Origin of the sequence: Corynebacterium meridianum (assembly GCF_016342265.1) — a bacterium.
In the GTDB taxonomy this organism is placed as follows: domain Bacteria; phylum Actinomycetota; class Actinomycetes; order Mycobacteriales; family Mycobacteriaceae; genus Corynebacterium; species Corynebacterium meridianum.
Window position 1 is genome coordinate 283,708 of record NZ_JAEIOS010000013.1, and the last position, 57,510, is coordinate 341,217.

Consider the following 57,510-nt stretch of genomic DNA (forward strand, 5'->3'; position numbering starts at 1 on the left):
AGTGCCGTCGTCCTCACGTTCCTCCCACCGGTCGGGACGATGATGGGGACCCTCATGGGAGCGCGGCCGCTCGCCCTCCTCACGGGAGGTGGGGTCGGAGGTCTGCTCCTGCTCGGGGGCGTCCTGCTGACCTGCGCGGGGATCATCACGTCGAGGATCATCGTCCTCCGCGCCGAGGGGGACACGACATGACGGCCTCGCTCACCTGGGCGACCGTCACCCTGCTCCTGCTCGCCGGTGCGGCCCTCTGTTCCATCCCCGATCCCGCCGAACGGATCCACCCGGAGCCCGGGCACCGGCCGAAACAGCCACGGGACCGCCCCAACGCCGTGTCTCCGCTCGACATCGCCGCGGACATAGAGCTGTTCGCCGCCTGCGTCACCGCGGGGTTGGCCATCGGGCCCACCATGACCGCGGTCGCTGATGCGGCGGGCCCCGCGACCGCAGGCGACTGGCACCGAGCCAGGGCGCTGCTCGCGGTCGGGGCTCCGCTCCCCGATGTCTGGCGGGGCCTCGCCGAACTCCGGGGACTGGATGAACTGGCCCGCACCGCCCGGCACTCCGGCCGGTCCGGCGCCGCGATCGCCGCGAGCTGCGAACGCGTGGCCGCCCGACTGCGGGAGGACGCCGAGGACCGGGCGGTGGGTGCCGCGGAACGCGCCGGGGTGCTCATCGCACTGCCACTGACGCTCTGTTTCCTGCCGGCGTTCATGCTCCTCGGGCTGGCGCCGATGGTGCTGAGCCTCGGAAGCCAACTGTTCGCATGACCCACACCAACCCACCACCACCCCACCATCAAAAGAGATGAGAAGTCCATGGAGAACAAGATCAGTTCCACGACACCACCCACCCACACGGACCCCGACGGATCCCCGTGCCCCGGCGTGCAGGCACCCGCCGGAACAGCTGAAGTCCCCGGAACGCCCCATTTTCTGGCCGATGACCACGGAATGAGCACAGTGGAATACGCCATGGGAAGTATCGCTGCTGCAGCCCTGGCGGCGGTGCTCTACACCGTGATCACGGGCAGTGATGTCGTCGACGCGATCCGCGGGATCATCGTCGATGCCCTGAACAGCGGCCCCGGCGCATGACACCATCACGGGCGTCGGTACCCGGTGGCGAACACGGATCGGTCACGATCGAGGCGGCGATCTCCATCAGCGCACTGATCGTGGTGTGCTCCCTCATCGCTGTGGGGGTCGGCACGCTCGCGGCGCATGTCGCGGCCATCGACCTCGCGGGGGCCGTGGCCCGTGGACACGCCATCGGCCGGGAACCGGAACCCGGCCCCGGCGTCCGGATCACCGTCACCGAGAACGCGGGGGTGGTGACGGCCGAGGTCGCGGTCCCCTCCCCACTCGGGGAGGCGACGGCCAGTGCGTTCTATCCCGTGGAGTATCCCAGTGGAACACCGTGAGAGAGGTTCCGCCACGCTCGTCGCTGCCGTCGCCATCGCCGCGTTCACGGTACTCACACTCGTGGTTCTCGAAGGCGTGGTCGATGTCCTGGACCGGCACCGGGCACAGGTGGCGGCAGATCTCGCGGCCGTCGCGGCGGCGACCGCCCTGTGGTCCGGGGATGACGCCTGCGCCGTGGCGTCCCGGACCGCCGCCCGGAATTCCGGGGGTCGGCTCCGGGGCTGCCGGACCGAGGGGGCGGATGTCATCGTGGCTGTCGCGGTGGGAGACGCCACGGTCCGGGCGCGGGCCGGGCCCCTGTGAGATCAGTCGTCGGCGAGCATCGTCACCATCGTCCCGAGCAGGGTGAGCGCACCGTGCTTGTCCAGCGGTGAGTTGCCGTTCCCGCACTTCGGTGACTGCACGCAGGACGGGCAGCCGTCCTCGCAGGAGCATGCGCGGACCACCTCGAAGGTGGCGGTGATCCAGTCCCGGAAACGGGCGAATCCACAGTCGGCGAATCCGGCCCCGCCGGGATGACCGTCGTAGACGAACACCGTGGGGAGCCCGGTGTCGGCGTGCAGGGCGGTGGACACACCACCGATGTCCCACCGGTCGCACGTGGCGATCAACGGGAGCATTCCGATCGCCGCATGCTCGGCGGCGTGGAGAGTGCCCGGCAGGTCCGCGGCCCGTATCCCCATCGCGCTCAGGGCAGTCGGGTCCACCGTGTAGGCCACGGCGCGTGTCCGCAGCTGCTGGGGCGGATAATCCAGGGGGACCTGATCCAGCACCGTCCCGTCGGACATGCGCACGACGTATCCGGTCACCTGCTCGGTCACCTCGACGCCGACGTTCGCGACCCACAGCCCCGGGGACGGGTTGCGTAGTTCCCCGTCGCCCGGGTCCTCCGTGATCCGGATGCTCGTCGTGCTCCGGGCGAAGGTCGTGTAGTCGGGGGTCTCCGCGTGAGCGAGCGCGAGGTGATCGTCCAGGAGGAGATCATCCACGACGAACGACTCACCCTGGTGGATGTACACCGCGCCGGGATGCACCTGGGAGACCGCCCGGACGGAATCGACCGTGCCCAGCAGCCTGCCATCCCCGGAATCGACGATGGTGACGTCGCCACCCGCACCACCCCGGAGGGACACCGACCCGTGTGCGGTGTGCGGGCGGGGCAGCTCCGGATGCTCATCGGGGTGCCGGTCCACGGCGAACCATCCGCGGGGCCGTTTCCGCAGCAGGCCGACTACGGTCAGCTCGGCGACGATGTCATCGACGTCCCCGTGTGGGCCGAAAAGCGTGAGGTCACGCTCGGTGAGGGGGAACTCCACGGCCGCGCAGTACAGGTGTCCCCGGAGAACATAGGGGTTCGTGGGGTCGAACACGCTGCGTTCGACGGGGGAACCGAGGAGTGCCTCCGGATGGTGCACCAGATAGGTGTCCATGGGGTCGTCCCTGGCGACGAGCACCACGATCGATCCCTGCCCGCGTCGACCCGCCCGGCCCGCCTGCTGCCAGAACGACGTGACCGTTCCCGGGAATCCCGCGGTGACCACCGCGTCGAGCCCGCCGACGTCGATGCCCAGTTCCAGAGCGTTCGTGGAGGCGACCCCCACCAGCGTGCCGTCGTCCAACTGCCGTTCCAGTCGCCGGCGGTCGGCGGCGAGATATCCGGCGCGGTAGGCCGCGACCCGCTGCGCCAGGTCGCGACGTCCCATCCGGGACAGCTCCTCGGCGCACCGGAGGGCGACGGCTTCCGCGCCCCGACGGGAGCGGACGAACGTGAGCGTCCGTGCGCCCTCCGCGATGACGCGGGCCATGATCAGTGCGGCTTCGGTGGATGCGGCGCGCCGGACCGGGGCGGTTGATGTGTCGTCCGGGGGATCGATGAAACCGGGTTCCCAGAGCACGACCGTCCGTGCCCCGGTCGGCGCGCCGTCATCGGTCACCGGCTCGACGGGGAGGCCGGTCAGCCGGCCCGCATGTCCCGCCGGATCGGCGATGGTGGCGGATGCCAGGATGAACACCGGCGAACTGCCGTACCGGGAGCAGATCCTGCGCAGTCGTCGCAGGACCAGCGCGACGTTCGCCCCGAAGATGCCCCGGTAGGAGTGGCACTCGTCGATGACCACGTACCTCAGGTTCCGCAGGACACGCCCCCACCGGGTGTGGTTGGCCAGGATGGAGGCGTGGCACATGTCCGGATTGGTGAACACCATCCGACTGGTGTCCCTGATGTGGCGGCGTGCCTCGTCCGGCGTGTCGCCGTCGTAGGGTGCCGGGTGGACCGATCCCAGCCCGTCGACGCTCCGGGTCAACCGGCTGACGGCCGCGAGCTGGTCGCTGCCGAGTGCTTTTGTCGGGGTGACGTAGAGGGCACAGGCCCGATCGTCCTCTGCGAGTCCGGACAGTACCGGCAGGAGGTATCCGAGTGATTTGCCCGAGGAGGTGCCGGTGGAGACGACGACGTGGCGGCCCTCCCGGGTGATTCGGGCGCACAGTTCCTGGTGGATGAACGGTCGTCTGATGTCGTCGACCTCCGACAGGTGCCTGCGCAGCGGTGGATGCACCCAGTCGGGCCAGGTGCCGTACCGGGCCGGGCGCGGCGGCGAAGTGGTGGAGGACGTGCACGTGGATTCGGGTAGTCGAGTGGACAGAATCGACGCGATTTCGTCACCGAATGACGCGGCAGTCGACATCTCACTCCTTTTTTATGCTTCTGACCAGCGGTGATGAAGTTATTTCCCGTCCAGACTATCGCTCAGCGGTCAAACATGACACACTGGTAATCGGTCGCAGATTTTCATGCGAGGTACTTCGGTACACGCAGAGGATAGTGTCACGGAACCCAGGCTGTTCCACCAGCTCCTTCGGAGCTGATAGTCAGCCTGTCAGGAGGTTTCCGTGACGGCCCGGTGTTCTTCGTCAGGTGAAGTCCAACCGCATCCTAAAGTTAAGAAAAAGGTTAAAAGTATGGCACAGGGAACTGTGAAGTGGTTCAACGCTGAAAAGGGCTTTGGTTTCATTGCCCCGGCCGATGGATCCGATGATGTCTTCGTTCACTACTCCGAGATCCAGGGCAACGGCTTCCGTACCCTCGAGGAGAACCAGCAGGTCGAGTTCGAGATCGGTGAAGGCGCTAAGGGCCCGCAGGCCCAGCAGGTCCACGCCATCTAGGTCTCACCACCTGATACGATCGCCCGGCTTTCCCGCAGAGATGTGGGGAAGCCGGGTTTTCGCTGTTTCCGGTTCCCCTTCAGGCCCGGGGCTGGTCTCGAACCGGGGTCGGGAACCGGATCGGTCGGTTCCGGTGCTCGTTTCGGCCCATCGGTCCCGGAAGCACTGACTGGGCCAACCCGGGTGGGGGTGCTGCCCGTGTTCCTGGTCCGGGCCGGGAAACTGCGCGTGTACGGCAGTGATGGCTCACCCCGGGCACACCCGCGCGGGGCCGGGCCCCGGTGATGCTGTGCAATGGAGACATATACAACTGTGTACGGTAGTCGGAGATGAAGAACACCCACTGTGCGAGAGGGACGTAACCCAAGTGGCACCAGCTAAGCGGTCAGGTACGAAACGACTGGTCATTGTCGAGTCGCAGACGAAGGCGAAGAAGATCGCGCCTTATCTCGGCGACGACTACATCGTCGAGGCGTCTGTCGGTCACATCCGTGACCTTCCGCGTGGTGCCGCCGATGTGCCCGCGAAGTACAAGAAGGAGCCGTGGGCGCGGCTCGGTGTCGATGTCGAGCACGGTTTCGCTCCGCTCTACGTCGTCAGCACGGACAAGAAGAAGAAGGTCGCCGACCTGAGGGCGAAGCTCAAGGAGGTCGACGAGCTCTACCTCGCGACCGACCCCGACCGTGAGGGCGAGGCCATCGCCTGGCACCTGCTCGAGGTGCTCAAGCCCAAGGTCCCCGTCCGGCGCATGGTGTTCAACGAGATCACCAAACCCGCCATCCTCGCCGCCGCGGAGAACACCCGCGAGTTGGACGACAACCTGGTTGACGCACAGGAGACCCGCCGCATCCTCGACCGCCTCTACGGCTACGAGATCTCACCCGTGCTGTGGAAGAAGGTCATGCCCCGGCTGTCCGCCGGGCGCGTCCAGTCCGTCGCCACCCGAGTCATCGTCGAGCGCGAGCGCGAGCGCATGGCGTTCATCTCCGCGAACTACTGGGACATTGCCGCGGAGTTCGACACCGGCAATCCGAACGCGGACCGCACCAACCCGCGGGTGTTCTCCGCCAGGCTGACCAGTGTCGACGGGTCGCGGGTGGCCTCCGGCCGCGATTTCAACGACCGTGGCGCACTGAAGAGCGACTCCGTCATCGTCATCGACGAGGCCCGTGCCCGGCAGCTCGCCGACGGGCTCACCGAGTCCACCATGGCCGTCGCCGGGGTGGAGGAGAAGCCCTACACCCGGCGCCCGTACCCGCCGTTCATGACGTCCACGCTCCAGCAGGAGGCCGGACGTAAGCTGCACTACACCTCGGACCGCACGATGCGCATCGCGCAACGTCTGTACGAGAACGGCCACATCACCTACATGCGTACCGACTCGACCACGCTGTCGGCATCGGGCATCGAGGCCGCCCGCACGCAGGCCGTGGAGCTCTACGGCCGGGACTACGTCGCGGACTCGCCGCGCCAGTACACCCGGAAGGCCAAGAACTCGCAGGAGGCGCACGAGGCCATCCGCCCCGCTGGCGAGACTTTCGCCACGCCGGGCCAGCTGCACGGGCAGCTGGACGCCGAGGAGTTCAAGCTCTACGAGCTGATCTGGCAGCGAACCGTCGCCTCCCAGATGGCGGACGCACGGGGAACCTCGATGAAGGTGACCATCGCCGGAACCGCCGACGACGGCTCGGCCTGCGAGTTCGCCGCCACCGGCCGCACCATCACGTTTCCCGGCTTCCTCAAGGCCTATGTGGAGGTCTCCCGCCAGGCGGACGGCCGCGACATGGCGGACAACGCCGTGAAGCAGCTCCCCCGACTGAACGATGGCGACGACCTGACGATCGCGGACGTCACCGCCGAAGGACACTCCACCAACCCGCCCGCCCGCTACACCGAGGCGTCGCTGGTGAAGAAGATGGAGGACCTCGGTATCGGGCGCCCGTCGACGTACGCGTCGATCATCAAGACCATCCAGGACCGCGGCTACGTCTACCCGCGGGGCAGTGCCCTGGTGCCCAGCTGGGTCGCCTTCGCCGTCGTCGGGCTGTTGGAGGCGTCGTTCTCCTCGCTGGTGGACTACGACTTCACCTCGTCCATGGAGGACGAACTCGACGAGATTGCGGCCGGCACCGAGGATCGGACGCACTGGCTCAACGGTTTCTACTTCGGCAACTCCGAGGCGTCCGACGCGATGGCTGAGACCGTCGCCCGGCTCGGTGGCCTGAAGACCCTGGTCGGTGACAATCTGGAACAGATCGACGCCCGGAGCGTGAACTCGCTGCACCTGTTCGACGATGATCAGGGACGCGCCATCTTCGTCCGTGTCGGTCGCTACGGCCCCTACCTGGAGCGCCAGGTGGGCACCGCGGAGGACGGCACGCCGGAGCACCAGCGCGCGAACCTCCCGGACGCGATGACCCCCGACGAACTCAACCTCGAGGCCGCGGAGAAGCTCTTCGCCACGCCGCAGGGCGGGCGGGAACTGGGTGTCAATCCGGCGAACGGACGCACCGTGGTCGCCAAGGAGGGCCGCTACGGTCCCTACGTCACCGAGCTGGTCACCGACGCGGAGCGCGAGGGCGCCCTCGAGGTCGCGGAGAAGATCGTCGCCGAGGAACGCGCCGCCGAGGACGCCCAGCGGGCGGCCGAGGGGAAACGGGCGAAGAACTGGGAGACGAAGACTGCCGCCAACCAGAAGGAGAAGCGGCTCAACCAGATCATCGAGGAGACCCTCAGGCCAGGCACCGCGTCCCTGTTCTCCTCCATGGAGCCGGCGACGGTCACCCTGGAGGATGCCCTGCGGCTGCTGTCGCTGCCGCGCGAGGTCGGCACGGACCCGGCCGACGGTGAGCTGATCACGGCGCAGAACGGGCGCTACGGTCCCTACCTGAAGAAGGGGAACGACTCCCGTTCGCTCGCGAACGAGGAGCAGATCTTCACCGTCACCCTCGACGAGGCACGCCGGATCTACGCGGAGCCGAAGCGCCGCGGTCGGGCGCAGGCGGCACCGCCACTGAAGACACTGGGCGACAACGACGTCTCCGGTAAGCCCATGGTGGTCAAGGACGGCCGTTTCGGCCCCTATGTCACCGACGGTGAGACCAACGCCTCCCTCCGGAAGGGCGACACCCCCGAGACGATGACGGATATCCGGGCGTGTGAATTGCTCTCGGAACGTCGTGCCAAGGAGGCCGCCAATCCGTCTCCGGCGAAGAAGACCCGGAAGAAGGCAACCAAGAAGTCTTCGAAGAAGACCGCGAAGAAAACAGTGAAGAAAACCACGAAGCGCGTGGTGAAGGCGGGTTCGCGGAAGAAGTAGTCGGCTTTGCTTCTGCTTCACGTCGGCCGATCGCGTGCCGACGTCCGTATGCTCGGCGGCTGGCGCGTCCGTCTTTTCTGGGATATCTGCTCTTCCCCACTGGACAATCCAGATCCCATGCGTAACATGAGCAACACATGTAACTAACCGAAAGTAGATATCAACGTGAGCATCCGTCGTTTCGCGGCAGTCTCGTCCGCATCCCTCATCGTGGTGACCGGTCTCGCGGTTCCCGCGTCCGCCGCCGACGCCGAGGCCGAGGTCAACAACGCTGTCAGCAAGGTCAACAGCATCACCGCTCTCGTCCAGTTCGCCCCGTGCAGCAGGGTCCGCAGCGAGCTCGATTCCCGTGGTGGCGGCTACCGCACGACCGGGGATCTCCGGGATCGTGCCGCAGGCGAGGTCGCCGGGCAGATCGCCCGGGTCGAGCGGCGTGCCGGCGGAATCAACGCAGCACAGCGCCAGCGCCTCAACGACGCCTTCTGGGCCGGTGCGAACGCCGGCATCGCCAAGGCGCGTTCCTGCGGCATCGTGACCGAAGGCCCGGCATCGGGTGCTCCGGCCGGGAACGGTGGTGCTCCGGCGAACCCCGGCCCCGCACCCGCCAACCACGGGAAGAACACGTCTCCGGCCCCCGCTCAGGCAGCCCCCGCCCCCGGTCCCGCACTTCCCTTCCCGGTGCCGGCCCCGGTCCAGGACGCGCTGCGCGGCACCGTGATCCGCGTGCCCAACCCCCTCGACCCGGCGCGCCCCTTCGAGGTCGTGGTTCCCGCGTTCCTCGCGCCGCTGTTCGGCCTTTCGAGCTGATCACCGCTTCACCGGCAGAAGAATGAACTAGGACCGGGTTCCGACCGCGGGGGAGTTACGCCCGTTCGGCGAGGGTGGGACGGATGGGGCGGGCCAACTGGGTCAGCTCGTGGCGACCCCGCAGTTCGACGGACTTGAGGAGCGTCCACCGGGCGCGTTCGGCCTCATTCGCGTCCCGTAGTGTCGCGGCCGAGGTCAGCACCTGGCCGGGGGTGTCCTTCGCGAGTTCGGTCAGGCGGGCCGCCTGATTCACGGCGTCCCCGATCACCGTGTACTCGAAGCGGTCGTGACCGCCGATGTGTCCGGCGACGACATGGCCCGCGGAGACACCGATACCGCAGGACAGTTCCATCCCCTTGAGCTCCTGGCGGAGTTCGCGCGCGGCGGCGAGCGCATGTCCCGTGGCGTCCGCTAGCTGCAGCGGCGCTCCGAAGACCGCGAGGGCGGCGTCGCCCTGGAACTTGTTGATGATCCCCTTGTGGCGGTGCACAACCTCGACCACATGCTCGAAGAACTGGTTGAGCGCCGCGACGACCTCCTCTGGGGTGTGGTCCACGGCGAACCCGGTCGACCCGATGACGTCGACGAACAGGACGGCGACCTTCCGGTCCTCTCCGCCCAGCGTGGGGCGTTCCTCCATCGCGCGGTGGGCGACCTCTGTGCCGACGTAGCGTCCGAAGAGCTCGCGGACACGCTGCCGCTCCCGGAGACCGCGCATCATCTCGTTGAACCCGGCCTGGAGAACCCCGATCTCCGATCCGTCGTAGATGTCCACCTGGGTCGAGGTTTCCCCGCGGCGAACCCGGTTGATCGCGTCCTGCAGCTCCCTGATCGGGTCCACCACGCTCATGATGACCAGTGCGGTGGCGGCGAATCCGGTGACCAGGGCCGCGACGGCCAGCGCGAGTACCGCGGGCAGGATGTCCGCCGGATCGGCGGAGAGATAGCCGATCTTCTGGCCCGCGATGAGCAGCAGGATCCCCACCACCGGGACACCAGTCGTGGACAGCCAGGTGAGCTGGAGCCGGCGCTGCACCGGCGGCTCCAGGGTGGAGTCCTCGAAGCGGCGGGCGAGCGCGACGACCGCCACCGGGCGAACCAGGCGTTCAGCCTCGAGATAGGTCATCAGGACGATGACGGAACCCCCAAGGAGACTCGTCAACCCGACGACGAGGGCGTGCCGGGGTGTCTCCTCGATCCCGGCGACGGTCGTGATGATCCCGATCCCGATGAGCCACACGGTGCCGGCCAGCGCCGACTGATACACCGGTATCCGCATGACCAGATTGCGCACCATGTTGGGGTCATGGGTCTCCGGGTGCCGTTGCCAGCGCAGCACGGGCAGGAACAGGACGGCCGTGGCGACGACACCGACGATGATGGCGAAGACCAGGTAACCGATGGCGAGGGCCGGCAGATATCCCGCCTCGTGCGGCCCACCCGGTGCATCGGGCAGCGGAACCAGGAACTTCAGGAACAGCATGACACCCACGGCCCCGAGAACGTTCGAGCCGAGCACCGTCGCGGCGTACAGCGGCCACGAGGTGCCCCACAGCCACCGGACGATCTGTGCGACACGACTCATGCCCATCACCTTAACCCGGACGGTCGGACATGTGCGCCACGTTGCTTATAGGCTGGGGGAGTGAGCACGCCGAACGCCCCCCGCACCCCCACCGACGCCCCGGAATCCGGGCCGGAGCACTCCGGAAGCGATGTCTTCGACCGGATCGCCGGATCCGGGTCCGTGCGGCGTACCTTGACGGGGGCCGCGGCGGCGGCGCGGGCGCTGACCGCGGGGCGGGCAAGCGGCGACGGTGCCCCCACCGGGGCGGCAGGCGCGGGAATGACCCACTCGTGGCTGTTCACCGGCCCACCGGGCTCCGGACGCTCGGTCGCGGCCCTCGCATTCGCCGCGGCCCTCGTGTGCGGTGATCCGGGGGTCATCGGCTGCGGGCGGTGCATGGCGTGCCGGACGGCTCTCGCCGGGACGCACGCCGACGTCATCCACGTGGTGCCGCACGAGCTGAGCATCGGTGTCAAGCTGATGCGTGACGTGATCCGTGACGCCTCGAAACGCCCCACCACCGCGGACTGGCGGGTGGTTGTCATCGAGGACGCCGACAGGCTGAGTGACGCTGCCGCCAACGCCCTGCTGAAGACGGTCGAGGAACCACCGGAGCGGACGGTGATCATTCTCTGTGCCCCGTCGACGGATCCGCGGGACATCGCGATCACGCTGCGTTCCCGGTGCCGGCACGTCTACATCCCGACACCGGCGATCCCCGATGTGGCGCGCATCCTCGTCCACGAGCTGGGTGTCACGGAGGGGGACGCCAAACTCGCCGCAGCGGCCTCCGCAGGGCACATAGGGCGGGCGCGCAACCTGGTGCGCAGTACCGCGGCGCAGCAGCGGCGCGCACAGATGCTGGGGCTCGCCCGGCTCGTCTACGAAGGGGACCTGGCGTTCCGTGAGGTGACCAACCTGATCCGGACGATCGAGACGGAGGCCGGGGAAACCCTCGACGCTCTCGACGAGCGGGAGACCGAGAAACTCGCCGTCGCCCTGGGGCTCGGCGCGAAGGGCAAGGGCACCGTCAAGGCACTCCGCGGCACCCGTACCGAGATCAGGGAGCTGGAGGAGAGGCAGAAACGGCGACGGACCCGGTATCTGCGGGACGCCCTCGATCTCTCCCTGGTGGACCTCGCCGGACTCTACCGGGACGCCCTGCTCACCTCCTCCGGGGCGCAGGAGGTGCAGCGCATTCATCCGGACATGGCGGAGATCGTCGACAAACTCGCGGAACTGAACACCGCCGAAGCACTGGTCGCGTGCCTCGACGCCGTGACCCGGTGCCGGGAGGCGCTGGGGCAGAGCGTGCGGCCCATCGTGGCCATGGACGCACTCGTCGGGCGCCTGCGCAAGGCCTGTGGGGTGTCCTGAAAAAGGGACTTGTTCTGGTCTTTCGTATCAGCGACGTTCATACGCTAAAGTGGACAACCGGTAGAAGTACCGTGCCGCCTTAGCTCAGTCGGTAGAGCATTTCACTCGTAATGAAAAGGTCGCGAGTTCGATTCTCGCAGGCGGCTCCACCGAACCCCCGTACAGAACGCTGTTCCGTACGGGGGTTCGTCATTCAGTCGAACCGAGATGAAGGTTGGGGATCCGCGGAGTTAAGCACCGTTGGACGAATACGCGGAGACCTGAATCCGGGTGGTGCCCACGCGGGGAGGTACCCGCGTTTGCTCCCGCGAGGCCCGATCCGGTTGAGAATGGTGTCCCCCGGAAGACACCCGGGATCCGGTCCCGGATGCCGTGGGGCGAGAGCCGACGGGGAAGTTCACTCCGGGCAGGAGCCGGTGTCAGCGCCCGATTCCGCGAACCGGGCGCTGACACCCGAGCTGATCCACCCCGGACCACGATAAAACCCGTCCCGGAGAGGGTCACCGTTTCCGGACCGAGGTACCGGCTCGATCGGCCGGTGTTGCCGGGGCGGAGCCGGCCGATGATCTCACCTGCCCGGGAACTGGATGTGGCCGAGGAAGAGCTGATGCAGCAGTCCACCGAGCGCGGCCAGAACGGCGAGCACGGTCAGGATCCCGGCGAACGCACCGGTGCTCGATCCGGCGGCGCGAGCGGAATCCCGGTCCGCGACGGCGGCGTCACGGGCATCCTCGGCCCTGATGCGTGCCTGCTCCGCGAGTTCCGCGGCGGCTTCGGCTTCGATCCGTGCCGCTTCGGCCCGCTCTGCGCGGGTGGTGGCGTCCGCGGCTGTTTTCTCCGCTTCGGTGCGTGCCCGCTCGGCTGCGGAGAGTGCGGTCTCGAGTGCGGCGTGAGCCTGCTCTGCCGTTGCTAGCCCGGATTCGGTCGTGGCCAGTGTCGCGGTGAGTGCGGCCACCTTATCCTCGGCCGCGGCCAGTGCCTCCCGCGCGGCGGCGAGCCGCTGTTCGAGTTCCGCTGTGTCGGCCGCATGTTCGGCTGCCGCCTCGGCGAGTGCCTCCTCGGCTTCTTCGGCGCGGGTTTTCTCGGCTTTGGCCGCGTTCTCGGCTGCGGTCAGCTGTTCACGTACCTCCGCGAGTTCCCGGTGGGTCTCGGCCAGCGCATCCCGGGCCGCATCGCGGTCCTTCCGGATCTCGTGGAAAGCCTGCCGCAGCCCCGCCAGCCTGACCAGTGCGAGCCGATTCGCCCGATAGCTGTGCAACTGGTCGGTACCGATGTCGCCGTTTCCCCAGCTGCGTTTGTTGGTCACGTAGATGGTGCCGTCCCCGTTGAAGGAGATGTGGTTCGGTTTCGCTCCGGCGTCGAGGTTGGCCACCGGAATCAGGGTGTCCGCGTCGATCGCGGTGACCGTGCCCCCGTCCCGGTTGCTCACGTAGAACAGGTCAGTGACAGGTTCGTAGACCGCGGCCACGGCCTTGTCGCCGGTCGCGACGTCCGCCAGGACATCCCCCGACTCCAGGTCAATGATGAGTGCGTTTCCGGTGTCCTGGTTCGCCACCGCGAGGTGTCCTCGTCCGATGTCGAGGGCCGCGCCGGAGCCACGGCGCATGACCCGGGTGTCGAGCTGGTACACCTCCGCATCCGAGGGATCGTCGACGTTGATCCGTAGTGCCGCAGGTTTGTCGAGGCTCACCGTGTAGAGGGTGTGCGTGGACTGGTCGTAGGCCGCGTCCATGGGTCGGGTGAACCCCTCGGGGAGCGGAATGGTGCCGACCTTCGTGGGGGCGGTCGGATCGGATCCGTCGTAGACGGTGATCCAGCTGTCGTCGCGGCTGTACGGACTGGTGACGTACACGCGGTGGGTGGCGGAGTCCACGACCACGCTGCGCGGATGGCCCCCGTCGACCACCGGGAACTGGTGGATGAGACTCAGGTCGTCGGCGTCGTAGACCGCGACGGTGCCGCCCATCGTGTTCGTCACCCAGAGAAGACCATTGTCGTCGTCGATACCGATCCCGAAGGCCTTGTACGCCTTGTAGTCGCCCTCGGCGGGTTCAGCGGGCTCAACTTCACCGAGGACCTCCAGCGTCTCCGGATCGACCTTCATGATCGCGGAGGGGCTGCGGGTCTCCCGGTCGAAGTGGGTCCGGGTGACGAACAGCGCTCCCTGTCGTGCGGAATACACCGACTGGTAGAGACCGCGGGGGAGTTCCCCGACGGTGACGTCGAACCCCTCTCCACCGTAGGGGTCGTTAAGGGGGGCGACGACCGGACCGTTCGTACGCAGCGGTGCCCCACCGTCAACGGTGTATCCGACGGTGATCGGCTCACCCGTGATCGTCGGGTCCGCGGGAATGGACACCGCCGTGGTTCGGACGCGTCGATTCTCCGGGACGGTCACCGGTGCAGGCAGGAGGTTACCGGAGTGTCCCTCGATGCCGACGTGATCGATGACGGCGCCTTCCGGGAGGTTGAATACCTCGACGGCCACAGCGGTGCCGGGTCGGGGTGCGGTCTCCGAACCGGAGTCGGGATCGTGCACGGTGATCCGCGGGTGGGACCGGTAGACCGTGGTCACGCTGTTCTCCCCGTCGCTGACGCGGAGGGTGTGCTCCTGGCCCGCGGTGAGGCGACTGGTGCTCAACGTGTAGACGGTTCCCTTGTATGAGCCGTCCTCCGCGGTGACGGTGTCCACCAGGTTTCCGCCCCCGATGTCCCACTTCTGGGCTGTATCGTCGACCTGTGCGGAGAGCACCGCTCCGGCCGGAAATCCCGTGACCTCCGTGCGGAGGACCGTGCCGCCGGAGGACCATGTGAAAGCATCGGTGACCACGATGGAAGCGGTGTCAGCGGTGCTGGTCGACTGCGGCGTCGGGGCGGGCATGGCGGTGGCTTCACCGATGACGCCGATTCCCGCGGTGATGAGGGAGACGGTGACGATCCCGGCGAGAGCCCGCCGCCCGACCCGGAGCTGTGGTGTTTCCATGGTGTGTTCCTCTTTCCCGGCTGGATGGTATTCCTGACCCAACTGCAAGTGGAGGCTAACCTAAACCATGTGCCGTGGCCAGGGGTACCGGGAGAGTCGTTGCCGACCCCGCCCGGGCGTCCTACATCCCCGAGAGCCCCGCGAAGGTCTAACATCTCCCGCATGGTGGAGGAGAGCTCTGAATCACATGTGCCCGGCTACGTCCGTCCGGGGCACGCGCTCAGACACGTCGCCGGGGAACGCCGCGCCTGGCTCCCGGTGGCACTCAGCATGTTCACGGTCGCCTGGGGCGGGAACGAGTTCACTCCGCTGCTCGTGCTGTACCGGCAGGCGGGGGAGTTCTCCCCGGTGTTCGTCGACCTCATGCTCGTCGCCTACGCTATCGGCGTCGCGGTGGGGCTGCTGGTCACCGGCCCGTTGACCGACCGGTACGGTCGACGCCCGATCATGCTGCCCGCCCCGGTCCTCGCGGTGCTGGCATCGGTGATCATCGCCCTCGCGGAGCACACCGCGGGGTGGATGACCGTCGGTCGGTTCCTCTCCGGGCTCGCGGTCGGTATGGCGATGACCGGTGGCGGTTCGTGGGTGAAGGAACTCTCCGCACCGCTGTTCGACCCGAAAGCCGGGCCCTCGTCGGGCGCGAAGCGGGCCTCGATGGCGTTGACCGCCGGGTTCGCGGTCGGCCCGGCTGTCGCCGGTGTTCTCGCGCAGTGGCTGCCCTGGCCCGGTCAACTCTCGTTCGGTGTCCACGTGGTGCTGTCCCTGGTTCTGGTTCCCCTGCTCCTGACGATCCCGGAGACCCGGCAGCCGGCGATCCACGCGAAGCGCCGGTCGGTGCTGGACAGCCTGCGGGTCCCCTCGTTGCGTAACCCCCGGTTCTACGCGGTGGTCCTGCCCATCGCCCCCTGGGTTTTCGGTTCCGGGTTCACCGCCTACGCGACGTTGTCGGCACGCATGCAGGACCACGTGGCGCACCCGTTGGCGTTCTCCGGGGCGATCACCCTGCTGACCCTGGGGGTCGGGTTCGCCATCCAGCAGGCGGCCCCCGCGATAGCCGGAACCGGAGGCCCCCGCGGCCCGGTTGTCGCGATGGTGGCGACCATCGCGGGATTCGTCGGCGCCGTCGCGGTGGTGCTCAATCCGTCTGTGCCGGTGATGCTCGTCGCGTGCGTGTTCCTCGGGCTCTCCTACGGACTGTGCGTCTACACGGGCCTGTCGGAGGTGCAGCGGATGGCCGCCCCGAACGAACTCGGCGCCCTGACGGGCATCTTCTACTGCTTCACGTACACCGGGATGGCGTTCCCGGCTCTGCTGACCAGGCTGAGCGACTGGTTCAGTTATCCGCTGATGCTCGGGTTCGGTGCGGTCGTGGCGACGATCGTGCTGGGCGTCGTGAGTGTGACGGGTCGCCGGTTCTGATCGCTGTGCCCTCCGGTACTCCGGGGCGGCCGTCTAGCGGCGACGCAGGAGCCGAATGCCGAGCCCCGCGGCGATGATGCCGAGGATGACGATCAGGGCGACGATGTTGTCGATGCCTGCCGCGAACTGCGCAACCCGGTTCTGCAACCGGAACTGGGTTTCCGTGTCCAGCAGGGTCGGCAGCGCCGAGGTGCCGTTACTCATGAGGAACGTGAACCCGATGAGGATGAACAGCACACCGGCGGCGACGCTGAGTGTGTTGGTGTGCACGGGACCGAGGTGGATCTCCCGGCCCCGGAGCCAGCTCGCGTGGCCGAGGTCGAACCGGTCCCACAACAGGGCGAGGAGGAACAGCGGGACGGTCATCCCCAGGGCGTAGCAGGCCATGACGAGCGCACCGTAGGCCGCGGACCCGCCGAGCGCCGAGGTCGCGAGCACCGCCCCGAGAAGGGGGCCGGCGCAGAAACCGGCGAAGCCGTAGACCGCGCCGAGCGCGAAAACGGGCAGCCACCCGGTGCCCCGGATTCGGTTGTTCATCGTGGACAGTCCGGGGATACGGAAACCCAGGCCGAGAAGAGACCAGACACCGAGGACGACCATCACCCAGCCGGCCACGGAGATCACCGTGTCCCGGTGCTGGGTGAACAGGGAACTGAACCCGCCGATCCCCGCACCGACCGGGACGAGCACGCTGGCGAGACCGGTGAAGAACACCGCGGTGCGTCCCATGAGCTGGCGTTTCGACGTGAACGCGTAGGCGAAGAACGCCGGTAGCAGCAGCGCGGAGCAGGGGCTCAGGATGGAGAGGACTCCGCCGAGGAAGGCCCCGACGACACCGATGGAGAGCAACGCTACCGCGCCCCGGCTGCGGTGAGCTCGGCTGCGGAACGGGTGTCCGGCTCGGTGACCTCGGCCTCCCCGTCGGCGACCCGCTTCAGTTCGGTGTTGATGACCTCCTCGAACACCTCGAGGGGCTGGGCGCCGCCGACAAAGGTCTCGCCGATGACGAATCCGGGTGTCCCGCTCACACCGATGCTGCTGGCGTAGGCGCGGGCGTTGGCGATCACCTCGTCGTACTTGTCGCTGGTCGCGTCGGCGCGGAACTTCTCCATGTTCGGTACCCCGGCCTCCTCCGCGAAGCGGACGAAGTCCTCGATCCCGTAGTTCGGGTGTCCGGACACATCCTTCGACGAGTTGTAGAGGGCGTGCTTGAATTCGACGAACCGGCCCTGCTCCGCGGCGGCGCGACCGGCCCGCGCCGCGGCTTCGGCGTTGGGTCCGTTGATGGGCAGATCGTTCCACTCCATGCGGACCAGGCCGGTGTCGACGTACCGGCTCAGGATCGTCGGTTCCGTGTCGTTCGCGAACAGGGAGCAGAACGGGCACTCGAAATCGGAGAACTCGGAGATCACGACGGGGGCGTCGATCGCGCCGACGGCGAACGGGTCGTAGACGTTGCGTCGGTGGATGTTGGGCATGTCCGCCTGGCTCTGCAGCGGACCCCGCGGGCCCCAGAACATCGCGTCGTAGCCGCCGCCCTCGGTCTCCTTCGGTCCGTCGCCGCGGCTGCCGTCGGCACCGGGGGTCACGGAATCAGCCACCTCCTCGTAGGACGGTGCTCCGGTGGCGGACGCCGTGGTTCCGTCGGCTGCGGCGGTGGTGGCCGCGGACGATGATGCACCGGGCCGGTCCGCGGTCCGGTCGCCTATCACGTACCCGACCAGGCCCGCGATGATGACGAGGAGGACGGTGAATACCCACATCGTCGACGGGATCCGGGTCGTGGGGGTCTCTCCCGCCACCGGAGTGGAGGGGTCGGTTGACGCGGTGTTATCCGCGGTCTCGTCGGACACGGGGAAAGCTCCTTCTGAGCGGCATGGTGGGTGAATCGGTCAGTTCCCCATTGTCCACGAAGGGCGGGGAAAACCAACCGGCGGGTCCGCTAGGCGGAGGGGTAGTCGTCCTCGGGGCGTACGGCGTTGCGGAGCGCTATGGCGCGGGCGAGACGCGCGTACCGCAGGTCCTGCTCGCGGAACCGCACCCAGGAGCTCAGGGTGGTGAACATGAAGGCCACAGTCAGCGCGTAGAGCAGCAGATCCGTGCCGCGGTCGACGCCGACCCAGTTGGCCACCACCGTCAGATCATCGGGGCGGAGGACCGCCCAGATCGCCGCGAGAATGAACAGGATGAACCCGATCTTCACCCCGGCCTTCGCGCGGGCCTTCCTGCGGTTGGACAGGAAGTACACGACGAGCGCGGTCGTGCAGACGAGAAGGAGTATCTGGATGAGCAGTTGACCGGTGATCACGGGAGCCTCCTGGCGAGCAGTCCGTCGGCAAGGATGTTCACACCGTTGATCAGTGACTGGCCCTTGCTCATCGAGTATTCGGTGTAGAGGATGTCCACCGGCTGTTCGGCGACGCGCCAGCCGCGTTCGTCGATCTGGGTGACGAACTCGCTGGCGTGGCTCATTCCGTTCATCCGGATGTTCAGTTCATCCGCGACCCGGCGGTTGAACGCACGCAACCCGTTGTGTGCGTCGGTGAGCCCCATCCGTTTCGCCCGCGGTGACAGCATCACCACGGTGCGCAGCACCAGTCTCTTCAGGAGTGGAACCTGGTCGCCCTCGGCGCGGGGGCGACCGAACCGCGTCCCCACGACGATGTCCAGGGGTTCGTTTCGCAACCTCTCGAGCATGGCGAGAACGTCCTTGACCTGGTGTTGGCCGTCGGCGTCGAAGGTGACGAAGAAACGTGCCCCGGGCTGCGCACGGGCGTACTCGACCCCGGTCTGGATCGCCGCACCCTGCCCGAGGTTCACCGGGTGGTTGACCAGGTGCGCGCCGGCTGCGTGGATGGCCACATCCGAGTCATCGGCGGACCCGTCGTTGACGGCGACGATGTTCGGGAAGGTCTCGCGGGCGGCGCGGATGACGTCTCCGATGACTGTCCCCTCGTTGTAACAGGGCACGACGAGCCACGTGTCCCGGTGGTCCGGGGGCGGGACGTCACCGGTGCGTCCGGGATCCGGTGAAGCTGTGTCGGGAGATTCCATGATGGTGATTATGCTAGCCGACGTCGTGCGAGCGGCCTGATGGCGGTGGTGACCGGGGGAGGGGACGGGGACAGGGGTGCCCCCGCCGTGCCGGGTGGGGTCAGCTGTCGCGGTGGAAGATCAGCCGGTAGACGGCTTTGAGCAGACCGGGCGGGAGTGCCCGGTAGAGGGTGCGGACACCTAGGTTGAATGTGGCGCGACCACGTCCGACGAGCCCGTACTCGACGAGGTTGCGCTGCAACCGGCGTTCGGAGGCGAACATGCCGCGACCGGTGCGGCGGGCGAACATGTCATCGCCCGTCCGGAACCGCGTCAACGGCTGGGGCAGGTTGTGGAACTGTGCCCCACCGGTGAGCATCCGGGCCCACAGGTCGTAGTCCTCCATGAAGTGGACGTCGCGGTAGCCGCCGGCCCGGCGTACAGCACTGGTCCGCAGCATCACACTCGGATGATTCACCGGAGTGTTGATCCGCGCGTAGCGCGCGATCGCGTCGTGGTCCTCCGGCAGGGTACGAACGCCGGTGACCGCGTCCGGGTCATCATCGGTGAACTCGGACATCGCGGTACCCAGGACATCGATCTCCGGGTGCGCGGCGAGGAACTCCAGCTGCACGGCGAATCGCTCCGGCTCGGCGAGATCATCGGCGTCGAGCCGGGCGAAGTAGTCGGTGTCGATCTCGTCCAGGGCGGACTGGGACGCCGGCCCGAGGCCACGGTTCACCGGCAGCTCGAGCTGTCGGGCCGTCGGGGTGCGTCCCAGGAACCCGGACACGACCTCGGCGATCTCCTCGGGCACGGGCCCGTCCCGGACGATGAGGATCTCATCCGCGGGGCGGGTCTGGGCGGACACCGATTCGAGGGCCTGACGCAGGTGTTCGGGGTTGTTCCCGTGGTAGACGGTGACGAGTGCGGTGAGCGTCGGCATGAGGTCAGCGTACCAGCGGGGTCGGTACCCGGCGCAGACCCGTGACATGCACCAGAGCCCCGGCGACGGGGCCGATTACCAGCGCGAGACACACGTCCATGGCCAGGGGGAACGGGGCGAGGAACACTCCGAAGGCGACCGTGCTGCCGGTGACCCAGCCCGCGACGTACCGGTTGTGCCGGTTGACCGCGAGCGCCGCGGTGCCGGTGATCATCAGGACACCGGTGCAGGCGGCACCGAAGGTGAGAGCCGCGAGGACCGGGCCGGGGACGACGAAGCCGGCGCTGAAGAAGATGCCCATGATCCACGGGCCGATCAGCCAGGCCGCCGCCGCGCCGAGCGCCCCCACGCCCAGCACCGCGGCCAGCGGCTTCCGCAGGGCGCCGAGCAGATCGGAGGCGTTGTCCACGAAGTGGACGATGAGCGCCGACTGGAACCGCTGCAGAGGTACGAGGATGGGGGCGCGGGTGAGCATGACCGCGAGCATGATCCCGTCGACGGTGGTGGCCAGACCGGCGTCCACCTCGCCCCCGGCGACCGCCTTGACGAAGGTGGGGAACCCCACGATGAGCAGTGCCGTGGCACCCGTGGCGACCATGGCGGAGATCGCGTTGCGGACGAACCTTCCGGTACGTACGTCCGTCGCCGACCGCAGCGCGGTCCGGGCATCGGACGAGGTTCCGAGGATGAGCAGCCACGTCGCCGCACCGAGCACGGTGACCAGGAGGAACACCGGAAGGCCCCAGCCCAGTGGCCACGCCACCAGGACAAGCGCCAGCCGGATCCCGGAGTCCAACGCCATCAGCCACGCGTACTGCGTCCACAGACCACAGCCGGACAACACACCGGACAAGACGGCCTGGTACGTGTAACTGACCAGACCGACGGCCAGCAGCGTCACCGCGAGTCCGTGGTCCTGTTCCAGGAGCCGTGGTGCCCATAACGGGCCCGCGAGCACGAGAACGGCCGCGACGGCGACGCCCACCATCCCGGCGATCCGGAACGGTCGCGCACCCCGTGACGTCACCACCGTTCCGGCCCGGTCGGCGGCGCGGGCGCCCGCGACCGCCCGGGTCGTCTCCTGCATGAGCCCGTCAACCACCCCGGCGAGCGCGAAGAACAGGCTCCAGAACGCCATGAATTGGCCGAAACGCTGCACCCCCAGCGCCCAGGAGGCGATGGTCAGGATGATGAAGCCACTGGCCGCGGCGAACACCGTCGCCAGGCTCAACGCGCGCATCAGGCCGCGCTCCGGGCCCCGGACCGCGGCTCCGGGAACGGCGGAAGCGGAAGCTCGTGCAGCCACGAATTCCACAGTGCGGTCAGTTCGACGACGGGAACACCGACCTCGGCGCAGGCCGCGGTCATCACCGTCCGCAGGTCGATCGGCTCCACGACGGTGTGCCGGTTCGCGGTCGTGTAGCGCCGGATCGCGGCGAAGAAAACGTCGTCATCGTCGATCAGGCACCGGAGGGCGTGCACCACCAGTGCGCCGCGCTTGTACACCCGGTCATCGAACATCAGCTTCGGACCCGGATCCGCCAGCAGCACATCCTCCGGCAGCCGGGACAGCATCCGGTGGTGCCGCCGCGCGGACTCCGCCGCGGGCACCCCGGCCGAGTGCTCGAACCACAGCCACTCCGCGTAACACGCGAAACCCTCGTTCAGCCAGATGTCGTTCCACTGCGCCAACCCCAGAGAGTTGCCGAACCACTGGTGCGACAGCTCGTGGGCGATCAACCGCTCCTGTTCTTTCCGGCCGTCGATGTGATTCGAACCGAAGATGCTCAGGCCCTGGGCCTCCAGGGGGATCTCCAGGGAATCCTCCGTCACGACCACCTTGTAGCGGGCGAACGGATAGGGGCCGAACAGACGGGTGAACAGGCGCAGCATCTCCACCTGATCCGCGAACTCCACCCGGGCCGCGGGGGCCGTCCCCGCGGGCAGGAACACCGACACCGGGACGGGCGCGGGTGGGGCCGTCGGGGCGGGCCCCGACAGCCGTGGATCGAAATCGGCGGCGTCGAACTCCGTGTACTGACCGACCTGGACGGTGGCCAGGTACGTCGCCATCGCGTGCTCCGTGCGGTAGTGCCACGATGTCCGTGATCCCGAACGGCGGCGTTCCACGAGTTCACCGTTGCAGATCACCGCGTACGGATTGTCGGCGGAAACGAGGATGTCGTAGCGCGCTTTCTCGTCCGGGGTGTCGTCGCACGGGAACCAGCTCGGCGCGCCACAGGGCTGGGACGCGACCAGGGAACCGTTCTCCAGCTCCTCCCATCCGAGGGTCCCCCAGGGGCTGCGCACGGGGCGCGGTGAACCGGCGTACGTGACCGACAGGGTGAATTCGCTGTCGACCGGTATCTCCGTGTCGAAGGTCAGCAGTAGCTTGCCGCGCGCGTGCCGCCACCGGGTCAGCCCCACGTGGACCCCTCCCGATCCGGTGGCCGTGATCCTGCCCACCTTCAGCGACGGCCCGAGATCGAGGGTCAGTTGCTTCAGCGGCAGGTAGTTCACCATGTCCAGAGTCGCGGTGCCCGCGAGACGGTTCGGTTCGACCCGGTAGTCCAGGTCGAGACGGTAATGCCGGATGTGGAACCCCAGATTGAAGTCGACCCCCGTGTAGGAGTCACGGGTTCCCGGTATCGGGGAATTGCGCAGGCGTTGGCTAGTCATCGTGAGCGGATAATACCGCGCCGGTGGGTCCGTGACCGACCTGTCGGTCCAGCCAGGCGAAGATCACGGACGTCAGGCGTGCCCGCTGGGCGTTGTCCGCAGCGCCACCGTGTCCGCCCTCGGTGTTCTCGTGGTAGTCGACCGGCTGGCCCGCGTCCGCGAGCGCCGCCGCGAACAGTCGCGCGTGGGCCGGATGCACCCGGTCGTCGCGTGTCGATGTCGTGACCAGCGCCGGCGGGTACGGACGCCGTTCCCGGGGCACGATGTTGTGCAGGGGGGAGTATGCTTCGAGCACCCCACGGAACTCCGGAGCATCCGGATCCCCGTACTCGGCGGTCCAGCTCGCCCCGGCGGACATACGGTGGTAGCGCAGCATGTCGGTCAACGGCACCTGCACCACCGCCGCCCCGAAACGCTCCGGATACCGGGTCAGGGCCACCGCCGTCACCAGTCCGCCGTTGGACCCGCCCCACACCGCGAGTTGATCCGGGGTCGTGTAGCCGCGTTCCACCAGATCGACCAGGACCGCCTCGTGGTCCTCGTGGACCCGCAGGCGATCGGTGCCCGTCGCGCCGCGGTGCCAGGCGGGGCCGAACTCCCCACCGCCGCGTAGATTCGCCTGCACGAACAACCGGTCCTTCTCCAGCCAACCGATCCCGGTCGAGCCGAGGTAGCTCGGCAGCAGGGACACCTCGAAACCGCCGTAGGCGTGGACCAGGCACGGTTTCGGCGGGGCGGTTCCGTCAGCGGAGCCGCCGAAACGCCCGGTGATGAAATAGGGGACCATAGTGCCGTCCACCGACCGGGTGTGGTGCTGCCGCGTGCTCAGCCCGGAGGCGTCGAACACCTCAGGTGCGCGACCCACCGTGTGCAGCTCCATCGCCCCGGGACCGTCCGCGAGGTCACCCCACAGCAACTCCACCGGCTCCGTGAAGGACCGCGCCGCCAGCCAGATCTGGTCATCGTCCAGTGGTGCGGTGTCGACCACGCTCACCGTCGCCAGCTCAGGGACATCCAGCCGTGTGAGCCCTCCCGCCGGGTCCTCCAGCGGCGCGGTCAGTAACACCGTCGCCACGGTATCGGTCACCGTGAGAACCAGGTGGTTTCGGGTAACCGACAGCCCCTCCAGGGCACTCGACGACGACGGGGTGAACACGCACTCCAGTGAGTGGTCGCCGCCCAGGTAGGCATCCAGGTCGGCGACCCCCAGCCCACCGTCCGGAATCCCACCGAACCCGGTGCGCGGCGACACGAACAGCTTTCCCCGGTGCACCGAGACCTCGCAGTCCTCCGGCACCTCGATGATCTGCAGTCCCGCATCGGTGGCCACGAACGTCCGGTGCCGGTAGAAGTCCAGGGTGCGGCGCACGAACCGGCGCTCGTGGCCGGGGGTGGTGTCCGCCCAACCGGAGGCGGTGATGTCCGATTCCGGCCCAGCGAAGTACAGCTCCGCGTCCTCAAGGGCCACTCCCCGGCGCCACCGGAGGACACGCGCCGGGTAGCCGGAGGAGGTCAGCGAACCGCCGCCGGTGTCCGTGCCGATGAAGATCGTGTCCCGGTCGATCCAGCTGACCGTCGTTTTCGCCTCCCCGACCGTGAAGGGGCGGTCCGTGACGAAATCACCGGCCACGAGATCGAACTCCCGGATCACCACCGCATCCGCCCCTCCCCGGGACAGCCGTATCAGCGCGCGGTCGTTCCCGGGGGAACGGACGTGCGCGCCCCGCCACACCCAGTTCTCGTCCTCGGCATCAGCCAGAGCGTCGAGATCGAGCAGGATCTCCCAGTCCGGAACCCCTGCCCGGTAATCCGCCAACGGTGCCCGCCGCCACAGGCCGCGGGTGTGCTCCGCGTCGCGCCAGAAGTTGTACACCTGCCCACCGCGACGGTTCGGGAACGCGATCCGGTCGTCCGTGTCCAGCATGTCCCGGATCCGGTTCTCGAGTTCGCCGCGGTTCAACCCGGACCCCGGGGCGTCGAGAAGCGCCATGGTGTCAGCGGTGCGCGTGGCCGCCCAGTCGAGCGCCTCCGGGGAGAGGACCGTCTCCAGTTCGGGGTGCGTGGAGGCGGGTTCCCCGAAGTCCTCGGGGACAGGACGTGCGTCGGCGGTGGGAACAGTCATGTCCGTCATCGTACCGAGGGGCCGGAGACGCGAAACCCGCCGTCCGGAGGGGCGGCGGGTTTCGCGTCGGATGTGTGGTCTAGCCGGCTGCGGGGCTCGCACCGGGGAGATCGGTGACGTTGAGGGGAGCGGGGTTGCGGAGTTCCTCGATGATCTTGTCGACGTCGATGTTGCCGGCGTCGACGGCCTTCTCGACTTCCTCGGGGCTCATGACCTCCGCGTTCGCGGCGCGCTCATCTTCTTTGGTGACCTCGTCATTGAGGCCGAAGGCCTTGGAGAACGTCACCCAGGAACCGCGGAGATCCTGCTGCCAGTACGGCCACGAGTGGGTGCCGGTGGGTCGGAAGTTGAAGTCGGCCGGGATACCCTCGGCGTCCAGTTTGGCCTTCAGATCGTGGGTGCACTTGTTCGTGGCGGCCTCGATCAGCCCGCCCTCGATGACCAGTGTCATGACGGCGTCGGATCCACGACCCGCGCTCCACAGGTCATTCTGTCCGGCGAAACCGGAGGCGTTGGACACGTAGATCGCAGTGCCCTCGAGATCGGCGGCGTTGATCAGGGCGTCGTTGTAGGTCCACAGGTCACTGCCGAGAGGTCCCCACATCTGCTCCTTGGAGGCGCCGCCGCGGCCCAGGGTCACGTCGATGAATGCGGGACCGAAGCCGTTGGCGGTCTCCGCGCAGCCGGAGAAGGACCCCACGGCGTCATAGAACCCCTTGTTGTGCTCGGCGAGGAGCAGGGAGGACGTGGCGGTCATGGACATGCCGACGATCGCGCGCTGGTTGGTGGTGTTCAGAGCGCTCTCCAGGGGACCGGGGAGTTCCTTGGTCAGGAACGTCTCCCAGGTCTGCTTGCCGCCGAGTGTGGGGACGTCGTCGACCCAGTCGGTGTAGTAGGAGAACTTGCCCTGCATCGGGATGACGACGTTGACGTTCTTCTTCAGGTAGAAGTCGATGGCGTCGGACTGCATGACCCAGTTCGCCCGTCCCTCGCCGCCGTCGCCGCCGTTGAGCAGGTAGATGATGGGTCGGGGCCCGGCGGATTCATCCGCCTTGACGATGACGAGGGGAACCTGGCGGTCCATGGACGGGGAGTGGGCCCACCATTCGGCGACGCGCCCCTTCGAGTTCTTGGCGTACTCGCCGACGAGCTCGCGCCACGCGAGGGCCTCGTTGCCGTCGTAGGCCGTGCCCGGATCCCCGATGTCCAGGGGCCCCTGGGTGATCTCGGCGGGCGGCAGGCCACCGTTGACGTCTTGCGGGGTCAGTTCCGCGGCAAGTGCGGCGGGAGCGGTGAGGACCGTCGCCGCGGGCGCAACGAGCAGGGAGGCGACGAGCGCGGAGGCGGTGATCGGGGAGGCGATGCGGCGGTACAGATTCACGGTGGGGACCAATCGAACGTCGGGGCGGGGGATGGGGCAAAGCGAATCAGCGGGACACAGCTCAGATGCTACGGCCGGCCACCGGAGCGGACAAGGCCCCGATGGCCGGCACGGGTACTACTCTGCGATGTCGAAGGCCCGGGCGAAGACCGGCCAGGAGTCACGGAGATCCTGCTGCCAGTATCCCCAGGAGTGGGTGCCGGTGGGGCGGAAGTTGAAGTTGCCGGGAACACCCTGGGAGTCCATCTTCACCTTCAGATCGTGGGTGCACATGTTGGTCGCACCCTCGATGATGCCGCCGTTGACCACGTGCACGAAGACGTTCATCGGTTGTCCGCCGGTCCACGGCGAGGTCCACAGATCCTCGGTACCGGCGTAGCCGGAGGCGTTGGAGACGTAGACCTCGGTGCCGCGGAGCTTGTCGACGTTGATGAGGGCGTCGTTGTAGTGCCAGTTGGGGCTGCCGAGCGGGCCCCACATCTGCTCCGGGGTGGCGCCACCGCGGGCCAGGGTGATGCGGATGTACTCCGGGGCGAGACCACGGGACGTCTCGGCGCAGCCCGAGAACGAGCCGACGGCGTCGTAGAGGCCGGGGTTGTGCTCGGCGAGGAGGAGCGAGGTGGTGGCGGACATGGACATGCCGGCCACCGCACGCTTGTTGGCGGCACCGAGGGTCGCCTCGAGGGGCTCCGGCAGTTCCTTTGTCAGGAAGGTCTCCCACATCTGCTTGCCGCCGAGTGCGGGGACATCCTCGACCCAGTCGGTGTAGTAGGAGAACTTGCCCTGCATCGGGATGACGACGTTGACGTTCTTCGACAGGTAGTAGTCGATCACGTCGGTCTGCATGATCCAGTTCGCCCGGCCCTCGCCGCCGTCACCGCCGTTGAGCAGATAGATGGTCGGACGCGGACCGGCGGCCTGGTCGGCCTTGATGACGACGAGCGGCACGTCGCGGTTCATCGAGGGGGAGTGCGCCCACATCTCGACGACGCGGTCATTGTTGTAGCTGTTGATCTTCTCGCGCCAGATCAGGGAGTTGCTTCCGTCGTAGGCCGTTCCGCCCTCGACATTGCGGGGCCCTACCGTGACGGTGGCGCGGGGTGTGTCACCCGCGACCTGTGCCGGGGTCTGATCGGAAGCCAGTGCGGCGGGTGCGGTGAGTACCGTACCCGTCACAGCTGCAGCGGAGAGTGCGAGAGCTGCGACAGGAGCCGCGATGCGTCGGAAGTTCCTCATGAATGTTCCTTGGTGTAGTTGTGCGCGTCAGTCCGTGGATTTTTCCCGGTCACGGTGGTCCGCCCCGGCATACGGTACGGATCGCCGTGTCGTTCCCGTGGTTCCGTCCAATCAGCTGCCGGGTTTCCGTCGTCGCCGGCGAAGTGCCGGGCTGATCGGTCGACCGGATCTGACATGTATGTCGTGGAGCGTCATCCAAACGTTAGCACTCCGTGTCTGAACGGTGTTTCTCCCGGAACCGCGGGGGTCCGCCGCCGGAACCGGGGTCCGGTGTGGGGCCTCCGGTCAGGCGGGTCGAATACGGGGCCGCCGTGAGGATGAACCGCCACGAACGGTTCCCAAGTTACTGGTGTTACCGAAGTGGCACAAGGGAGTGGTGTGCTGAGGGGTTCCCGGATCCGAGGTCTCCGGGGCGGGGAATGCCGTCATTCACGGACTTTCCGTGGTGGTCCCGCAGCGCTTACGATGAATCGGGAGCTGCGGCGAGTAACGCGCGAACCACCCCGGCCATATACACCGGGCAGTGGTGCTTCCGCCGGTGCAACCGGTCCGGAACCATCGCGGCGGGAATTCCCGCCGACTCCCGGTCCCCGCGTCCGGACACAGACATCCCCCGATCGAAAAGGCAGAAATACCATGCAGGCACTCGAACCCATCATCCTCATGATCAACAACGCGCTCGGTTTCCTCGCGCACGCCGGTTCCTCCGTCACCAGCGCGCTCTCCCACGGGGCCGGCCGCTTCTGAGGCACTCCCGGACCCCGCTCCGGGGCCGGTCGGCAGACTCCGCCACACGCGTCACGTGTGGCGGAGTCTGCTTTCGTTTTCGGGGGTGGTCACCGTGTCCCGCCGGTGTCACCCGGGCCCCATGGACGCCGTTGACCGTCGATCGTGGGCCCGGGTAGCTGTGGTTCTGTTCCCGGCGGCATACGGAACACCGGAATTGATGGACCGTTTGCACGACATTCAGAGCACGGGCACGTATCCTTGGGCGTGTGACTGAACATTATGACGTTGTTGTACTCGGCGCGGGTCCTGGTGGCTACGTAGCCGCCATCCGCGCTTCCCAGCTCGGCAAGAAGGTTGCCGTCATCGAGAAGCAGTACTGGGGCGGTGTCTGCCTGAACGTGGGGTGCATCCCCTCCAAGGCGCTGCTCAAGAATGCTGAGGTGGCGCACACCTTCAACCATGAGGCGAAGCTCTTCGGTATCTCGGGTGACGTGTCCTTCGACTTCGGTGCGGCGCACGACCGCTCGCGGAAGGTCTCCGCGGGCATCGTCAAGGGTGTCCACTACCTGATGAAGAAGAACAAGATCGCCGAGATCAACGGCCTCGGCTCCTTCGTCGACGAGCACACGATCGAGATCACCGACGGTGATGACGAGGGAAAGAAGGTCACCTTCGACAACTGCATCATCGCCACCGGCTCCGTCGTGCGTTCACTGCCCGGCATCGAGATCGGCGGCAACATCGTCTCCTACGAGGAGCAGATCCTCGACGGTGAGCTGCCCGAGTCCATGGTCATCGTGGGCGCCGGTGCGATCGGCATGGAGTTCGCCTACGTGCTCTCCAACTACGGCGTGGACGTCACCATCGTCGAGTTCATGGACCGGGTCCTGCCCAACGAGGACGCGGACGTCTCCAAGGCCATCGCCAAGGAGTACAAGAAGCTCGGCGTGAAGATCCTGACCGGGCACAAGACCACGGCGGTCCGCGACAACGGGGACAACGTCGAGGTCGACGTTGAATCCAAGGACGGCAAGAAGACCGACACCCTCACCGTCGACCGGGTGATGGTCTCCATCGGCTTCGCACCCCGCGTCGAGGGCTTCGGCCTGGAGAAGGCCGGTGTCGAGCTCACCGAGCGCGGCGCCATCGCCATCGACGAGCGGATGCGCACCAACGTCGACCACATCTACGCCATCGGTGACGTCACCGCGAAGCTACAGCTCGCGCACGTCGCCGAGGCACAGGGTGTCGTCGCCGCGGAGACCATCGCCGACGCCGAGACCATGGAACTCGGCGACTACATGATGATGCCGCGTGCCACGTTCTGTAACCCGCAGGTGGCCTCCTTCGGATACACCGAGGAACGTGCCCGCGAGCTGGCCGAGGAGCGCGGCTGGGAGATCAAGACCGCCACGTTCCCGTTCTCCGCGAACGGGAAGGCCCAGGGGCTCGGTGAGCCGGCCGGCTTCGTCAAGGTCATCGCCGACGCCGAGTTCGGTGAGCTGATCGGTGCGCACATGGTCGGATCCAACGTCTCCGAGCTGCTGCCCGAGCTGACCCTGGCGCAGCGTTTCGACCTCACCGCCGAGGAGGTCGGACGCAACGTGCACACCCACCCGACGCTCTCCGAGGCGATGAAGGAAGCGGTCGAGGGTATCTCCGGGCACATGATCAATCTCTGATCGACGTCTGCTCCCGTGAGGGGCCGCACCGGTAACCCCGGTGCGGCCCCTCCGTCGTGTGAGGTGGGGCCTGGCGGGTCGGTCACGCCCCTTTCAGTACGGGGCGACCGTCGAGGTGTGCGCGTCGATCTTCAGCGGGCGGTGGACGGGCGGGAACGCACGTTGGGCGCAGTTCGACCTGGAACACACCCGGCACCCGGCTCCGATGGGCGTGGCGGTATCGAGATTCTTCAGGTCCAGTCCCTCGGCGTAGACCGTGCGTTCGGCGTGCCGGGCCTCGCAACCCAGACCGATTGCGAAGAGTTTGCCGGGTTCGGCGAAGCGGCTGCGGTGGTGGCGTACGGTCCGGGCGATCCACAGGTAGTTCCGGCCGTCGGGCATCTGGGCGAGCTGCCGCATGATGGTGCCCGGATTGGTGAAGGTCTCGTACACGTTCCACAGTGGACACGTTCCGCCCGAATGGGTGAAGTGGAAGCCTGTCGCGGACTGTCGTTTGCTCATGTTGCCCGCCCGGTCCACCCGGACGAACGTGAACGGGATGCCGCGCAGCTGCGGCCGCTGCAGTGTGGACAGGCGGTGGCAGATGGTCTCGTAGCCGGTACCGAACAGCTGGGCGAGGTGATCGATGTCGTATCTGGACTGTTCCGCTTCCGTGTGGAAACGCCGGTAGGGCATGAGGAGGGCTGCCGCATAGTAGCTTCCGACACCGCGGGCGGCCAGTGTCCGGGATTCCTCCGAGGTGAAGTGGCCGGCATCGACCGCTTCGCCGAGGACGTCGGTGGCCTCGAGATGCGCCAGCTCGGCGGCCATGCGGAAGGACCGCTGACCACTGTTCAGCTTGGAGGAGAGGAACAGGGTGCCGCTGTCCGGATCGAGGTGGTGGAGTGTGTCCTCCGATCCCGTCCCGCGGTGCACCGTGATCCCGTGCAGTCCGAGTCGTCGCGTGATCGCGTCCTCCTTCCGCACCGGATCGACGGGGTCGAGGTCGAGTTCCTCGGAGAGTGCCTCCGCCGAGGTGTCCAACTCGTCCAGGTAATTCTGCCGGGAGTAGAAGAAATCCCGTACCTCCTCGTGGGGCATACCGAGGGGATTGTCGACCGCACGGCCCCCGGATTCGGTGGGCGGAGGGAAGTGCCGGACGTCGGTGGCGAGGGAGAGCTTGTCGCGGACATTCCGGTACCGGCGGTGCATCTCGACCATCGCTCTGGCGAGCGCCGGATGGTCGTACACCATCTCCGAGAGTTCCTGGAGTTCGACGGGTTCAGGGCAGATCTCCCGGTCGAGGACGACGTCCTGGACCTCAGCCAGGAGCCTCGAGTCGTCGTCCCGGGAGAAGAAGGTCGCGTCGACGCCGAAGGTCTCCGTGATACGGAGCAGGACGGGCACGGTCAACGGGCGCACGTCGTGCTCGATCTGGTTGACATAGGATGCCGATAGCCCGAGCGTCGACGCCAGTGCCGCCTGACTCAGATCCCGTTCCCGCCGGAGCTGGCGCAACCGGGACCCCACGTATGTCTTGCCCATGGATGGAAGTCTAAGCGACCCGGTCGACCCTTTGCAGGCATTCGCCTGTGAACGGTGCAAAGTTGCAACACCCCCAGATCTGGGGAGCCCTCGGCGACTGCGGTCCAGCCCCGAGGCCGGAACGATCCCCCCGTTGCTGGACGTGGTCCGGCGAAGCCGTGTGTTGTGTGCCGCTGGGATGCGGGGATGTGCCCGGTGGAACCTGTGTACCCGGTGCAGGCGATCGTTGACCGCGGAAATGCGAGGTGAACAGTGTTTCTGTCCGGGACCCGACGGCGGAACGGGGGAATGGTCCGCCGATGTTCCGGAGGATCGGTCGGTGCGGGCGTCCTGCTCGGGAGGGTGTGTGGCCCCTTGCCGGGGGTGGGGTCCGCATTCGAATGCGGTTTTTCAGGGGGAGTGGGGGCAGATTCAACTAAAGTTTGATCCCGAATGGGGTAGGCGTCAGGCGACATAGGGGTACATAGTGTCTCAGATCACATAATGAGGTACCTCTCTAAGTGCGCCACCATTTCAGCAGGTGAGCGACCCGGTCCCGGCATAGGGGAAGGGGAGAAAAAGGTAACGCTACCCTAAAGCGTGGCGCTCCGGCAGGGTTGGTTGATATGAGCTACGTCACCGCCATTGTTAACGGCTGGTTTGCCGGGCTTAAGGCGCCGTAAGGTTAGGTCAACACTGGAGGTGCCATGACTGTCAAAGATATGGACCGTGACGCAATCCGTCACGGCAAAATTACTGAGAAGCCGCTGCGTGAGCGGCCGAAGGTTCCGAGCTGGGCACTGAAGCTGACGATGGCCGTCACCGGCATCATCTTCGGAGGCTTCGTCCTGATCCACATGATCGGAAACCTGAAGATCTTCCTTCCCGCCCATGACGGTGAACCCGCCATCAACGTCTACGGAGAATTCCTCCGTACCGTCGGCGAACCGCTCGTCCCCCGAGAAGGCGTGCTCTGGATCTTCCGGATCGTCCTGCTGACCGCGTTGATCCTGCACGTTTACGGTGCATTCGCACTGACCGGGCGTGCACACAAGTCGAGGGGCAAGTTCCGTCGGACCAATTTGATGGGCGGCCTCAGCTCTTTCGCCACACGCACGATGCTCGTCTCGGGCCTTGTGCTCCTGTTCTTCATCGCCTTCCACATCCTCGATCTGACCCTCGGCGTCCAGCCCGCCGCCTCCGCGGTCTTCGAGCACGGCGAGGTCTACGCGAACATGGTCGCCAGCTTCAGCCGCTGGCCGGTGGCCATCTTTTACATCGCCGCGATGATGGTGCTCTTCGTACACCTGTCCCACGGACTGTTCACCGCCGTCAGCGACTTGGGGATCACCGGTCACCGTACCCGTGCCGTCCTGCTGTTCATCTCCTACCTGGTGCCTGCTGCCGTCATGGTGGGCAACATCTCCATCCCGCTGGCCATCGCCCTCGGCTGGATCCACTAGGTCCCGGAAGGTAACCACACTATGAGCACTCACTCTGAAACCGACACCAAGCCCGACTTCACCCAGCCGGCCTCCTGCGTCGAAGGTGTCACCCCGGGCAGGATCCTCGAGGATCACGCACCCAAGGGTGTTCCGATGAAGGACGCCTGGGAATGGCAGAAGGACCACTACAACCTCGTCTCCCCGTTGAACCGCCGGAAGTTCCGCATCCTCGTCATCGGTACCGGGCTTTCCGGTGGCGGCGCGGCGGCGGCACTCGGTGAACTGGGCTACGACGTCAAGGCGTTCACCTACCATGACGCGCCCCGCCGGGCCCACTCGATCGCCGCCCAGGGGGGCGTCAATTCCGCCCGCGGCAAGAAGGTCGACAACGACGGCGCGTACCGCCACGTGAAGGACACGGTCAAGGGCGGCGACTACCGTTGCCGCGAGACCGACTGCTGGCGTCTGGCCTACGAGTCGGTCCGGGTCATCGATCACATGAACGCCATCGGCGCCCCCTTCGCCCGTGAATACGGTGGTACCCTCGCCACCCGTTCGTTCGGTGGTGTGCAGGTCTCCCGCACGTACTACACGCGTGGCCAGACGGGCCAGCAGCTCCAGCTCTCCGCTGCGGCTGCCCTGCAGCGTCAGATCCACCTCGGATCGGTCGAGATCTTCACCCACAACGAGATGGTCGACCTGATCGTCAAGGAAGAGGAGGACGGAACGAAGCGCTGCCACGGTGCCGTCATGCGCAACCTCATCACCGGCGAACTCACCGCCCACACGGGCCACGCCGTGATCCTGTGCACCGGCGGCTACGGCAACGTCTACTACATGTCGACGCTGGCTAAGAACTCGAACGCATCCGCGATCATGCGTGCGTACGAGCACGGCGCCTACATGGCCAGCCCCTCCTTCATCCAGTTCCACCCGACCGGCCTGCCGGTCAACTCGGAGTGGCAGTCCAAGACGATCCTCATGTCGGAGTCCCTCCGCAACGACGGCCGCATCTGGTCGCCGAAGGAGCCGAAGGATGACCGCGACCCGAACTCGATCCCCGAGGACGAGCGCGACTACTTCCTTGAGCGCCGCTACCCCGCGTTCGGTAACCTCGTCCCCCGCGACGTCGCCTCCCGCGCGATCTCGCAGCAGATCATCGCCGGACTCGGTTGCGGCCCGATGCACAACTCCGCCTACCTCGATTTCCGTGACTCCATCGAACGTCTCGGAAAGGACACCATCCGGGAGCGGTACTCGAACCTCTTCCAGATGTACGAGGAGACCATCGGCGAGGATCCCTACGTCACTCCGATGCGCATCGCCCCCACCTGCCACTTCACCATGGGTGGCCTGTGGACCGACTTCAACATGATGACGTCCATCGAGGGCCTCTTCGCCGGCGGCGAGGCGGGCTGGACCTACCACGGTGCCAACCGGCTGGGTGCCAACTCCCTGCTCTCGGCGTCGGTCGACGGCTGGTTCACCCTTCCGTTCTCCGTGCCGAACTACCTCGGTCCCCTGCTCGGCTCCGAGCGGATGGCTGAAGACGATCCCGACGCCGTCGCGGCCGTCGAGCGTGCCCAGTCCCGCCTGGACAAGCTCATGAGCATCAAGGGTGAGCACGGTCCGGAGTTCTTCCACCGGAAGCTAGGCGACATCCTCTACTACTGCTGTGGCGTGTCGCGGAACATCGATGACCTCGCAAAGGGTATCGAGCAGATCCGCGAGTTGCGCAAGGAGTTCTGGAGCGGCCTGAACATCACCGGCAACGCCGAGGAGATGAACCAGGTGCTCGAGTACGCCAACCGGGTCGCCGACTACATCGACCTCGGAGAGCTCATGTGCGTCGATGCCCTCGACCGTGACGAGTCCTGCGGGGCCCACTTCCGCGAGGATCACCTCTCCGACGAAGGCGAGGCGGAACGCGACGACCTCAACTGGTGCTTCGTCTCCGCCTGGGAGCCCAACGGCGAGAACAAGTTCATCCGCCACGCGGAGCCGCTGTACTTCGATGCGATCCCTCTGCAGACAAGGAACTACAAGTAATGAAACTGCATCTAGAGATCTGGCGCCAGGCCGGTCCCACGACCGAGGGTCACTACGAGTCCATCGATGTCCCCGACGCCGTGGAGCAGATGTCCATCCTGGAGCTCCTGGACCACGTCAACGAAACGCTGATCGAGTCCGGCAAGGAACCGTTCGCCTTCGCCTCCGACTGTCGCGAGGGTATCTGCGGTACCTGCGGTCTGACCGTCAACGGTCGCCCGCACGGACCCGAGCAGAACAAGCCGTCCTGCCAGCAGCGTCTGTTCAACTTCTCCGACGGAGACACCATCAAGCTGGAGCCACTGCGGTCAGCCGCGTACCCCGTGATCAAGGACATGATCGTCGATCGCTCCGCGCTCGACCGGGTCATGCAGCAGGGTGGCTATGTGTCGGTCAACGCCGGTACCGCTCCGGACGCCGATACCCTGCACATGAACCACCAGACCGCGGAGCTCGCGCTCGACCACGCGGCCTGCATCGGTTGCGGTGCCTGCGTCGCCGCGTGTCCGAACGGCGCGGCCCACCTGTTCACCGGGGCCAAGCTCGTGCACCTGTCGCTCATGCCCCTCGGCAAGAACGAGCGTGGACGCCGGGCGCGTAATATGGTCGATGAGGTAGAGACCAACTTCGGCCCGTGCTCGCTCTTCGGAGAATGCGCGGACGTTTGTCCGGCCGGTATCCCGCTGACCGCGGTTGCGGCCATCAACAAAGAGAGGGCCCGCGCGGCCTTCACCGCAAAGGACGCCTAGGCTCGTCGCGACGACGACCCCGGGCCGACGGTACGACCACGAAAGGCAGCATCCGCTATGTCAGCCAGCCACTCCACTGCTCCGGCGAAAGCCGAGCAGTCATTCCCCGTGTTCGAGGGTGAGCCGCACTACGTCGAGGGCTACCACCCCTCCAGCCTCGACGCACAGCATTCCTCGCTCCTCCGCTCGTCCACCTGGATCGGCATGGGACTGATCCTGAGCTCCCTGGCCGGATTCGGCGGTCTGCTCTTCGGTCTCGGCTCCTGGTCGGTCGGCAGCCAGCCCAACTGGGCATCCATGGCCATCGCCGGTGCCGTGCTCGCGGTCGTATTCCTCGTCGGTGGTTTCTGGATGATCCACCATGGGCGCCGCTACTACCGTGAGTACGCCGCCCGCACCGGTCGGCACTGACACCGATCCCGGCGACGAATCCCGCCCCACGGCAATTCCGGTGACGGATGCCGTGGGGTTTCGTCGTGCCCGCCGGTACAATCCGTGGAATGCGCCGCAAGATACTCGGGATCCTCATCTCCCTGATGACGTTCCTCGTCGTGCTGAACCTCATCCCCCGCGCCGTTGAGCTCTGGGACGCCGAGCCACCGTGGCGCTCCGCCGCGGCTACCGGTCAGCTCTGACACCACCGCGATTACCGTCGTGACCGCCCCCGCGCGCCATAATGGTGCGATGGGGACACACGAACTCACCGCACATAGAGACGCCGAACCGCTCGCCGTTCCGGGTCCGTCACCCGAGGTCGAAGCGGAACGCCGGCGACAACTGCGCCGCTACAAGGCGTTCGCGACTGGGCTGCTGGTCGTCGCCGCGGCAATCTATCTGTTCTGCCGGTGGCTGGAGACCAGTCCCGGAGAGACCGACGCCTGGGTCGGTTTCGTGCGGGCCGCCAGCGAGGCGGGCATGATCGGCGGGCTGGCGGACTGGTTCGCGGTGACCGCACTGTTCCGGCGTCCGATGGGGCTGCCCATCCCGCACACCGCGATCGTCCGCAACAAGAAGGACCAGATCGGCGAGTCCCTCGGCGGTTTCGTCGGGGAGAACTTCCTCAACGCGGAGCTGATCACCGCCAAGGTCCGGGCGGCGGGGATCCCCAACCGGCTCGGTGGGTGGTTGTCGGAACCGGAGAATGCGCGGACCGTCTCCCGGGAGGTGGGAAAGCTCACCGGAAAGATCGTCGGTGCCCTCGATCCCGCGGACGCGGAGGCCGTGATCAACTCGACACTGATCGACAGGATCGCGGAGCCCGACTGGGGACCGCCCACCGGGCGCCTCATGGCCCAGTTGATCGAGGAGGGCAAGACGGAGCCGGTCGTCGATGAACTCGTGCACTGGCTCCATGTCAAGGCCGAGGACGCCGGTCCGTTCATCATCCGTATGCTCGACGAGCGCCGCCCCAGTTGGGCACCCCAGATCCTCAACGACGTCATCGGGGAGAAGGTCCACCGCGAGCTGGTCCAGTGGACCGCAGCCGTCGCGGACGATCCGGAACACGAGGCGCGACAGGCCGTGCGGTGCTTCATCCGGCAACTCTCCGATGACCTCCAGAACGATCCGGAGATGATCGAACGGGTGGAGAAGATCAAACGGGACGTCATGGGCTCGACCCCGGTGCGTGGTGCTGCCGCGACGATCTGGCGCAGCGCGTCGGCGTCCCTGCTCGCCGCCACCTCGGACCCGGACTCACTCCTGCGCACGAAGATCACCGAACTGGCGTTGAACTGGGGAAACAATCTGCTCGATGATGCGAAGCTCCGGGATTCCCTCGACCGCCGGGTGACCGGAGCGGCGGCGTTTCTCGCGGACAACTACGCCGAGGAGATCACCTCGATCATCAGTGAGACGGTCCAGCGCTGGGACGCGGACGAGGCCGGAGAGAAGATTGAGCTGATGGTGGGCAAGGATCTCCAGTACATTCGACTTAACGGCACCATCGTCGGTGCCCTGGCCGGACTGGGCATCTACACCGTCTCGCACATCATCTTCGGTGCGTGACGGAACGCCCTGACAGACACGGATCAGATTCACCCCACGACTGAAGGAGTCCCACATGACATCGACGACACCGAACGGCAACGGCCCCGAGGACACCACCGCAGCGGATGCGGCTGGGGCCAACGGCACCCACGGCAGCGGCAGCGGTGTGCTCGCCGACGCCCTGGAGAAGCTCCGTGAGCCCTTCAACGCCTGGGTCAGCGCGGGTGCGGCCCTCGGTCCACTGGTCGGGGAACTCGGCGACAAGCTCCGCAGCGATCTCCGCAACGTCTCAGGTGCCGGACGCGCCGAGGAGAAGTCGGCCGGTGACCGGGTGGAGGAGACCGCGGAGGAGGCGAAGAAAGCCGCGGAGGAACTCGGCGACGCCGATTCCGTCGACGAGGCCAGGTCCGCGGTCTCAGGCTTCGCCGCGACCGCGGAGAGCGCGCTTCGCGATCTGTCCGGTTCCGTGCGCAACGCCGCCGACCAGACCCGGGAGACCGAGGCCGCGGAACAGGCACGAACCGCCTTCCAGGAGGCCGTGGACTCGACCCGCCGTGCCTTCGATGAAGCTGTCGAGGCCCTGCGCGAGCGCAGCAGGCGGAGCGACCACGATGACGCCGACGCGGCCGCGGAGAACGCCTCGACGGTGGATGCCGTCAAGAACGCCGTCGACAACCTCGTCGCCCGTGCCGGTGAGGTCGTCCGCGACCTGAAGAACACCGGTGGAGAACGGATCGATGACCTCCGCACCAAGGTCCAGGACTCCGGTTCGGACAACCCGAACGGGACGGATATCATTGACGGAGAAGTGATCGACGAGGGCGACGACACCGAAACCGGCAAGTAGTCGCCTCCGGGGTGCCCCGCCACGGTACCCCACCAGTTTCCGCCCGACCCGAAAGGTCTCCGGTCCGACAATGGATATGTTCTTGTACGAATCCGCGCGCGTCCTCGGATACGTGGTGCTTCTGATGACGACGATCATCGGCGTCGCGGGGCTCGTCGGAGCGGCGCTGTGCGTCTCCACCCGCGATGACGCCTTCACCGCCGCCGACCGGCAGCAGAAGTGGGTGTGGACGGGAATGCTCGTCGCCTCGGCCGTCGCGATGTTCATCAACGTGCAGCTGCTCCAGTGGGTGGGCATGGTCGTCATCGGCCTCTACTGGTTCGATGTCAGACCTCAGCTGAAGGACATCGTGAATGGTGAGACCCCCTGGTGAAACAGGTGTGAGTACGTGAAGATGCCCCGGACCGGCTCCGTGTGAGACCGGCCGGGGCATCCCCGTGTCCGCCGGAGTCAACCCGGCGGCCAATCTGATCAGTCGAAGACGACCGTGCGGTTCCCGTAGACCTGCACACGATCCTCGAGATGGAAACGCAGGCCCCGGGCGAGAACGAGCTTCTCCGCGTCCCGTCCGAGCCGCTGCATGTCGGCGGGGGTGTCCTTGTGTGTGATCCGGATGACGTCCTGCTCGATGATGGGGCCGTCGTCGAGCGCCGAGGTCGCGTAGTGGCAGGTGGCACCGATCAGCTTCACTCCGCGCTTGTAGGCCTGGTGGTACGGGCGCGCGCCCATGAATGAGGGCAGGAAACTGTGGTGGATGTTGATGGCGCGGCCCTCCCACATCTCGCAGAGGTCCGGCGGGAGGATCTGCATGAAACGGGCGAGGACGACGGCGTCCGGCTCGTGCTCGTTGACCAGCTCCGCGACCCGGTCGAATGAGGCACGCTTGCCCACGGCGTCCTTCGGGAAGGGGACGTGGTGGAAGGGAACACCGTGGTTCTCCGCGATGACCCGCAGATCCTCGTGGTTGCCGATGACCGCGGCGACGTCCATCGGGTAGTCGTTCTGATCCACCCGGCCCAGGAGGTCGTGGAGGCAGTGTCCCTCTTTACTGACCAGGATCACCGCCCGCTTGCGGCGTGCCGTGTCCCAGATCCGCCAGCGGGCACCGGGACCGAATTCCGTCGCGATCTCGTCGAACTCCGCCCGGAATTCCTCCACCGGGGTGTCGAGGGATTCCGCCCGAACCGCCTGGCGGGTGAAGAACCACCCGGAATCCGGATCGGTGAAGTAGTCGGCCTCGGTGATCCATCCTCCGTGGTTGGCGATGAAGGTGGAGAGGCGCGCGACGATCCCGGTGGTGTCGGGGCACCCGAGGGTGAGGACCAGCTGACGTTCCGCGACAGGCGAGGTGTGGGAGTTCTGGGCGTTGCTCATTCCTGGGATTCTACTCCGGAGGTCAAATACCGCTGACCGTCGGTCCTACCGGGAAAAGGCTAGGCTCTTTAGCTATGAATGAGACCATCACCCGTGACCGTCTGGCCGCCATGATCGACTACACCCTCGACACCCCGTGGGCGTCCATCACGGAAGTCCGTGCACACGTGTCGGAAGCGCTGGAGCTTGGTGTCGGTCAGGTGTGTGTCACGCCCTCGATGCTGCACGCAACCAGTGCCGCGGACGGTTTCGGGTTGCGGGTCGTCAGCGTCTGCGGGTTCCCCTCCGGAAAGCACCACCAGCTGATCAAGGCGGCGGAGGCCCGGCTAGCCGTGGAATCAGGCGCCGATGAGGTCGATGTGGTGATCGATCCCGCCGCGGTCCGGGCCGGCGACACCAACCGCATGATCGGGGAGATCGTCGCGATCCGGGAAGCGGTTCCCGCGCCGGTCACCCTCAAGGTGATCATCGAAACCGGTCTCCTGGACGAGGCGGGGATACGTACGGCCGCGCGGGCTGCACGTACCGCGGGGGCGAACTACGTGCGGACCTCGACCGGCTGGTTCGACTGCCCCGGTGCGACCCCGGAGGCGGTCCGGATCATCGCGACCGAGGTCGGGCGAGAACTCGGTGTCGAAGCAGCCGGTGGAATCGTGACCATCGATCAGGCCCTGGAACTCATCGCGGCGGGCGCGACCCGCCTGTCCGTGGGCGGTGAGACGGCGCAGATCCTCGACGCCGCCGGCGACGCCCACCCCGGAGACTGATCCGCGCCGCTCAGCCGATCTCGTTCAGATTGACGTTGTCACCGCTCATCCGCAGATGCATGCTGTTTCGGCGGATCGACACATCGTCGACGACCATCCCGCCACCCATCTCGGCGGCGCTCGATTTGAGGGCCCTGCTGATCACCCCGGTGACCTCATCGGGAAGCGCGAAGCCGAAGAGCCGGGCCTCCGTCGCCTCCATCTGCAGTTGCCCGCCGGCCGCACTCGGTCTGATCATGATGTGTGCGGCGCCGTCGGTGAACTCGATGTCCAGGGTGTCGGTCTCGGGATCGGGTGTGATGTCGGTGACCCTCACCAGGTTCTCCAGGAGCGCACCCGCGAGACCGTCGCCGGCCATGCTGGTCTGTTCCAGCATCGCCGACTGGACCTGGGCGAGCATCATGTCGTCGGAGATGTCCGTCTCAACGACGATGTGCCCGGCGACGGGGCCCTCTGATCCGCGCAGCGCGAGATCCGTGATGTGGACGTCCGCGGCCGGTGTGCCCTTGATGTCCGGATCGGAGTTGATGCCATGCGGGTGGGAGATCTGCAGGGTGGAGGGCGTCGCGATGTCCACCCTGGGAATCGTGCCGGTGGCGATGGACAGCAGGAGAGGTGCTGGACCGAATCCGATCTCGGGCTTCTGGTCGGTCGTCACTCCCGTCATCGAGGTCTGTTTCGCGAAGTCACTCTCCAGTTCCTTGGAGATGAACACTCTGAGTGCGCCCTCGACGACCATGAGGATGATGAAGAGGGCGAGTATGAAGCCCAGCAGGATCTTCCACCAGACGGAACCGCGTTTCTTGCTCACAGGTCTACTCATTTTTCCCAGTGTTCCTGATCTTGGTTCCCTGCGCCACATCCGTGTGGTGTTCCGCCCGCGTCATCAATCGGTCGGTGCCACCACGGACCAGGGCACGGTGAGCAGGCAGTCCCGGACCGGTCTCCGGATGGGGGACAGGGGGATCCCCGATCCGGTGAGGATCCGGCGGGCCTCCCGCCACCTGACGCGCGGACCGTGCGGAGCCCAGCCCGCGGCGTGTCCCCAGGCGCGATCGGCGGCGGTGAGAAGATCGTGGATCGCCTCGCCCGGGACATTCCGGTGAATGAGGATCTTCGGGAGCCGGGCGGCGACCTCGGAGGGACGCTCCACATCGAACGGATCCCAGGCGAGGGTGAGGGACACGGGCCCGTCGGCGTCGATGAGCAGCCAGCTGCACCGGCGACCCAGTTCATCGCAGGTGCCTTCCACGAAGACTCCACCGGGGGCGAGCCGGGAAGTCACGGTCTCCCACGCCGGGACCACCTGTCCGACGTCGTACTGGCGGAGCACGTTGAAGGCGCGGACGAGATGGGGGGTGTGCCCGGCCAGCTCGAACCCGCCGAGCTCGAAGGTGACGCCACATCTCGGGGGAAACACCCGCTCGGGGGTGATCTCCAAACCCGTGACCGCGATGTCCGGGCGGAGCGTACGCAGGCGCTGGGCCCACTCGACGGTCGTGGTGTCCGATGCACCGTACCCGACATCCAGCGCCAGTGGAGTGTCCGCCCGCCGCAGAACCTCCCGGATGCGGGGCTCGTACAGCATCCACCGGTCGCACCGGCGGAGCCGGTTCCGGTTGGTGGTGCCGCGGGTGGACACACCGATGGGCTGACCACGGCCGGCAGAGAAATTCGCCGCGAGATTATGCGCGTGATCGGCCATCAGAGGTGTGCGGGATGGATCAGCTGTTCTCGGAGATCCACTTCTCGGTCAGTTCTGCCTCGGTGACCGTGAGTTCGGCGACGGCGTCGGCGACCTTCGGCTCGATGGCGGGGCCCATGAACGGGACGGTGACGTTGATCTCGTGGCTGTAGTGCATCGTGGCGGTGGAATCGTCACCGGTCAGTTTCAGGTCACCCGCGAAGTCGACGGGTGCGCCCTTGACGTCCGCGGTGTAGCGGCCCTCTGCGTCGGAGCCGTTCAGCGGGCCGATCTTCACGGTGCGCTTGATCTTCAGTGCCTGGCTGATCATGGCGCGCACGGCCTCGGGCAACAGATCGGTGGGCATAACCTCGTAGAGCACGATCTCGGCGCCACCGTCGACGGCCTCGAAGGAGTGCACCTCCCCGGCCTCGGAGGAGAGGTTGGCCACGTTGTAGGCCCAGTAGTCCGGGTTGGTCAGGGCAGCGTGCACGGCTGCGGGCGGGAAATTCACGGTTGCAGTGTTCTCTTTACGCGTGGTCATGGGTTAAGACTACCGTTAAGAGGGTGTCCCTTTCATCGCTGACCCACAGATTCACCGAACTCCACGACGCTCTCCAGGGAGTTGACGGCATCAGCTTCGCCGACGACTTCCGCTTCGTCGATGTCACGACGCTGCACCTCGGTGGCCGCCCGGCGGGGGCCGTGCGCTGTGCGACGACGGACGCCCTCGCGACCGCGGTCGCCCGGGCCGACTCCCTGAACCTCCCCCTGCTGGTCGTCGGGGGCGGATCCAACCTCGTCGTGGCCGACGGTGACCTGCCCCTCGTCGCCGTTGTCGCGGACTGTCCGGACATCGACATTGACGCCGACAGCGGGCTCCTGCGCGCGGATGCGGGAGCCGTGTGGGATGACGTCGTCTCCGCATCGATCGACGCTGGTCTCGGCGGCATCGAGTGCCTCTCGGGGATCCCCGGCAGTGCCGGAGCGACACCGGTGCAGAACGTCGGAGCGTACGGGGTGGAGATCGCGGACGTACTCACCCGAGTTCTCCTCCTGGAGCGGGCTACCGGCGCGGTTGACTGGGTACCCGCCAGTTCACTCGACCTGGGCTACCGGACCTCGAACCTGAAGCACACCGGCAGGGGCGTCGTGCTCGCGATCGAACTGCAGCTGCGCACCGACGGATCGAGCGCACCGCTCCGGTTCGGTGAGCTCGCCCGGCGGCTCGGCGTCACCGCCGATGACACCGGAGCCCGGGGCACCGTGCGCCACCCGTCCCCGCTGGTCCGGGAGGCCGTCCTCGAACTCCGCCGCGGCAAGGGCATGGTCCATGATCCGGCCGACCACGACACCTGGTCCGCCGGTTCCTTCTTCACCAACCCGATCGTCGCCGATACGGATGTCGCGGGGGTCCGTGCCGCAGTGTCCCGGCTACACGGCGTGGACGTCGCTGACGCGATGCCCTGCTATCCGGCGGGGGAGGGATGCTCCAAGCTCTCCGCGGCGTGGCTCATCGAGCGCGCCGGGTTCGTCAGGGGCCATCCCGGTCCTGAGGCCCCGGCCCGACTGTCGACCCGGCACACGCTCGCGCTGACGAACCGCGGTCGAGCGACGACCGCCGATCTCGTCGCGCTCGCCCGTGAGGTGCGCGCGGGCGTCTGGGATGCGTTCGGGGTAACCCTGCACCCGGAGCCCGTCTGGGTCGGTGTCGACATCGACGGGTGAGTATCCTGCTCCGGGCTCGGTGACGAACGAGTGGCCCGCCCGCACCGAGAGAAACTCAGTGCGGGCGGGCCACTCGTTCGTCCGAACAGGCGCGCAGAGCTACCTGGACCGCTTCTTCTCGGCCTCCTTCAGCGCCTCTTTCTCCGCCTCGCTGCCGTAACGCTCGACGAGCTGGTCCCGAACCTCACGGCGCCGGATCTTGCCGATCTGGTCCCGCGGCATCTCATCGAAGTGGTAGAACCGGCGGGGAACCTTGTACCTGGTCAGCATCTCGCGGCAGTGCTCCTTCAGCCCCTCCGGATCCAGCGCGGCCCCCTCCGCGAGGGTGATCGCGGCGACCACGGACTCGGAGCCGTCGGAGCGGGGCATACCCACCACGGTTGCGTCGGCGACATCGGGATGCGCCATCAGCGCCTCCTCCACCTCGCCCGGGTAGACGTTGAATCCACCCGTGATGATGACCTCCTTGATGCGTGCCACCAGGCGGATGAAACCGTCCGGTTCCATGACCCCGACGTCCCCGGTGCAGTACCAGCCGTCGTGGAATGACTTCTCGGTCGCCTCCGGCTGGTTCAGGTAGCCCTGGAACACCTGGGGTCCACGGACGAGAACCTCGCCCTCCTGGCCGTCCGGCATCGTGACGTCGAGATTGTCGGGGTCGGCGATGCGGACCTCGGTGTCGGGGAACGGAACCCCGACATAGCCGGGACGGTGGGTGGGGGTCATCGGGTTGCCGACGATGATCGGTGACGTCTCGGTCAGGCCGTAGCCCTCGACGAGCAGACCGCCGGTGTAGCGCTCCCACCGCTCTACGGTGCGGGTGGGCAGGGTCGAGGCGCCGCAGAAGCTGTTCCGGACACCGGAGATGTCGATTCCGGCGGTCTCCGCGGCCTCGACGATGCGCTCGTAGAGTGCCGGGACACCCGGGAGCCAGGTCGGGGTGTTCTTCTTCATCACCTTCATGATGAGTTTCAGATCGGGTGCGGGCAGGAGGATGATCTCGCCACCGATGAAGACGCCGAGCGTGACGTTCATGGTCAGGCCGTAAGCGTGGAACATCGGCAGCGCGGCGAGCAGCACCTCGTCCTTCTCCCCGAGCCCGGGGACCCAGTGCTTGCCCTGGATGATGTTCGCCACGAGGTTTCCGTGGCTGAGCTGCGCCCCCTTCGGCGCCCCGGTCGTCCCGGACGTGTAGAGGATGAGTGCGATGTCGTCCTTCGTGGTCTCCGGATCCTCGAGATTGCGGCCGTCACCCCCGATGGCCTGACCGATGAGCGCCTCCCATGGCACCGTGTTCGGTGCGTCACCCGTCAGCCGGTCGCGCATCTTGTGGATCATCGGCAGCGGCAGCTTCAGCAGGAGCTGCTGGCTGCGCGGCATCGCCTCGGTCATGTTGACGCTGATGATCGTCTCCAGCTGGGTCCGGCCCCGGAGCTTCTCCAGGGTGCCGGAGGTCTTGTCCCAGCAGATGGCGACCCGGGCGCCGTGGTCGTTGAACGGGTGCTCCAGTTCGTGGGCCGTGTAGAGGGGGTTGTGCTCCACGACGGTGGCTCCGAGTTTCAGCACCGCGTAGAAGGCGACGATGTGCTGCGGACAGTTCGGCATGAGGAGGGCGACCCGGTCCCCCGGGCGGACACCGAAGGCCCGCAGGCCGGCTGCCGCCCGGCGCACCTGCCGGTCGAGGTCGTTGTAGGACTGGGTCCGGCCGAAGAAACGGGTGGCGTTCTTGTCGCCGTTGACCGCCAGATTGTTGTTGTAGTGGTCGATCAGCGTCGTGTCGCCGTACTCGAGATGGTGCGGCGTCCAATCCGCGTAGTGATCGAGCCAGGCTTTTGATTCAAGTGCCGACATGGTGTCCCTTCGTAGGAATATGTGCTCACCGGCGGGGGATCGTGCGCACCGCCCGAAGTGGCGCCGGGGCTACGGGTGATGGCCGGAAACAGGCGAGGAGCATGGAGATCCAGCCTCGCATGGGTGTCCCCTCTCGGCCGGTTGAGAGAGCGTCAGTGCTATTCGAGTATAGCCCCGAAAGGTGAGTGTTCACTCGGGTTCCCGGCCGGCGCGGGTGCGCGTGGGCCGCGGCGACCGGGGAAGATTAGGATGGCCGGCATGCGCGTCGCGATGATCTCCATGCACACGTCCCCGCTGCAGCAGCCCGGTAGCGGGGACGCGGGGGGAATGAACGTCTACATCGCCTCCACCGCCCGGCAGCTGGCCAGAACGGGAGTCTCGGTGGACGTGTTCACCCGCGCCACCCGGCCCAGCCAGGGTGAGGTGGTCGAGGTGGAACCCAACCTCAGGGTCATCAACATCGTCGCCGGGCCCTATGAGGGGCTGGACAAGGAGTCGCTGCCGACACAGCTGGCCGCGTTCGCCGGGGGAGTCCTGCTGTTCGCCCGCTGCGCGGCACTGAACTACGACGTGATCCACTCCCACTACTGGCTGTCCGGTCAGGTCGGATGGTTGCTCCGGGACGTCTGGCAGGTCCCGCTGGTGCACACGGCCCACACGCTCGCGGCGGTGAAGAACGAACACATCAGTGCCGAGGACTCACCGGAGTCCGAGGCCCGCCGCATCTGCGAGCAACAGATAGTGGACAACGCCGACCAGCTGGTCGTCAACACCCGCGAGGAGGCGTTGAACCTGGAGCGCCACTATGACGCGGTACCCGACTCGATCACCGTCATCCCCCCGGGCGCCGACACGGAACTGTTCACCCCCGGCACGGAACGGGCCACCGAACGCTGCCGCCGCGAGCTCGGGATCCCGCTGCACGCGAAGGTCGTCGCCTTCGTCGGCCGGCTGCAGGAGTTCAAGGGACCGCAGGTCCTGATCCGGGCCGTGGCGGAGCTGCTCCGGAGGGATCCCCACCGCAATCTCCGGGTCATCATCTGCGGCGGACCGTCCGGCCGCTCCGCCACTCCCGAGCAGTACCGCGAACTCGCGGAGGAGCTCGGCGTCGCCCGCCGGATCAGGTTCCTCGATCCCCGACCCCCGGAGGAACTGGTCACCGTCTACCGCGCGGCCGACGTGGTCGCGGTCCCGAGCTACAACGAGTCCTTCGGTCTCGTCGCGGTCGAGGCACAGGCGGCGGGCACCCCGGTCGTCGCGGCGCGCGTCGGTGGGCTGCCGATCGCCGTCGCCGACGGGAAGAGTGGTGTGCTGGTCGATTCGCATGAGGCGTCGGCGTGGGCGGACGCTCTCGCCTGCCTCCTCGACGACGATGCGGCGCGGATCGCGATGGGCGAAGCTGCCGTGGGTCATGCGGCGGAGTTCAGCTGGCCGCGGACCGCCGCGAATCTCGCGGAACTCTACCGCGGGGTCATCGAGCACACCCCGGAGCGGTGCTACTCCCGACGGGCGGCCGGGTGACCGCGACATCCGGTGACCCCAGTGTGAATATCCGGTGAATCCTGCAGAGGGTTCCGGGCGTCGTGGGCACGACGACGCCCGGCGTGGAACAATGGTCAGTATGAGTACTGGAAAGCTAATTCTGCTCCGCCACGGCCAGAGCCAGTGGAACGCCTCGAACCAGTTCACCGGATGGGTGGACGTCGACCTGACCGACAAGGGTCGCGCCGAAGCCCGTCGCGGTGGTGAGCTGCTGCGCGAGAACGACATCCTCCCGGACGTGGTCTACACGTCCCTGCAGCGTCGTGCCATAAACACGGCCAACATCGCGCTTGACGCCGCTGACCGGCACTGGATCCCCGTCGTCCGCGACTGGCGCCTCAACGAGCGCCACTACGGTGCCCTTCAGGGCCTGAACAAGGCTGAGACTAAGGACAAGTACGGCGAGGAACAGTTCATGGCATGGCGTCGTTCCTACGACACCCCGCCGCCGGCCCTCGATGCTGACGCCGAGTTCTCCCAGGCGCACGACCCGCGCTACGCCGACCTCGACAAGGTGCCGGACACCGAGTGCCTCAAGGACGTCGTCGCGCGCTTCGTCCCGTTCTTCACCGAGGAGATCCTGCCCCGCGCACTGGCGGGCGAGACCGTTCTGCTGGCCGCACACGGCAACTCCCTGCGTGCCCTGGTCAAGCACCTCGACGGCATCTCCGACGAGGACATCGCCGGGCTGAACATCCCCACCGGTATCCCGCTGGTCTACGAGCTCGATGAGAAGGGCAACGTCCTCAATCCGGGCGGTACCTACCTCGATCCCGAGGCCGCGGCGGCGGGTGCCGCAGCCGTCGCCGCCCAGGGTGGCAAGTGACCGGACGAATCTGGTCCGTGTCGCTGACGATCTGAAGGTTGACGGTAGGTGTCTCTGTCTGTGTGGGCGGGGTTCGCCGGCGGCGTGATCCTCACGCTGTGGGCTGCCCCAGCCATCGAGTTCCTCCGGCAGCGACTCCGGACGAAGCGCTCCGCGGCGACCCTCGCGGAGCACCAGGTGACCACGGTCTCCCAGGTCCTGCACCTCGCGGTGCAGGGCGCACCGACGGCGGTGACCGTCGTCGGGCGTGCGGGAGACGTGGTCCTCTCCAACTCCCGGGCCCACGAGATGGGGATCGTGCACGAGCGTTCCCTCAACGAGAAGGTTTGGGAGTGTGCGGGCGAGGTATTCCGGGACCGTGAGCCACGCTCCATCGATCTCGCCGGACCGGCGAAGCGCTCAGGAAGTCGGGTGATGGCCGTCCAGGCGGTCGTCAAACCCCTCACGCGGGCCGACTCCCGGTTCGTCATCGTCTACGGGACGGACGAGTCGGAGAACCTCCGGATGGAGTCCGCGCGCCGGGACTTCGTCGCCAACGTCTCCCATGAGCTGAAAACCCCGGTGGGTGGGATGGCGCTGCTCGCCGAAGCGCTCATCGAATCCGCGGACGACCCGGAGTCGGTCAGCTATTTCGGCGGGCGACTCACCAAGGAGGCGCACCGTCTCGCGGACATGATCAACGAGCTGATCTCCCTGTCCAAACTGCAGGGCGCGGAGAAGCTCCCCGGTATGGAACCCGTATCCGTGGATGCGGTCGTCGGAGAGGCCCTCGCCCGCAACGAGCTCGCCGCGGAAAATGCGGGCATCACCCTGATCCGGGGGGCGGACACCGGTGTGCAGGTCGACGGGGACGTGAGTTTGCTCACGACCGCGGTGTCGAATCTGATCGGCAACGCCATCAACTACTCGCCCTCGGAGACCACGGTCTCGGTCTCGCAGAAGATCACCGACGACGGTTCGGAGGTGCACATCCGCGTGACCGACCGGGGCATCGGAATCGCCCCGGAGGACCAGAAGCGGGTGTTCGAGCGGTTCTTCCGGGTCGACAAGGCCCGGTCCCGTTCGACCGGCGGTACAGGGCTCGGCCTGGCGATAGTCAAACACGTCGCCGCGAACCACGGAGGTTCGATCACCCTTTGGTCTCGGCCGGGGACGGGATCGACCTTCACCCTCATTCTTCCCGTGCACCGGGACCGCGGTGAGGATCCTCCCGAAGATGTGGATCTCACCCGGACCATTGACCTGAAGAAGAAACCCGCGCCCCTACGCGCCCGCAGAAAGGACCGTGCATCATGACCCGCATCCTGCTCGTCGAGGACGAGGAATCGCTGGCCGACCCATTGGCCTTCCTCCTGAAGAAGGAGGGCTTCGACGTCGTCATCGCCGTGGACGGGACCACCGCCCTGGTCGAGTTCGAGCGGAACGAGATCGACATCGTGCTGCTCGACCTCATGCTGCCGGGTATGTCCGGGACCGACGTGTGCCGACGGCTGCGCTCGATGTCGTCGGTCCCGGTGATCATGGTCACCGCCCGGGACTCGGAGATAGACAAGGTGGTCGGCCTCGAGCTCGGCGCCGACGACTACGTGACCAAGCCCTACTCGTCCCGGGAGCTCATCGCCCGGATCCGGGCGGTGCTCAGGCGTGGTGGCGATGTCGACGACGACGCCGGTGATACCCAGGTGCTGGCCGCCGGTAGGGTCCGCATGGACGTCGAACGGCACACCGTCGCAGTCGACGGAGTTGAGGTGGCCATGCCGCTGAAGGAGTTCGATCTGCTCGAGTACCTGCTGCGGAACACGGGCCGGGTACTCACCCGGAGCCAGCTCATCGACCGGGTCTGGGGCGCCGACTACGTCGGGGACACAAAGACCCTGGACGTCCACGTGAAGCGTCTGCGCGCCAAGATCGAGGAGGAACCCTCCCGCCCGCGGTACCTGGTCACGGTCCGGGGACTGGGCTACAAGTTCGAGGACTGATCGGGCCCGCCCTCCGCCGCCTCCCGCCGGGCCGCCACGGTCGCCGGGTGGGGAGATCCGAACGGCGTGTCCCGGGCGAAGCCCGAGTCCCGGAGCGCATCGGCGGCGGCCCGCCGCCCACCACAGTGTTCGGCGAGAATCGCGTACGAGTCCGCGCCCATCAGAGCGATGAGCTCCTGACGGTGGCTCAGCCACACCGGCTGCGACGAGGTGTGACACGCCGGGGATGTGGTGCAGTACCAGTCGAAGTCCTCGCCGCCCTCACCCCAGCCGCGGCGCGTGTACTCGGTGATCGTGGTGCGCAGGATATCGGTGCCGTCGCCACGGTCCTCCCAGTCCTCGAGCCGTCGTAGCGGAAGCTGCCAGCAGACCTCCGGTTTGACCACCGTCAGGTCCTCCCCGGCCGCGGTCCCCCACTGGTGGAGGGCGCAGCCCGCCCCGGTGGACCATCCTGCCCGGTTCGCGAAGATGCAGGCACCGTCGGTCACCACAGTCTTCAGTGCCGGTTCGGGCTCCCCGTCGTCCCCGTCGAGCTCATCCCACTCCAGCCACGGCTCGATCGTGTCCGGCTCCCCGCCCTCCGCGCGTTTTTTGAGCCAGTCGTCGATCCCGGTGGGGCGGAGCTGCCAGAAATCCGCGGGCATCCGGGAGACCGCGTCGACGAGCTGCTCCCTGTCCTCCTCATCGCAGAGGAACGCACCGTGGACGCAACACCCGACGTCGGAGAAACCCGCGTCGATTCCCTGGCACGTTCCCGTGCCGAACTGGCAGCTGTAGTGCGACTCGAGCCACGTCAGATCGATGGAGAAGACGTGCTCCGGATCGTTCGGATCCGTGAACTCGAACCATTCGCGGGGGAAATCCGGTGGCAGCTCCCTCCCGGAACGGATCGACGCGGCGGCCGGCGAGCTGGCCGGGAAACCCAGTTGCACTGGCCGCGACACGGGTTCGGTCTGCGGGCAATTCACACCTGCCTACGCTAGACCGTCTACCCTGAGGATGTGAGATTAGGTGTATTGGACGTCGGAAGTAACACGGTCCATCTCGTGGTGGTGGACGCCCGTGCGGGCGGTCGCCCGACGGCGATGAGCGACTGGAAGACCACCATGCGGCTCGTCGAGTACCTCGACAGTGCCGGTGCCATCAACGACAAGGGCGTCAAACGCCTGGTCAAGGGTGTCTCCGAGGCTGCGGAGCTTACCGAGCAACTCAACTGCGAGGACATTCTCCCCTTCGCCACATCCGCGATCCGTTCCGCTACCAACGGCCAGGACGTGATCGACACCGTCGAAAACGAGACGGGTGTCCGCCTGGAGGTTCTGTCCGGTGAGGACGAGGCGAAGCTGACGTTCCTCGCGGTGCGCCGCTGGTACGGCTGGTCGACCGGGAGGATCACCAATCTCGATATCGGGGGCGGCTCTCTGGAGCTGTCCACCGGAACGGACGAGGTGCCGGATGCCGCATTCTCCCTCGACCTGGGTGCCGGACGCCTGACCCACCAGTGGTTCGACACGGATCCGCCCCAGCGCAAAACGGTCAATGTGCTGCGTGACTTCATCGATGCGGAACTCGTCGAGCCCGCGAAGGTGATGAAGCGGTGCGGCCCGGCGGAACTCGCGGTGGGCACCTCCAAGACATTCCGCACCCTGGCACGACTCACCGGTGCGGCGCCCTCCTCGGCCGGACCGCGGGTGAAGCGTACTCTGACTGCTCCGGGCCTCCGTCAGCTCATCGCCTTCATCTCCCGGATGACGGCCGCGGATCGCGCGGAGCTGGAGGGGGTCAGTTCCGACAGATCCCACCAGATCGTGGCGGGTGCGTTGGTTGCGGAAGCGGCCATGCGTGCGCTTGGCTTGGAACAGCTGGAGATCTGCCCCTGGGCGCTCCGCGAGGGAGTGATCCTGCGCCGCACGGAACAGGGCATGGACTATGAAAGGACGCGCACATGAGCGAGAAGAAACTCACCGTCGCGGAGTTGATGGCGCGCGCCGCTGCCGAGGAGGGACAGGGGGAGACCCCGAAGCCCCGCCGTCGCCGTCGCCGCAGCCTCGATGAGGGCGGAGTCTCCGTCGCCGAGCTGACGGGGTCCATTCCCGCCGTGGATTCGAAGCCGGCGGAAAGCCGCCACTCCAGTGTTCCGCTGGACGACACGGAGCGGACGGCGGAGGACGCCCCGAGTGGACGGGAGAAGGCCTCCCGCCACAGTTCGACCACGAGCGACGAGACGGAGACGTCTGCCGTGGTTCCCCGGCAGGAAGTCGTGGTCGAGGACGCCAACGCCACCGCGACCCCGGTGGAGAATACCGAACCCGCAGGTGGGATCGACTCCGGTGAAGCACCGGCGACCGCGTCGACCACTCCCACCGATGTTCCCGAAACGCCCGGTGCAGCCGACCCCGCGCCGGAGACGACCCGTCCGAGTTCGGATGAGACGGTGGTTCTGTCGGTGGTGACCGATGAGGATCCGGTCCGACTGACCACCGGTGAGTTCCCCCACGTCACCCCGCGCCAGATCCAGCAGGAACGGGCCGAAGGTGCGGCCCCGGTGGCCTCCCCCGAGGGGCGAACCGAGACCGTTCCGGAGGTCATGGCGGACGTGGATGCCGTCGACGAGGCGCGCACCCCCGCCGTCGCTGTCAACGAGGCGTCCCCCACGACCGAGATGGCCGCGGTAGCCGCGGAGGATCCCGAACCACGGTCCTCAGTGACACCCGAAGACTCCGAAACCACCCAGGAAGGGGAGGATGACGGGTCGCGGCAGGACAAGGTCTCCGTTGCGGCGGTATTCGGGATGATCCTGCTGGGGCTTCTCGTCGGTGTTGCGCTCTTCTTCGGCTTCGAGAAACTGTGGGGTCACTTCAACACCGTGATCACCGCTGTGCTCGCCATCGCGGTCACCGGTGGCGTCATCGGCATCGTTCACGCGCTGCGGACGGAACGGGACGGGTTGTCCATGTTCCTCGCCGGGCTGGCGGGTCTCGCCGTCACCTTCGGGCCGCTCCTCACCGCCTGACGTTCCGCCGCGGCCGCTCCACGTCGGGGGGATCGATGCGGACGGTGAGCGTTCATGGCAGGGTGTAGACCATGACGAAGATTGCTGTTATCGGTGGAGGAAAGATCGGCGAGGCGCTGATCTCGGGTCTCGTGAACGGTGGGGTGTCCGCCAAGGACGTCCATGTCTCGAATCGGCGCCCGGAGCGTGGGCGCGAACTGACCGACGAGTACGGGATCATCGACTTCACGGACAACCGCCAGGCCATCGACGGGGTCGATGTGGTGTTCCTCTGCGTCAAGCCGAAGGACACCGTGGCGGTCCTCGCCGAGCTCTCGGACGCAATCGACAACAACGCCGAGGACACCACCGTGATCTCCATGGCCGCGGGTGTTCCCCTGAAGAGCCTCGAGGACGTCGTTTCCGCCGGGACCCCGGTGGTCCGAGTCATGCCGAACACACCGATGCTCGTCGGGCGCGGGATGTGCGCTGTGGCCGGTGGCCGCTTCGTCAGTGACGACCAGCTGGACCAGGTGTCTGAACTCCTCGACACCGTCGGTGACGTCGTCGTGGTCGAGGAGAACCAGATGGACGCGGTGACCGCCATGTCCGGGTCATCCCCGGCCTACCTGTTCCTCGTCGCCGAGGCGATGATCGACGGTGGGGTGAATCTCGGATTGCCCAGGGAGCTGGCGTCCCAGCTCGCCGTGTCCACGCTGACCGGCGCCGCGCACATGATGCTCGAGGGGGATCTCGGGCCCTCGGAGCTGCGCGCCAACGTCTGTTCGCCGGGCGGGACCACGATCGCGGCGGTCCGTGCGTTGGAGGAGAACGGGATCCGTGCCGCGTTCTACCGAGCAACCCAGGTGTGTGCGCAGCGGTCCGCGGAGATCGGTCGCATGAGCGCCGGTTCCGCGTCGGGTTCCGATGAGGATGAGGACTAGTCTCCGGGTATCGGACCACCGGTGGGTGTGCCCGGTGGGGTTGTGTCCCGCGTCACCAGTCTCCTGTGACCAGTGGTGACGCCGGGAGCACCGGACGGATTCCCGCGCCCGGTGAAATATTCGGCAACTTATGTCGCAACAGTCACAGGGTTCACGGTAGGCTTATCAGAGCACGTGCGTGACCGATCTGCAGGAGGGGAAGCCTGCAGCGCGCCACGGGCTGAAGGGTTGAATGAATATGGCACATGAAGAAAACGGAACCTTTTTGACCGTCGCCGAGGTCGCGGAGATCATGCGCGTTTCCAAGATGACGGTGTATCGCCTGGTCCACTCCGGTGAATTGCCGGCGGTCCGGGTGGGGCGTTCGTTCCGCGTCCACGAGAAGGCGGTCAATGACTACCTCGATTCCTCCTACTACAACGTGGGCTGACGTTTTCGCCGGTTCCCGTTCACGGAGGAAAACTCCGGTCCCGTCCCACCCGGTTTCCCGGGTCGGCGGGGCCGGAGTTTTTTTGTGCTCGCCCACCGTCCCGGTATGATGGGTTCATTCGTGCCTGCGAACGTTTTCGGCGACCGTCGTTCCGACGGCGGTTGGCCGTTGTCCGGACCGGCCGGGATGTTCCGATTGTCCCGGTGTCCGGCTGATACGGTCACCCCGGGTGTGACGGCGGTGTCCGGTGGACTGAAAGTGCACTCGGCCCCGCGACCGCACGCCGGAGACAGTGGGCAGGGTATGTACATACACCTACGAGCAAAAGCGAGGACACCCAATGGGTTCAGTCATCAAGAAGCGCCGCAAGCGCATGTCGAAGAAGAAGCACCGCAAGATGCTCCGCCGTACCCGCGTTCAGCGTAGGAAACTCGGCAAGTAGGCCACACCGGTCCGCTTGCATGAAAACCGGCCGCGCAACCGTACTTTCCCGGATGCGCGGCCGGTTTTTCGTATGGGTGGGGGCATGTTCCGGGCGTCCCTGACGACGTTGCCCATTTGAGGGTAAGGTTGCACTCGTGTTTGACAGGCTCTCCTAATCGGAGGGTAACCGAGTGAATGGGAGATTCAACCACATGACATCGACATCCACACACAACCGGCGCACTCTCCGGAGGGTGTTCCAGCTCAGTGCCACCACGGTGGCGCTCGCACTGGGACTCGCCGCGTGCAACTCCTCCGTGGACGAGACCGACAGCGCCGGGGACGGTACCTCTGCGTCGACCGCGGCGGAGACCTCAGCCACCGGCGAAGCCACCACCGAGGCATCGTGGCCACGGACGATCGATGCCGTGAACGGTGAGATCGAGATTCCGGCCCAGCCCGAGCGCATCGTCTCCACCTCCGTCACCCTCACCGGCAGCCTCCTGGCGATCGACGCTCCAGTCGTGGCCTCCGGCGCAGGCCAGCCGGACACCCCCTTCTCGGACAGTCAGGGCTTCTTCAAGCAGTGGGCGTCCGTCGCCGAGGATCGTGGCGTCAACCCGCTCTACACCAAGGAACCCGATCTCGAGGCCATTCTCGCCGAGAAGCCGGACCTCGTCCTCGTCGCCGCCACAGGCCGCGATTCCGCGATCGATCTCGTCGATCAGCTGTCTCCGGTCGTGCCGACGGTCGTCATCGACTACGGCGACAAGACCTGGGAGGACGTCACCCGTCAGCTCGGTGAGATCACCGGCCACGAGAAGCAGGCCGACAAGGCCCTCAACGACTTCGACGCCCTGGTCGCAGAGGTCGCCGACGCCATCACCCTGCCGGAACAGCCCGTGAACACGATGGTCTACCTGCCGGACGGGAAGGGAGCGAACGTATTCACCGACGAGGCCGCGCAGAACCGCCTGCTGGCTTCCCTCGGCTTCGAGATCGCACCCATCCCCGACTCGGTCAAGGGCAACGAGTCCAAGGGTAAGCGCAGCGACATCGTGAAGGTGTCCGGTGAGAACCTCCCCGTCGCCATGAACGGTGAGACCGTCCTGCTCGCCGCCGCCGGTGACCAGCTCGTGGCCAAGGTGCTCGAGGATCCCGCACTTGCCGGCACCGCCGCCGTCCAGAACGAACGTGTCCACGCCCTCGGTGCCGACACCTTCCGGCTGGACTACTTCTCGGCCACCGACATGGTCGAGAAGATCCGGGAGCTCTTCGCCTCCTGATCCCCGGAATGACCCCCTCCACGACATCCCACGCTCCGCCCGCGCGTCCGGTCCAGTCCGGCAGCCGGCGGTTCGTGCTGGTGGTGCTCCTGCTCATCGTTGTGCTCGCGGGCAGTGCGCTGATGAGTCTCACGGTCGGTTCGCGGGTGAACTCCCTCGGCGGGGCTCTCCACCGGGTGCCCGGGGCACTCGAATACCTTCTGGACCCCGCGATCACCCCCGGTGACGTCGATGAACTCACGGTGCTGATCGGCACCTACCGGCTACCGCGCACGATCCTGGCGGTCCTGTGCGGTGCCGGACTGGGTGCGGCGGGGGCCATCATCCAGGGGCACACCAGAAATCCGCTCGCCGACCCCGGAATCCTCGGGATCAACGCGGGTGCCGCGGCTGCCGTCGTCACGGTGATCGGCACCGGCCTCGCGACGAGCGCCTCGGGCTACGTCTACCCGGCGATGGCCGGGTGTGCCGTGGTCACGATTCTCATCTTCCTGCTGTCCTCCGGCGGGCCGACCGCGGCGAATCCGGTGACGGTCATTCTCGCGGGCGTCGCCGTCAGTGCGCTCCTCATGGCCTACGTTCATCTCATGGTGCTGTCCAGTGACATGGTCCTGGACCAGATGCGACTCTGGGCGACGGGTTCGCTCGCCGGCCGCCGGATGGACGTGGTCACCGCCACGGCACCGGTCATCTGCGTCGGCCTCGTGCTCGCGCTCACCCAGGCCCCCGGTCTCAACCTCATCGCTCTCGGTACGACCACGGCCGCCAGCCTCGGTCTTCCCGTGACACGGGTTCGCGTCCTGGGACTGGCGACAGTGTCGATGCTCGGCGGTGCGGCGACGGCAGCGGCAGGGCCCCTGTCCTTCGTCGGCCTCGCGGCACCCCACATCATGCGTACCCTCGCCGGCCCCGACTACCGCCGGATCATCCCCGGTTCGGCGGTGGCGGGTGCGATCCTGACGCTCTGGGCCGACATGGCCGGACGCGTGATGGCCAGACCCGATGAGATGGCCATGGGGATCGTCCTGGCGCTCGTTGGCGTTCCCGTGTTCATCATGCTCGTGCGCAGGCGGACGGTGGTGGGACTGTGACCGGAATCAGGGCCTTCCGTACCGGGGGTATCTCCGTCGTCTGGCGGACACGTCCGCTGCTCGTCGGGCTCCTGCTCATCGCGCTCGGGGCGGCGGTGTTCACCGTCGGGCTCGGTCTCGGCAGCTATCCGCTGGATCCGGCTGACGT

General features: G+C 66.9%; 52 protein-coding genes, 1 tRNA gene and 1 pseudogene (2 of these 54 cut by a window edge). 34 read left to right on the forward strand and 20 right to left on the reverse strand.

Going from position 1 to position 57,510, the window contains the following annotated elements:
* From JDV75_RS09120 to JDV75_RS09140, 5 genes are all read left to right on the forward strand, one after another.
* Positions 1-192, forward strand: partial view of a type II secretion system F family protein gene (locus tag JDV75_RS09120; protein ID WP_198738932.1) — the end only. Its footprint begins 603 nt before the window's first position; only the last 192 of its 795 coding nucleotides appear in the window; its start codon lies off the left edge, out of view; its stop codon occupies positions 190-192.
* On the forward strand, positions 189-767 hold the full coding sequence (locus tag JDV75_RS09125) for a type II secretion system F family protein (RefSeq protein ID WP_198738933.1): 579 nt from the start codon (positions 189-191) through the stop codon (positions 765-767). The genes JDV75_RS09120 and JDV75_RS09125 overlap by 4 nt, the downstream gene beginning before the upstream one ends.
* Before the next feature lie 117 nt (positions 768-884).
* Positions 885-1,094: a DUF4244 domain-containing protein gene (locus JDV75_RS11985; RefSeq protein ID WP_336244331.1), complete on the forward strand. Its 210-nt coding sequence runs from the start codon at positions 885-887 to the stop codon at positions 1,092-1,094.
* On the forward strand, positions 1,091-1,420 hold the full coding sequence (locus JDV75_RS09135) for a hypothetical protein (protein WP_198738935.1): 330 nt from the start codon (positions 1,091-1,093) through the stop codon (positions 1,418-1,420). The genes JDV75_RS11985 and JDV75_RS09135 overlap by 4 nt, the downstream gene beginning before the upstream one ends.
* The gene (locus tag JDV75_RS09140) at positions 1,407-1,724 is read left to right on the forward strand and encodes an Rv3654c family TadE-like protein (RefSeq protein WP_248096250.1); all 318 of its coding nucleotides are present in this window, start codon (positions 1,407-1,409) and stop codon (positions 1,722-1,724) included. The genes JDV75_RS09135 and JDV75_RS09140 overlap by 14 nt, the downstream gene beginning before the upstream one ends.
* A gap of 2 nt (positions 1,725-1,726) precedes the next feature.
* Here JDV75_RS09140 and JDV75_RS09145 read toward each other — a convergent pair whose 3' ends face one another.
* Positions 1,727-4,105, reverse strand: a complete 2,379-nt coding sequence (locus JDV75_RS09145; RefSeq protein ID WP_198738936.1) for a DEAD/DEAH box helicase — start codon at positions 4,103-4,105, stop codon at positions 1,727-1,729.
* Positions 4,106-4,379: 274 nt separating this feature from the next.
* Between JDV75_RS09145 and JDV75_RS09150 the strand changes: the two genes are divergently transcribed.
* From JDV75_RS09150 to JDV75_RS09160, 3 genes are all read left to right on the forward strand, one after another.
* Positions 4,380-4,583, forward strand: a complete 204-nt coding sequence (locus JDV75_RS09150) for a cold-shock protein (RefSeq protein ID WP_198735052.1) — start codon at positions 4,380-4,382, stop codon at positions 4,581-4,583.
* A gap of 367 nt (positions 4,584-4,950) precedes the next feature.
* On the forward strand, positions 4,951-7,902 hold the full coding sequence (topA, locus tag JDV75_RS09155) for a type I DNA topoisomerase (RefSeq protein WP_248096247.1): 2,952 nt from the start codon (positions 4,951-4,953) through the stop codon (positions 7,900-7,902).
* A 165-nt stretch (positions 7,903-8,067) separates the two neighbouring features.
* Positions 8,068-8,709, forward strand: a complete 642-nt coding sequence (locus JDV75_RS09160; RefSeq protein ID WP_198738938.1) for a hypothetical protein — start codon at positions 8,068-8,070, stop codon at positions 8,707-8,709.
* A 55-nt stretch (positions 8,710-8,764) separates the two neighbouring features.
* Here the strand turns inward: JDV75_RS09160 and JDV75_RS09165 are convergent, their stop codons facing one another.
* Positions 8,765-10,294, reverse strand: a complete 1,530-nt coding sequence (locus JDV75_RS09165; RefSeq protein WP_198738939.1) for an adenylate/guanylate cyclase domain-containing protein — start codon at positions 10,292-10,294, stop codon at positions 8,765-8,767.
* A gap of 60 nt (positions 10,295-10,354) precedes the next feature.
* On the opposite strand from JDV75_RS09165, the gene JDV75_RS09170 reads away from it, so the two are divergent.
* Positions 10,355-11,653: a DNA polymerase III subunit delta' gene (locus JDV75_RS09170; protein WP_198738940.1), complete on the forward strand. Its 1,299-nt coding sequence runs from the start codon at positions 10,355-10,357 to the stop codon at positions 11,651-11,653.
* 73 nt (positions 11,654-11,726) lie between these two features.
* Positions 11,727-11,802 (forward strand) — tRNA-Thr (locus JDV75_RS09175).
* A 419-nt stretch (positions 11,803-12,221) separates the two neighbouring features.
* Here the strand turns inward: JDV75_RS09175 and JDV75_RS09180 are convergent.
* Positions 12,222-14,636 (reverse strand): YncE family protein, encoded by a 2,415-nt coding sequence (locus tag JDV75_RS09180; protein ID WP_198738941.1) that lies wholly within the window; start codon positions 14,634-14,636, stop codon positions 12,222-12,224.
* A 162-nt stretch (positions 14,637-14,798) separates the two neighbouring features.
* On the opposite strand from JDV75_RS09180, the gene JDV75_RS09185 reads away from it, so the two are divergent.
* Positions 14,799-16,055: an MFS transporter gene (locus tag JDV75_RS09185; protein WP_198738942.1), complete on the forward strand. Its 1,257-nt coding sequence runs from the start codon at positions 14,799-14,801 to the stop codon at positions 16,053-16,055.
* A gap of 33 nt (positions 16,056-16,088) precedes the next feature.
* Here the strand turns inward: JDV75_RS09185 and JDV75_RS09190 are convergent, their stop codons facing one another.
* From JDV75_RS09190 to JDV75_RS09235, 10 genes and pseudogenes are all read right to left on the reverse strand, one after another.
* On the reverse strand, positions 16,089-16,904 hold the full coding sequence (locus JDV75_RS09190; protein WP_198738943.1) for a cytochrome c biogenesis CcdA family protein: 816 nt from the start codon (positions 16,902-16,904) through the stop codon (positions 16,089-16,091).
* Positions 16,905-16,906: 2 nt separating this feature from the next.
* Positions 16,907-17,818, reverse strand: a complete 912-nt coding sequence (locus tag JDV75_RS09195) for a DsbA family protein (protein WP_198739108.1) — start codon at positions 17,816-17,818, stop codon at positions 16,907-16,909.
* Between the two features lie 179 nt (positions 17,819-17,997).
* On the reverse strand, positions 17,998-18,360 hold the full coding sequence (locus JDV75_RS09200; protein WP_198739109.1) for a DUF2304 family protein: 363 nt from the start codon (positions 18,358-18,360) through the stop codon (positions 17,998-18,000).
* Positions 18,360-19,109, reverse strand: coding sequence for a glycosyltransferase family 2 protein (locus JDV75_RS09205; RefSeq protein ID WP_198738944.1), 750 nt, complete (start codon positions 19,107-19,109; stop codon positions 18,360-18,362). Before JDV75_RS09205 ends, JDV75_RS09200 begins: the two co-directional genes overlap by 1 nt.
* A 100-nt stretch (positions 19,110-19,209) precedes the next feature.
* Complete coding sequence (locus tag JDV75_RS09210) at positions 19,210-20,034, reverse strand: glycosyltransferase (RefSeq protein WP_198738945.1); 825 nt, start codon at positions 20,032-20,034, stop codon at positions 19,210-19,212.
* 4 nt (positions 20,035-20,038) lie between these two features.
* Positions 20,039-21,340 (reverse strand): polysaccharide biosynthesis protein, encoded by a 1,302-nt coding sequence (locus JDV75_RS09215; RefSeq protein WP_336244319.1) that lies wholly within the window; start codon positions 21,338-21,340, stop codon positions 20,039-20,041.
* Complete coding sequence (locus tag JDV75_RS09220) at positions 21,274-22,713, reverse strand: M1 family metallopeptidase (protein WP_198738946.1); 1,440 nt, start codon at positions 22,711-22,713, stop codon at positions 21,274-21,276. Before JDV75_RS09220 ends, JDV75_RS09215 begins: the two co-directional genes overlap by 67 nt.
* Positions 22,706-24,835, reverse strand: coding sequence for a prolyl oligopeptidase family serine peptidase (locus JDV75_RS09225; RefSeq protein WP_198738947.1), 2,130 nt, complete (start codon positions 24,833-24,835; stop codon positions 22,706-22,708). Before JDV75_RS09225 ends, JDV75_RS09220 begins: the two co-directional genes overlap by 8 nt.
* 265 nt (positions 24,836-25,100) lie before the next feature.
* Positions 25,101-26,216 (reverse strand): annotated as a pseudogene (locus JDV75_RS09230) (alpha/beta hydrolase); the annotation flags it as partial.
* Positions 26,217-26,333: 117 nt separating this feature from the next.
* Positions 26,334-27,452: an alpha/beta hydrolase gene (locus JDV75_RS09235; RefSeq protein ID WP_198738949.1), complete on the reverse strand. Its 1,119-nt coding sequence runs from the start codon at positions 27,450-27,452 to the stop codon at positions 26,334-26,336.
* 995 nt (positions 27,453-28,447) lie between these two features.
* Between JDV75_RS09235 and lpdA the strand changes: the two genes are divergently transcribed.
* Complete coding sequence (gene lpdA / locus JDV75_RS09240; RefSeq protein WP_198738950.1) at positions 28,448-29,863, forward strand: dihydrolipoyl dehydrogenase; 1,416 nt, start codon at positions 28,448-28,450, stop codon at positions 29,861-29,863.
* A 93-nt stretch (positions 29,864-29,956) separates the two neighbouring features.
* Here the strand turns inward: lpdA and ramB are convergent, their stop codons facing one another.
* Entirely contained in the window at positions 29,957-31,387 is a 1,431-nt protein-coding gene (gene ramB, locus JDV75_RS09245; protein WP_198738951.1) for an acetate metabolism transcriptional regulator RamB, read from the reverse strand.
* Positions 31,388-32,073: 686 nt separating this feature from the next.
* Here ramB and JDV75_RS09250 point away from each other — a divergent pair.
* The 8 genes from JDV75_RS09250 to JDV75_RS09280 all read left to right on the forward strand — a co-directional run bounded on the left by JDV75_RS09250 (position 32,074) and on the right by JDV75_RS09280 (position 38,818).
* Positions 32,074-32,829 (forward strand): succinate dehydrogenase cytochrome b subunit, encoded by a 756-nt coding sequence (locus tag JDV75_RS09250; RefSeq protein ID WP_198738952.1) that lies wholly within the window; start codon positions 32,074-32,076, stop codon positions 32,827-32,829.
* A 21-nt stretch (positions 32,830-32,850) separates the two neighbouring features.
* Positions 32,851-34,860, forward strand: coding sequence for a fumarate reductase/succinate dehydrogenase flavoprotein subunit (locus tag JDV75_RS09255; RefSeq protein ID WP_198738953.1), 2,010 nt, complete (start codon positions 32,851-32,853; stop codon positions 34,858-34,860).
* The gene (locus JDV75_RS09260) at positions 34,860-35,609 is read left to right on the forward strand and encodes a succinate dehydrogenase/fumarate reductase iron-sulfur subunit (protein WP_198735034.1); all 750 of its coding nucleotides are present in this window, start codon (positions 34,860-34,862) and stop codon (positions 35,607-35,609) included. The genes JDV75_RS09255 and JDV75_RS09260 overlap by 1 nt, the downstream gene beginning before the upstream one ends.
* 57 nt (positions 35,610-35,666) lie before the next feature.
* Positions 35,667-36,020, forward strand: a complete 354-nt coding sequence (locus JDV75_RS09265) for a hypothetical protein (RefSeq protein ID WP_198738954.1) — start codon at positions 35,667-35,669, stop codon at positions 36,018-36,020.
* Positions 36,021-36,109: 89 nt separating this feature from the next.
* On the forward strand, positions 36,110-36,244 hold the full coding sequence (locus tag JDV75_RS12125; RefSeq protein WP_255520531.1) for a hypothetical protein: 135 nt from the start codon (positions 36,110-36,112) through the stop codon (positions 36,242-36,244).
* 49 nt (positions 36,245-36,293) lie between these two features.
* Positions 36,294-37,616, forward strand: coding sequence for a DUF445 domain-containing protein (locus tag JDV75_RS09270; RefSeq protein ID WP_198738955.1), 1,323 nt, complete (start codon positions 36,294-36,296; stop codon positions 37,614-37,616).
* Positions 37,617-37,671: 55 nt separating this feature from the next.
* Positions 37,672-38,445 carry a CGLAU_01105 family protein gene (locus JDV75_RS09275; RefSeq protein WP_198738956.1) on the forward strand — a complete coding sequence of 258 codons (774 nt, stop codon included), beginning with the start codon at positions 37,672-37,674 and terminating at the stop codon, positions 38,443-38,445.
* Between the two features lie 76 nt (positions 38,446-38,521).
* Complete coding sequence (locus JDV75_RS09280) at positions 38,522-38,818, forward strand: DUF2516 family protein (RefSeq protein ID WP_198739111.1); 297 nt, start codon at positions 38,522-38,524, stop codon at positions 38,816-38,818.
* 98 nt (positions 38,819-38,916) lie between these two features.
* Here JDV75_RS09280 and purU read toward each other — a convergent pair whose 3' ends face one another.
* Entirely contained in the window at positions 38,917-39,819 is a 903-nt protein-coding gene (gene purU / locus JDV75_RS09285) for a formyltetrahydrofolate deformylase (protein WP_198738957.1), read from the reverse strand.
* Positions 39,820-39,893: 74 nt separating this feature from the next.
* Between purU and deoC the strand changes: the two genes are divergently transcribed.
* Complete coding sequence (gene deoC, locus JDV75_RS09290) at positions 39,894-40,586, forward strand: deoxyribose-phosphate aldolase (protein ID WP_198738958.1); 693 nt, start codon at positions 39,894-39,896, stop codon at positions 40,584-40,586.
* A gap of 10 nt (positions 40,587-40,596) precedes the next feature.
* Here deoC and JDV75_RS09295 read toward each other — a convergent pair whose 3' ends face one another.
* The 3 genes from JDV75_RS09295 to JDV75_RS09305 all read right to left on the reverse strand — a co-directional run bounded on the left by JDV75_RS09295 (position 40,597) and on the right by JDV75_RS09305 (position 42,814).
* Positions 40,597-41,397, reverse strand: coding sequence for an LmeA family phospholipid-binding protein (locus JDV75_RS09295; RefSeq protein ID WP_198738959.1), 801 nt, complete (start codon positions 41,395-41,397; stop codon positions 40,597-40,599).
* Positions 41,398-41,472: 75 nt separating this feature from the next.
* On the reverse strand, positions 41,473-42,291 hold the full coding sequence (locus JDV75_RS09300) for a class I SAM-dependent methyltransferase (protein WP_198738960.1): 819 nt from the start codon (positions 42,289-42,291) through the stop codon (positions 41,473-41,475).
* Between the two features lie 19 nt (positions 42,292-42,310).
* Entirely contained in the window at positions 42,311-42,814 is a 504-nt protein-coding gene (locus JDV75_RS09305) for a DUF2505 domain-containing protein (protein WP_198738961.1), read from the reverse strand.
* Positions 42,815-42,837: 23 nt separating this feature from the next.
* Here JDV75_RS09305 and JDV75_RS09310 point away from each other — a divergent pair, with 23 nt between their 5' ends.
* Positions 42,838-43,998 carry a UDP-N-acetylmuramate dehydrogenase gene (locus JDV75_RS09310; RefSeq protein WP_336244320.1) on the forward strand — a complete coding sequence of 387 codons (1,161 nt, stop codon included), beginning with the start codon at positions 42,838-42,840 and terminating at the stop codon, positions 43,996-43,998.
* Positions 43,999-44,097: 99 nt separating this feature from the next.
* On the opposite strand, the gene JDV75_RS09315 is transcribed toward JDV75_RS09310, so the two are convergent.
* On the reverse strand, positions 44,098-45,849 hold the full coding sequence (locus JDV75_RS09315) for a long-chain-fatty-acid--CoA ligase (RefSeq protein ID WP_198738962.1): 1,752 nt from the start codon (positions 45,847-45,849) through the stop codon (positions 44,098-44,100).
* Positions 45,850-46,107: 258 nt separating this feature from the next.
* Between JDV75_RS09315 and mshA the strand changes: the two genes are divergently transcribed.
* From mshA to JDV75_RS09335, 4 genes are all read left to right on the forward strand, one after another.
* A complete protein-coding gene (gene mshA, locus JDV75_RS09320) occupies positions 46,108-47,370 on the forward strand; it encodes a D-inositol-3-phosphate glycosyltransferase (protein ID WP_198738963.1) in 1,263 nt (420 codons plus the stop codon).
* A gap of 100 nt (positions 47,371-47,470) precedes the next feature.
* Entirely contained in the window at positions 47,471-48,217 is a 747-nt protein-coding gene (locus JDV75_RS09325) for a phosphoglyceromutase (RefSeq protein WP_198738964.1), read from the forward strand.
* Between the two features lie 54 nt (positions 48,218-48,271).
* Positions 48,272-49,513 (forward strand): sensor histidine kinase, encoded by a 1,242-nt coding sequence (locus JDV75_RS09330; protein WP_198739113.1) that lies wholly within the window; start codon positions 48,272-48,274, stop codon positions 49,511-49,513.
* On the forward strand, positions 49,510-50,196 hold the full coding sequence (locus tag JDV75_RS09335) for a response regulator transcription factor (protein WP_198738965.1): 687 nt from the start codon (positions 49,510-49,512) through the stop codon (positions 50,194-50,196). The genes JDV75_RS09330 and JDV75_RS09335 overlap by 4 nt, the downstream gene beginning before the upstream one ends.
* Here JDV75_RS09335 and JDV75_RS09340 read toward each other — a convergent pair.
* Positions 50,178-51,164: a DUF3109 family protein gene (locus JDV75_RS09340; RefSeq protein ID WP_336244321.1), complete on the reverse strand. Its 987-nt coding sequence runs from the start codon at positions 51,162-51,164 to the stop codon at positions 50,178-50,180. The two genes, JDV75_RS09335 and JDV75_RS09340, sit on opposite strands and share 19 nt — an antisense overlap.
* Before the next feature lie 33 nt (positions 51,165-51,197).
* Here JDV75_RS09340 and JDV75_RS09345 point away from each other — a divergent pair, with 33 nt between their 5' ends.
* The 8 genes from JDV75_RS09345 to JDV75_RS09380 form a co-directional block, all read left to right on the forward strand.
* Positions 51,198-52,145, forward strand: a complete 948-nt coding sequence (locus JDV75_RS09345; RefSeq protein WP_198738966.1) for a Ppx/GppA phosphatase family protein — start codon at positions 51,198-51,200, stop codon at positions 52,143-52,145.
* Positions 52,142-53,209 carry a hypothetical protein gene (locus JDV75_RS09350; RefSeq protein WP_198738967.1) on the forward strand — a complete coding sequence of 356 codons (1,068 nt, stop codon included), beginning with the start codon at positions 52,142-52,144 and terminating at the stop codon, positions 53,207-53,209. Before JDV75_RS09345 ends, JDV75_RS09350 begins: the two co-directional genes overlap by 4 nt.
* Positions 53,210-53,280: 71 nt before the next feature.
* A complete protein-coding gene (gene proC / locus JDV75_RS09355; protein ID WP_198738968.1) occupies positions 53,281-54,132 on the forward strand; it encodes a pyrroline-5-carboxylate reductase in 852 nt (283 codons plus the stop codon).
* Between the two features lie 238 nt (positions 54,133-54,370).
* Entirely contained in the window at positions 54,371-54,562 is a 192-nt protein-coding gene (locus JDV75_RS09360) for a helix-turn-helix domain-containing protein (protein ID WP_198735018.1), read from the forward strand.
* Between the two features lie 340 nt (positions 54,563-54,902).
* On the forward strand, positions 54,903-55,004 hold the full coding sequence (locus JDV75_RS09365) for a 30S ribosomal protein bS22 (RefSeq protein ID WP_003855542.1): 102 nt from the start codon (positions 54,903-54,905) through the stop codon (positions 55,002-55,004).
* Positions 55,005-55,197: 193 nt separating this feature from the next.
* Positions 55,198-56,271, forward strand: a complete 1,074-nt coding sequence (fepB, locus tag JDV75_RS09370; RefSeq protein WP_198738969.1) for a Fe2+-enterobactin ABC transporter substrate-binding protein — start codon at positions 55,198-55,200, stop codon at positions 56,269-56,271.
* Between the two features lie 8 nt (positions 56,272-56,279).
* The gene (locus JDV75_RS09375) at positions 56,280-57,362 is read left to right on the forward strand and encodes a FecCD family ABC transporter permease (RefSeq protein WP_232958379.1); all 1,083 of its coding nucleotides are present in this window, start codon (positions 56,280-56,282) and stop codon (positions 57,360-57,362) included.
* A protein-coding gene (locus JDV75_RS09380) for an iron chelate uptake ABC transporter family permease subunit (protein ID WP_198738970.1) crosses the window boundary here: on the forward strand, positions 57,359-57,510 show its 5' portion. It continues 913 nt past the right edge of the window; the window shows 152 of its 1,065 coding nt (coding positions 1-152); its start codon is at positions 57,359-57,361; its stop codon lies beyond the right edge, outside the window. Before JDV75_RS09375 ends, JDV75_RS09380 begins: the two co-directional genes overlap by 4 nt.

What these genes read in the sequence shown, in the direction of transcription:
- JDV75_RS09225 (WP_198738947.1), bottom strand. Translation starts at nt 24,835, where the DNA reads ATGACTGTTCCCACCGCCGACGCACGTCCTGTCCCCGAGGACTTCGGG.
- JDV75_RS09260 (WP_198735034.1), top strand. Translation starts at nt 34,860, where the DNA reads ATGAAACTGCATCTAGAGATCTGGCGCCAGGCCGGTCCCACGACCGAG.
- JDV75_RS09205 (WP_198738944.1), bottom strand. Translation starts at nt 19,109, where the DNA reads ATGGAATCTCCCGACACAGCTTCACCGGATCCCGGACGCACCGGTGAC.
- JDV75_RS09165 (WP_198738939.1), bottom strand. Translation starts at nt 10,294, where the DNA reads ATGAGTCGTGTCGCACAGATCGTCCGGTGGCTGTGGGGCACCTCGTGG.
- JDV75_RS09300 (WP_198738960.1), bottom strand. Translation starts at nt 42,291, where the DNA reads ATGGCCGATCACGCGCATAATCTCGCGGCGAATTTCTCTGCCGGCCGT.
- JDV75_RS09180 (WP_198738941.1), bottom strand. Translation starts at nt 14,636, where the DNA reads ATGGAAACACCACAGCTCCGGGTCGGGCGGCGGGCTCTCGCCGGGATC.
- JDV75_RS09185 (WP_198738942.1), top strand. Translation starts at nt 14,799, where the DNA reads ATGGTGGAGGAGAGCTCTGAATCACATGTGCCCGGCTACGTCCGTCCG.
- JDV75_RS09270 (WP_198738955.1), top strand. Translation starts at nt 36,294, where the DNA reads ATGGGGACACACGAACTCACCGCACATAGAGACGCCGAACCGCTCGCC.
- ramB (WP_198738951.1), bottom strand. Translation starts at nt 31,387, where the DNA reads ATGGGCAAGACATACGTGGGGTCCCGGTTGCGCCAGCTCCGGCGGGAA.
- proC (WP_198738968.1), top strand. Translation starts at nt 53,281, where the DNA reads ATGACGAAGATTGCTGTTATCGGTGGAGGAAAGATCGGCGAGGCGCTG.
- JDV75_RS09125 (WP_198738933.1), top strand. Translation starts at nt 189, where the DNA reads ATGACGGCCTCGCTCACCTGGGCGACCGTCACCCTGCTCCTGCTCGCC.
- JDV75_RS09315 (WP_198738962.1), bottom strand. Translation starts at nt 45,849, where the DNA reads ATGTCGGCACTTGAATCAAAAGCCTGGCTCGATCACTACGCGGATTGG.
- JDV75_RS09255 (WP_198738953.1), top strand. Translation starts at nt 32,851, where the DNA reads ATGAGCACTCACTCTGAAACCGACACCAAGCCCGACTTCACCCAGCCG.
- JDV75_RS09360 (WP_198735018.1), top strand. Translation starts at nt 54,371, where the DNA reads ATGGCACATGAAGAAAACGGAACCTTTTTGACCGTCGCCGAGGTCGCG.
- JDV75_RS09150 (WP_198735052.1), top strand. Translation starts at nt 4,380, where the DNA reads ATGGCACAGGGAACTGTGAAGTGGTTCAACGCTGAAAAGGGCTTTGGT.
- deoC (WP_198738958.1), top strand. Translation starts at nt 39,894, where the DNA reads ATGAATGAGACCATCACCCGTGACCGTCTGGCCGCCATGATCGACTAC.
- JDV75_RS09220 (WP_198738946.1), bottom strand. Translation starts at nt 22,713, where the DNA reads ATGACTAGCCAACGCCTGCGCAATTCCCCGATACCGGGAACCCGTGAC.
- JDV75_RS09335 (WP_198738965.1), top strand. Translation starts at nt 49,510, where the DNA reads ATGACCCGCATCCTGCTCGTCGAGGACGAGGAATCGCTGGCCGACCCA.
- JDV75_RS09250 (WP_198738952.1), top strand. Translation starts at nt 32,074, where the DNA reads ATGACTGTCAAAGATATGGACCGTGACGCAATCCGTCACGGCAAAATT.
- JDV75_RS09210 (WP_198738945.1), bottom strand. Translation starts at nt 20,034, where the DNA reads ATGCCGACGCTCACCGCACTCGTCACCGTCTACCACGGGAACAACCCC.
- mshA (WP_198738963.1), top strand. Translation starts at nt 46,108, where the DNA reads ATGCGCGTCGCGATGATCTCCATGCACACGTCCCCGCTGCAGCAGCCC.
- JDV75_RS09350 (WP_198738967.1), top strand. Translation starts at nt 52,142, where the DNA reads ATGAGCGAGAAGAAACTCACCGTCGCGGAGTTGATGGCGCGCGCCGCT.
- JDV75_RS09325 (WP_198738964.1), top strand. Translation starts at nt 47,471, where the DNA reads ATGAGTACTGGAAAGCTAATTCTGCTCCGCCACGGCCAGAGCCAGTGG.
- JDV75_RS09195 (WP_198739108.1), bottom strand. Translation starts at nt 17,818, where the DNA reads ATGTGGGTATTCACCGTCCTCCTCGTCATCATCGCGGGCCTGGTCGGG.
- fepB (WP_198738969.1), top strand. Translation starts at nt 55,198, where the DNA reads ATGACATCGACATCCACACACAACCGGCGCACTCTCCGGAGGGTGTTC.
- JDV75_RS09275 (WP_198738956.1), top strand. Translation starts at nt 37,672, where the DNA reads ATGACATCGACGACACCGAACGGCAACGGCCCCGAGGACACCACCGCA.
- purU (WP_198738957.1), bottom strand. Translation starts at nt 39,819, where the DNA reads ATGAGCAACGCCCAGAACTCCCACACCTCGCCTGTCGCGGAACGTCAG.
- JDV75_RS09365 (WP_003855542.1), top strand. Translation starts at nt 54,903, where the DNA reads ATGGGTTCAGTCATCAAGAAGCGCCGCAAGCGCATGTCGAAGAAGAAG.
- JDV75_RS09265 (WP_198738954.1), top strand. Translation starts at nt 35,667, where the DNA reads ATGTCAGCCAGCCACTCCACTGCTCCGGCGAAAGCCGAGCAGTCATTC.
- JDV75_RS09375 (WP_232958379.1), top strand. Translation starts at nt 56,280, where the DNA reads ATGACCCCCTCCACGACATCCCACGCTCCGCCCGCGCGTCCGGTCCAG.
- JDV75_RS09235 (WP_198738949.1), bottom strand. Translation starts at nt 27,452, where the DNA reads ATGAGGAACTTCCGACGCATCGCGGCTCCTGTCGCAGCTCTCGCACTC.
- JDV75_RS09305 (WP_198738961.1), bottom strand. Translation starts at nt 42,814, where the DNA reads ATGACCACGCGTAAAGAGAACACTGCAACCGTGAATTTCCCGCCCGCA.
- JDV75_RS09135 (WP_198738935.1), top strand. Translation starts at nt 1,091, where the DNA reads ATGACACCATCACGGGCGTCGGTACCCGGTGGCGAACACGGATCGGTC.
- JDV75_RS09145 (WP_198738936.1), bottom strand. Translation starts at nt 4,105, where the DNA reads ATGTCGACTGCCGCGTCATTCGGTGACGAAATCGCGTCGATTCTGTCC.
- JDV75_RS12125 (WP_255520531.1), top strand. Translation starts at nt 36,110, where the DNA reads ATGCGCCGCAAGATACTCGGGATCCTCATCTCCCTGATGACGTTCCTC.
- JDV75_RS09280 (WP_198739111.1), top strand. Translation starts at nt 38,522, where the DNA reads ATGTTCTTGTACGAATCCGCGCGCGTCCTCGGATACGTGGTGCTTCTG.